Genomic DNA, 57,006 nt, shown 5'->3' on the forward strand with positions numbered 1-57,006 from the left:
CGTCGGTAGAGGCCGGTGCGGTACTGGGCGACCTGTGCCGAGACGCCGAGGCGGGGCGCTACAGTGCGCAGACCCAGGCGTGGCTTGAGCAGGTCAGCGGCGAGACGCTGGCCGCCAGCGGGCTCGAAACGGGCACGGCCGAGCAGTTTCCGTTGGCACAACAGGTGGTGATGTTGCGGTTTTCCCGGCGTTTTGGTGAAACCAGCGGTATCGGCCGCCTGGCGCGCCTGGTCAATCAGCAAGACGCCGACCAGGCCCGCGCGTTGCTCAAGGACAAACTGGATGACGTGTTTGGCCTGAGTCTTCGTGGCGAGCAGGATCGCGCCCTGGATCGCCTGCTGCTGGAAGGCCTGGGCCGTGGCGAACAAGGCCCCCAGGGCTACCGAAGCTACTTGCAGATCATCGGTCGGCAGCGTCCGCCACCGGGGACTGCGGCCGATGATCCGCGTTGGGAAACCTGGGCCATGGCGGTGTTGCAGGGCTTCGAGACATTCCAGCTGCTGTGTGCGGTGCGCAAGGGGCCGTGGGGTGTCGAAGGGCTCAACGCGCGGGTCGGCCGCGTGTTGGTGGCGGCGGGTCTGATTCCGGCCGACCAGCCCTGGTATGAAGGCCGTCCGGTGCTGATGACACGCAACGACTACGGCCTGGGCTTGATGAACGGCGATATCGGCATCGCCCTGCGCCTGCCGGATGAGCAGCACCCCGGGCACTCGGTGCTGCGCATAGCCTTCGCCCGCAACGATGGTCGCGGTGGCGTGCGCTTTGTCTTGCCGAGCCGGCTCAACGAGGTGGAAACGGTGTATGCCATGACGGTACATAAGTCACAGGGCTCGGAGTTCACCCACACAGCGCTGGTACTGCCCGATGCGTTGAATCCGGTGCTGACCAAAGAGCTGATCTACACCGGGATCACCCGGGCCAAGACCTGCTTCACCTTGATCGAGCCGCGCCAGGGGGTGTTCGAGGACGCCGTGCGTCGCAAGGTCAAGCGTATCTCCGGGTTGATGCTCAAACAGGTATGACCGGGGCGGTCCGGCTTATGGCCGGACCACCGCGGATTGCCCCCTCGCTGGCAAATCGTCCGTTGTGCTATCGTTGCGACAGTATCCTGCAGTGCTTTAAGAGATTTCCTTCATGAAAGTGGCCGCCCCGACACCGGGACGTGTGACGAGCCGGGGGCGTTCGCTGCTGGCCGCGTTGCCGTTGATGTTCGGAGCGCTGGCCCACGCCGAAACCAATTCCGCCTCGACCCTGGCAGAGCAACGCGCCAAAGCCGTTACTCAGGTGGTACTGGGCATCCTCAGCTATGCGCGCTGGCCGGTCGAGCCCGAGCAACTGCGCTTGTGCCTGGTCGGTCCTACCGAATACGCCGACGATCTGGTCAAGGGCACCACCCAGGCCAGTGGGCGCCCGGTAGCCGTGCGCCGGCTGTTGGCCAACGATCCACGTATTGTCACCGAGTGCGACGCCATGTACCTGGGGCAGTTGAGCCAGGATGAACGCAAGCAGCTGTTCAGTGCTGTCACGGGTCACCCGGTGTTGAGCATCAGCGAGGCCAATGATCCCTGCACCGTCGGTAGTGTGTTCTGCTTGCGGGTCAGCGACCGGCAGGTGGCCTTCGACGTCAACCTCGACTCGGTGGCGCGCAGCGGCGTGCGTATCCACCCCAGTGTGCTGCAGTTGTCGCGGCGCCGGGCGGGGCAGCCATGATGGGGTTCATACGGGGGCGCCAGCGCCCCACCTTGCGTTCGGTACTCGGCCGCCGGCACTTGAGCGTGGCGCTGCTGGCGGTGGGCCTGGCGGGCATTTCACTGACCGTACTTGGCGTGCTGGCATTGCGGGTTTATGCCAACCACAACCTGCACCTGATCGCCCGTTCGATCAACTACACCGTCGAAGCCGCCGTGGTGTTCAACGACAGCAGCGCCGCCAACGAAGCCCTGGCGATGATTGCCTCGACCGAAGAGGTCGCCGATGCCAAGGTGTTCAATCGCAGCAATGAGCTGCTCGCCCGCTGGCAGCGCAACGAAGACGGCCTGATGGCGCAGGTCGAGCAGCGGGTGGCCCGCGCCCTGCTGGAAGAGCCGATCATCCTGCCGGTGCTGCATCAGGACCGACAGGTCGGGCGAATCGAGCTGGTGGGGCAGGGCGGCAGCCTGTTGCGCTTCATGCTCAGTGGCCTGGCCGGCATCATTCTCTCCACGGTGTTGAGCGCGCTGGGCGCGTTGTACCTGTCGCGGCGCCTGTTCGGCGACATTGTCGGCCCGTTGCGCAGCCTGGCCACGGTGGCCCATGCCGCCCGCCGCGAGCGCAGTTTCGACCGGCGCGTGCCGCCTGCGCAGATCGCCGAGCTCAATGAGCTGGGCAACGACTTCAATGCCCTGCTCGACGAGCTTGAAAGCTGGCAAAACCACCTACAGAGCGAGAACGAGAGCCTCGCCCACCAGGCCAGCCACGACAGCCTCACCGGGCTGCCCAACCGGGCCTTCTTCGAAGGTCGGCTCAGTCGCACCGTGCGCAATGCCAACAAGTACCAGGAACACTTGGCGCTGCTGTTCCTGGACAGCGACAACTTCAAGGAGGTCAACGACAACTACGGGCACGCGGCCGGTGATGAAGTGCTGGTCAGCGTCGCGGCGCGGGTGCGCTCGCAGTTGCGGGAAAATGACCTGGTTGCGCGGTTGGGGGGTGATGAGTTCGCGGTGCTGCTGGCCCCCTTGCACAGCCGTGAGGATGCCCAGCGCATCGCCGAGAAGATCATCGTCAGCATGCGCAAGCCGATCCCTTTGGCCGAGGGCAAAAGCATCGTCACCTCATTGAGCGTCGGCATTGCCTACTTCCCGGATGACGGCCGCAGCCCTTCCGATTTACTCAATGCCGCCGATGCGGCGATGTACCAGGCCAAGCGTACCACGCGTGGCCAGTGGCAAACGGCAGAGACGGAGTGCTCTGACCATCCCAAAAACAGGAGCTGAACCGTGACACACTTGAGTCGATACCTGCGTTTTCACTTTGCCTTCCTGGCCTTGGCGTTGTTGGCCTTGACCGGTTGCCAGAGTGTGCCGCCCAAAGGACTGACGGCCGAGCAGATTGCCGTACTCAAACAGGAAGGCTTTCGTCTGACCGACGAAGGCTGGGAATTCGGCTTGTCGGGCAAGGTGCTGTTCGGCAGCGACCTCGACTCGCTCAACAGCCAGAGCCAGGCTATTGTCGAACGCATCGGCAAGTCGCTGCTGTCGGTGGATATCCAGCGCGTGCGAATCGACGGCCACACGGACTCCACCGGCAAGGCCGCCTACAACGAGCAACTGTCGCTGCGCCGGGCCAAGAGTGTCGCCAAGGTCCTGACCTCGGTCGGCATGCGCCCGGAAAACGTCGAAACCCGTGGCCAGGGCAGCAGTGAGCCGGTGGCCAGCAACGCTTCCCGCGCCGGGCGCATGGAAAACCGCCGGGTGTCCATCGTCGTCGCCTCCGACTAATCGGCAAAGCTCATCGCGCGCGACGTGCCCATCAACAGCGGCGCGTTGCGCTCGGTCACGTTGCGGATGTAATCCCACAACAGGGTGATGCGCTTGAGCTTGCGCAGGTCTTCGCGGCAGTACATCCAGAACTTCAAGGAACTCAGGTTAACCCAATGATTACAGGGTCTAACCGCTATGAGTATCCTTGCAGCTCAACCTGCTGTTACAAACACCGTTACAAACCTCGTTTCTCCGTGAGGCCGACGACAAGCACACAAAATCTGACACTCTCTCTTTGATACAATCGCCGCCAGCTCGCTCACACCTTCAGTTTTACCGCCGTGCAGGATGACAGTCCTTCGGTGTGGGCGGGCTGTCGCTACAGCACAACATCTCTATCATTCAACGCGATTTCTATCACCTGCTCTGGCGATAGTCCCTGCGGATAATCAGCTTCATCGAAGTATTCGTCTGGCCAAAAAATCAAATCGGATACGCGCTCATTGGGTATGTTGATTTCCAGCATGTGCAACCAAAAATCAATGTCGTGTTCGGCCCCATCGCACTCCATTACCCTTCGGGCCAGCTCTATCAGCTCCTGCTTGGTTACATCTGCCACACGCTGTTCATACGGTGTTGCTAAGACCTTGCGAACCCAAGTGTCGTGGGTTTGCCCACCATAGATTCCCTGAAAGTCGATGAATTCAAATTCGGTCATGGCTTCTCTATTGAACGCGACCAACTGCTCCCGAGTTTGTTCGGGATGTCCGCAATCAATTTGTTCAGAAAGTCCCGTCAGTCGAGCAACCAAGGACTCGTCCAGTTCGGGGGGCATTAAATCAGGGCGAAGTTCCATACGCTCACTCACAATCTATTCGTTCGTCTTTGAATCCCGGCAAGCCCTTGGACGCACGCCATTCTTTTACAATCTGCGTCACACCTTCAGGGGAGTTATCTGCTCCTGGCTCTGGATAGTAGATCAAGTCTGATCCTGCCGGGTGCTCGCTTACCTTCTCGAAGTGCAACAGGAGCAAGTCAGCACGATCATCGTTTTCGGCTTCTTCGTCTTCCTTGGCGAGTTCTTCCAGCAGCTTGATAAACTCGGCTTCGGTGTACTCCGAAAAGCTGTTTTTCAGTAGGGTATCCGTCATGTTTGGCCTATTCGTTCCGGTGAAGATCGATGTGGTTTCTCGGTGTGTTGATTCGCAGGTTATCCACGTCGTACACGCCACCGCCTTCTGATACTTTTCGAGGTGGTGCAGCTCGTAGGACAATCTACCTCCGACTCTATCGGCTTTTCGCACACGGGGTGCCCGACCTGTACGCATGCGGCCAACACTCTGTTTGACGAACTGGTCCGCTGCTGTCGATCCCGATACAGCTTTCCAGAGTGCGGCTCTGAATGCGTCGAAGCTTTTGAACTCGCGCCCTCTCAATGCGTCCGCCACGTCTGTTGGTATCGGAACGCCAACCCCCGAACTCGCCCCAATAAGCCAGATACCAGCTATATCTTCTCCTTGACCTGTGACGGTGCCGGGGGTCTTACGGACATTCATCACGATGTACAACGGCTGCACACCAGAATCAGCCGGGAACACCAAAATGAAATCTTTGTAAGCGTCCGGGTAGATCGGGCTGACGATGATGTTATCAGCCTGTTCGGTGGGCGGATAAATCCAAATCTGGGGCGCCTGTGGTGCGCCTTCTAACGCTGGAATTCCTAACGTGCTGGATGGGTCAGCGGCTGGTGTCCATATCAAGGTTACGCCGTCACCAAAGTCAGCCACTTGCTGGGAGCCTTGAGCAACGAACTGCACTACGGGAATCATTTCCCATTCCCGGCGCTTCTGGGTGTTGTACCCGTAACCCTTTAAGGTGCCATCGGCCTGCTGCTCAACGGTTAGTCGGACGCGTGTACGTCCTTCTTTAAGCGACTGGAGCTGTTCTTCTGTATATAGGCTGCTGTCGCCCAAGCTGGATGGCCACAGCAATGCAACCACCCCCGCAAGTGCACCAGCAGCAACACCAGAAGTAGCCCCGGACGTCACAGCACCAGCCGAACAAAGACCACCACAAGAAACACCGCCAGCAGTGGCAGCGGCGCCGCCTAATAGAAGTGTTCCCAGTGAGGCGGGTAAGCCGCCACTGATTTTCTTGAGCGGGATATTTCCTTGTGCATCCGTTTCACGACCACCCAGCAACGCAAACCCGCCATATTGGCTAACCGGATCGGTGGGAATGGCTCCGCTGGGACTGACGTGGTTAATGACCCCATTAGGCAGCGTGCAAGGTTTCGTGAAAGTGCGGCCTGCTATTGGCCGTTCCTGCTTTTGAGCTGGCTTAACCAGACTGTCTTCATACGCCTGTTGCCGTGCAAGCATCGCCTCATATGGCTTTTGTCTGGCCTCACGTTCGGCAATTTCGGTTGGTGTCATGTCGCGTAGATAACGGACACCATTACCACCGCCACCACCTCCGCCAGCATGTTGCCAAACCTGTGGTAAGTCCTTGTTACGAGCCATTGAGCGTCCCTGTTTCGCCGTTTAAGTGCGACAGGACGCTATCCCATGCTGGATCGACAAGCCTGTAGGAAGATTCTCAAAATCGTACCGAGTTTTTCCTGTGTTCCGTGTCATTTCAGGGGTAGAAGTATCCTCATGCGGCACTGAACGAAAGCGTCGAGCTGTTACAGGTCGCGTATCAATCGCTGTTACAAACCATTGGTAAAGGCTTGCTGGGGTCTTTACGATGGGGCTACCTGATTCCTTGAAGATCTGTCAGTCGGCAAACAACATCTCCCGACTTTCCCCCATCAACAGCCGCTGATTCTGCTCGGTCACGTTGCGGATGTAATCCCACAACAAGGTGATCCGCTTGAGCTTGCGCAGGTCTTCGCGGCAGTACATCCAGAACTGCCGGGTAATCTCCACTTCCTCCGGCAGTATCGCCACCAGGCGCGGGTCCTGCGCCGCCAGAAAGCACGGCAGTATCGCCAGCCCACGTCCCTGCTGGGCGGCCACGTACTGGGCGATCACGCTGGTGCTGCGCAGGTTGGCGCTGGCTGTCGGGATCACGTTGGCCAGGTACAACAGCTCGGAGCTGAAGGCCAGGTCGTCGACATAACTGATGAACTGATGGCGGGCCAGGTCGCTGCTGCGGGTGATGGGCTCGTGGCTGTCCAGGTATTCCTGGGTGGCGTACAGGCGCAGGCGGTAGTCGCACAGCTTGCAGCATACATACGGCCCGTGCTCCGGGCGCTCCAGGGCGATGACGATGTCGGCCTCGCGCTTGGACAGGCTGATGAAGTGCGGCAGGGGCAGGATGTCGACCGAGATGGCCGGGTAGGCGTCGACGAAATGACTGAGCTGCGGGGTGACGAAAAAGCTGCCAAAGCCTTCGGTGCAGCCCATGCGCACATGCCCGGACAACGCCACGCCCGACCCCGAAACCTGCTCGCACGCCATGTGCAGGGTGCTTTCGATGGACTCGGCATAGCTGAGCAGGCGCTGACCCTCGGCGGTCAGGACAAAGCCGTTGGTCCGCGATTTTTCGAACAGCAACGTGCCCAGCGACACTTCCAGTGAACTGATTCGTCGGGACACCGTTGTGTAGTCCACACCCAGGCGCTTGGCGGCGGCACTGGCCTTGCGGGTACGGGCCACTTCGAGGAAAAACTTGAGGTCGTCCCAGTTCAGCGACCCCAGCGAGGTGATGTTTTTTTGCATGTTGGTCCGGTTTTTATGTGCGTTCTTATTGGATCTTTGCACATCTATACTCCAAAACAAGCCCCAGACCCAAGCGTCCGTCGTGGCAAACCCGGCGGCGTCTTCTCTTCCTAACAACAATTTCAGGAGAGCCCACATGAACGCATCCCTCACTCCCGGCCAGACCAAGGTCGAGCAGGTCAAGCTGTTGATCGACGGCCAGTGGGTCGAATCGAAGAGCAGCGAATGGCGCGACGTGGTCAACCCGGCCACCCAGCAAGTGCTGGCCCGCGTACCGTTCGCCACTGTCGAAGAAGTCGATGCTGCCATTGCCGCCGGCCAGCGTGCGTTCAAGACCTGGCGCGACACTCCGATCGGCGCCCGCATGCGCATCATGCTCAAGCTGCAGGCGCTGATCCGCGAACACTCCAAACGCATCGCCGTGGTGCTCAGCGCCGAACAGGGCAAGACCATTGCCGACGCCGAAGGCGATATTTTCCGTGGCCTGGAAGTGGTCGAGCACGCCTGCAGCATCGGTAGCCTGCAAATGGGCGAATTTGCCGAGAACGTGGCAGGCGGCGTCGATACCTACACCCTGCGCCAGCCGATCGGCGTATGCGCCGGAATCACCCCGTTCAACTTCCCGGCGATGATTCCGCTGTGGATGTTCCCGATGGCCATCGTCTGCGGCAATACCTTCGTGCTCAAGCCGTCGGAACAGGACCCGCTGTCGACCATGATGCTGGTCGAGCTGGCGCTGGAAGCCGGTGTACCGGCCGGCGTGCTCAACGTGGTGCATGGTGGCAAGCAGGTAGTCGATGCCCTGTGCACCCACACCGACATCAAGGCCATCTCGTTCGTCGGCTCCACCGAAGTCGGCACCCACGTCTACAACCTGGCCGGCCAGCACGGCAAGCGCGTGCAGTCGATGATGGGCGCGAAGAACCACGCGGTGGTGCTGCCAGATGCCAACCGTACCCAGACCCTCAACGCTCTGGTCGGTGCAGGCTTTGGCGCTGCCGGCCAGCGCTGCATGGCAACCTCGGTGGCCGTGCTGGTGGGCAAGGCCCGCGAGTGGCTGCCGGAGCTCAAGGAGCTGGCTTCCAAGCTCAAGGTCAATGCCGGCAGCGAGCCAGGCACCGACGTCGGCCCGCTGATTTCCAAGCGTGCCAAGGAGCGTGTCCTGGGCCTGATCGAAAGCGGTATCAAGGAAGGCGCCACCCTTGAGCTCGATGGCCGCGATGTGAGCGTGCCAGGTTACGAGCAAGGCAACTTCGTGGGGCCGACCCTGTTCTCCGGGGTGACCACCGACATGCAGATCTACACCCAGGAAATCTTCGGCCCGGTGCTGGTGGTGCTGGAAGTCGACACCCTCGACGAAGCCATCGCCCTGGTCAACCGCAACCCCTTTGGCAACGGCACCGGTCTGTTCACCCAAAGCGGCGCGGCAGCGCGCAAGTTCCAGAACGAGATCGACGTCGGCCAGGTCGGTATCAACATCCCGATCCCGGTGCCGGTCCCTTACTTCAGCTTCACAGGTTCGCGCGGCTCCAAGCTCGGCGACCTGGGCCCATACGGCAAGCAGGTGGTGCAGTTCTACACTCAGACCAAGACCGTCACCAGTCGCTGGTTCGATGACGACAGCGTCAATGACGGAGTGAACACCACCATCAGCCTGCGCTAAGGAGCTCAACATGCGTATTGCATTCATCGGCCTGGGCAACATGGGTGCGCCCATGGCGCGCAACCTGATCAAGGCCGGGCATCAGCTGAACCTGTTCGACCTGAATAAGACTGTGCTGGCCGAGCTTGCCGAACTGGGCGGGCAGATCAGCAGCTCGCCGCGCGATGCCGCGCAACAGAGCGACCTGGTCATCACCATGCTGCCGGCCGCCGCCCATGTACGCGGCGTGTACCTGAACGAAGACGGCGTGCTGGCCGGTGTGAAAGCCGGGACCCCAGTGGTCGATTGCAGCACCATCGACCCGCAGACCGCCCGTGACGTGGCGGCAGCGGCAGCCAAACAGGGCGTCGACCTGGCTGACGCACCGGTATCCGGCGGCACCGGTGGCGCGGCGGCCGGTACCCTGACCTTCATGGTCGGTGCCAGTGACGAACTGTTCGCCACCCTGCAGCCGGTGCTGGCGCAGATGGGCCGCAACATCGTTCATTGCGGTGCGGTGGGCACGGGGCAGATCGCCAAGATCTGCAACAACCTGCTGCTCGGCATCTCGATGGTCGGCGTCTCCGAAGCCATGGCCCTGGGCAATGCCCTGGGTATCGACACCAAGGTGCTGGCCGGAATCATCAACAGCTCAACCGGGCGTTGCTGGAGTTCGGACACCTACAACCCGTGGCCGGGCATTATCGAGACGGCCCCGGCGTCGCGCGGCTACACCGGCGGTTTCGGTGCCGAACTGATGCTCAAGGACCTCGGGCTGGCCACCGAAGCTGCACGCCAGGCGCACCAGCCAGTGATCATGGGCGCTGTGGCCCAGCAGCTGTATCAGGCGATGAGCCTGCGAGGTGACGGCGGCAAGGACTTCTCGGCGATTGTCGAGGGGTATCGCAAGCCGGAGTAAAAACGCATCGCGGGGCAAGCCGCTCCTACCGGCAGGAGTGGCTTGCCCCGCGATCAACGTTCTCAAGCAAACACAAAATACTTGCGCACCGTCTCCACCACCTCCCAGGTGCCCTTCATCCCCGGTTCGATCACGAACACATCCCCCGCCTTCAGATGCACCGGCTGTTCGCCTTCAGGGGTGATCACGCAATAGCCGTCGAGAAAATGGCAGTACTCCCATTTTTCATAGTTGACCTCGAACTTGCCCGGCGTGCAGATCCAGGTGCCCATGATCTTGCTGCCGTCTTCGGACAGGTAGGCGTTTAGATTCACGGTGTGCGGGTCGCCGCCGATGCGTTTCCACTTGGTCGCGTTCAGCACGGGGGTAGGGCAAGTGTCGCGCAGCACGGTGATGAAATCAGACATGTGAACTCCATGGATCGGCTCAAAGGTCAGTCACCATAGGCCCGATCGACGGGGGCGAGTTGTCTGGACTCGACATCGAACGCTCGATCCGCGCCTTGCAGTAGTGCACGAACGCCGTCACCTGATCGAGGTTGTCGGCAAGGTTGTCTGTGGCCTTGCCAAGGTAGGCGTCCCGGGCTTGGCCCAGCACGGCCCGCTGCACTGGCGGCAGTCGCTCCAGCACCCAGGCTGCGGCAATGTCCTTGGGCGCGATGGTGCCCGTCTCCACGCTGAACCAGATACGTGCCAACGCCAGCACCACGGTCAGCTCGTCCCCTTGCCAATCGGCTGGCGTATTCCATTGCGCCAGGGTATCGGCGAAGGCCGTGGCCAGGTCGGCCTTGGGCACCGGTTCGAACCAGGCTGTAGCCGGTACGCCCAGCAAGCAGAAGCTGTGCTGGCGGGCCTTGCTCAGCAGGATCGCCAGGTCGGGGTCGAACTGGGCGAGCTCGATTTTGCCGGCCCGCACATCGTCGCGCAGCCATTCGCCAAATTGCAGTTCGCGCCGTGGCGGGTAGCGCCAGGGCTGCACATCGGTCTTGACCACCACGGTCACTTCCAGGGCCCGCAGCGGCTCGCCGGGTGGCGCCGAAACACTGAGCAATTCGCTCATCAGCGCCATCCGAACGGGCTCGGCCAGAGGCGCGTCGACGGTCACCAGCAGGTCCAGGTCGCTGGCCGGCTTGAGCCCGCCATCCACGGCCGAGCCGTACAGGTGAACGGCCTGCAGGGTGTGGGCCAGGTGACGTTCAAGTACCACGCAGGCTTTGGTCAGTTGCTCTGCCACTGCACTGGAAAAGGTGGGCGGGAGGGTGAAATCCATTGTCGATCTCCTACGGACGCAGGTGGTTCACCAACGCCAGGCTATGTCCCGGCAGGCTGGTGAAGTCGCGGGCGCACAGCATCAGTTGGCGCTGGGCCCAGGGTTCCTTGAGTGTCACGTTGTGCAATGCCAGCACGCCCTGCCAACGGTGCACCGCGGCCAGTGGTACCACGCCCAGCCCGGCGCCATGAGCGACCATGCGGATCATGCCGTCAAAGCCCTCGGCTCGCACCCGGACCTGCAAGCGCCGGCCCAGGTGCAGCGCCTGTTCCTCCAGGTGCAGGGTCAGCGCACTGTCGCTCGACAAGCCAACGAAACCATAGCCCAGGACGTCGGCAAAGCGCAGGGAGTCCTGCGCGGCCAAGGGGTGGTCTGGTGGCATGATCAGCACCAGCGGGTCGTCGCGAAAGGGCAGGGTCTGCAGGTGCTCGCTGGTGACGGCGGTGGAGATGATGCCGATGTCCGCCGCGCCCTGGGTGATGGCCTGGACGATGCGCAGGCTGGGCAGCTCCTGGATATCGAGGGCAATGGCCGGATAGTCGGCGAGAAAACCCGCGAGCAATTCGGGCAGGTACTCACTCAGGGCAGCGGTGTTGCACAACAGCCGCACCTGGCCTTGCAGGCCCTGGGCGTACTGGGCCAGGTCGAACTGCAGACGCTCGACCTGCTGGCCGATCATGCGGGCATGTTGCAGCAAGGCCTGGCCGGCCGGCGTTGCCTGCACGCCGCGGCGGTTGCGTTCGAGCAAGGGCGTGCCGAGCGACGCTTCCATCGAGCGGATTCGCGCACTGGCGGCTGGCAGTGACAGGTGGCTGCGCTGCGCGCCAGCGGTGATGTTGCCGCACTCCAGGGTGTGCTGGAACAGTCGCAGGTCGATCAGATCAAAATGCATGAGCCTCTGCCTGGGCAATAGTCTGGCTCAGTATATGGCAGATTTTCAGGTGCCCGCAGCGCAGGCAGCATGGGGGCATGACGACCTTACTTGGCTTCTATCAGGATATCGGGCCGGCGCTGTCGCTGCTGGTGGTGCTGACCTTTTTGCTGGCCGGTGCGGTGAAAGGCGTAATAGGCCTGGGCCTGCCGACCATTGCCATGGGCCTGCTCGGGCTGGCTATGCCTCCAGCGCAGGCTGCGGCGCTGCTGATCGTGCCCTCCACCCTGACCAACTTCTGGCAACTGGCAGACGGCGGGCACCTGCTCGCCCTACTGCGGCGCTTGTGGCCGATGCTGCTGATGATTTTTGCAGGCACCTTGCTTGGCAGTGTATGGCTTGGGATCGACAGCGGTCCTTGGGCAGCCCATGCCTTGGGCGGGGCGCTGCTGGTGTATGCCCTGTATGGCCTGTGCGGGCCTGGCCTGCGCCTGGCGGCCGGGCGGGAGGCGTGGCTGGGGCCGGTGTGCGGGTTGATCACCGGGGTGGTGACGGCGGCCACCGGTGTGTTCGTGATTCCGGCGGTGCCCTATTTGCAGAGCCTGGGTCTGAGCCGTGACGAGATGGTCCAGGCCCTGGGCCTGTCGTTCACGGTCTCGACGCTGGCCCTGGCCATCGGCCTGGCCGGGCAGAATGCACTCGGCGCCGAGACGCTGGGGGCATCGCTGCTGGTGCTGGCGCCAGCCCTGCTGGGCATGCTCGGCGGCCAGTGGCTACGTCAGCGCATCAGTGCCGCACTGTTCAAGCGCTGCTTCTTCACTGGCCTGGCCGTGCTCGGCGCGCACCTGTTGCTCAACGGCTAGCCGAGGACGGGCTGAGCATCTCGACCAACTGAATGTCGAAATCACGCTCCAGATAGTCCATGCGCTGTTCGAAGAACTGCTGCATGTGGGGCAGTGCCGAGTGCACGTCCAGTGCTGCCTTGCTGGCCCAGATTTCGTAGAACACGAACAGGCTCGGGTCTTCCTTGTCGCGCAGCATGTGGTACTCGATGCAACCGGGCTCGGCACGGCTTGGCTCGACATAGGCGCGAAACAGCGCTTCGAACGCTTCGGCTTTTTCCGGACGGGTCTTGGCTTTGAGAATGAAGCCGTAGGGTTCGTTCATGAGATTGACCTCTGGTGTGGGAGGCCTGATTTTATTTCAATAATAAGCATTCGATTCGTGCTTTTCAGTCAAAAGCCTTTTGTCTGCGCGGTGGTTTTTCCCGCGCTCGCCGCCCTCTAATCTGCCGCCATCCAAATTCACCCGATCCCAGGCCGCCAAGACGCAGCAGCGGATCGAACGACAGATGAGGCAAGTGATGAAAAAGGTCCTGTTGCTCAATGGCGGTAAAAAATTCGCCCACTCCGATGGTCGTCTGAACGAGACTCTGCACGAGGCCGCCCTGGCATTGCTCGACCGTGCAGGCTTCGACGTCAAGACCACCTACATCGACGGCGGCTACGACAATACCGAAGAGGTGGAAAAATTCCTCTGGGCCGACGTGATCATCTATCAGATGCCCGGCTGGTGGATGGGCGCTCCCTGGACCGTCAAGCAGTACCTGGACGAAGTCTTCACCGCCGGCCACGGCAGCCTGTACGCCAGCGATGGCCGCACCCGTTCCGATGCCTCGCAAAAGTACGGCAGCGGCGGCCTGATCCACGGCAAGCAGTACATGCTGTCGCTGACCTGGAACGCGCCGCAGCAGGCGTTCGACGACCCCAGCGATTTCTTCGAAGGCAAGGGCGTGGATGCGGTGTACTTCCCCTTTCACAAGGCCAACCAGTTCCTCGGCATGACCGGCCTGCCAACCTACCTGGCGGTGGATGTGATGAAGCGCCCGAACGTTGAGGCTGCCGTGGCCGCCTACGAGCAGCACCTGGCCCGGGTTTTCAAGATCCCGGCCTGATGAGGCCTTGCGTTGGCCGCGCCAAGCGGCTATCTATCACGGCTGTCGCTCACCCCAAGGTACAGCCGTGAAAGCCAGGTCCGATGAATTGCAGGTGTTCGTCTCGGTCATCGAGTGCGGCTCGATTTCCGCTGCCGCCGAGCAGGGTGGGCAGACGCCTTCGGCGATCAGCCGCAGCCTGTCGCGCCTGGAAGCCAAACTGGGCACCACGCTGATCAACCGCACCACCCGGCGCATGGACCTGACCGAGGAGGGGCGGTTTTTCTTCGAGCGGGCCAAGTCGATCCTGCAGCAGATGGATGACCTCGAGGAGCACCTGTCGGTCCACCACCAGACACCCTCGGGGCGCTTGCGCATCAATGCCGCCTTGCCCTTCATGCTGCACGCCATCGTGCCCTGGGTCGGCGAGTTCCGCGCGCTGTACCCGCAGATCCAGCTGGAGCTCAATACCAGCGACCTGATCATCGACCTGATCGAGCAAAGCACCGACGTTGCCATTCGCATCGGCGAACTGGCCGACTCCAGCCTGCATGCCCGCTCGCTCGGTTGCAGCCCGTTGAACGTGCTGGCCAGCCCCGCCTACCTGGCGCGCCATGGCACGCCCGGGCGAGTTGAAGACCTGCAGGCGCATTCACTGCTTGGGTTCACCCAGACCGAAACCCTAAACCACTGGCCATTGCGCCATGTCGAGGGTGACCGCTTGCTGATCCGCCCGAGCCTGTCGGCGTCCAGTGGCGAAACCCTGCGCGAACTGGCCCTGGCCGGCGAGGGCATCGTTTGCCTGTCGCACTTCATGACCCACGAAGACATCCGTGCCGGCCGCCTGCAGGTGGTGCTCGGCGAACACAACAGCGGCTATCGCCAGCCGATCAACGCGGTGTACTACCGTAACTCGCAGCTGGCGCTGCGCATCCAGTGCTTTCTCGATTTCATCCAGCACAAGCTGGCGGCCTACGCCTGCTGAGCAGTCCGGCGGCGACAAAACCTGCCTGTCTGCGGCGCATGCGCTTGCGGTGTTTGATTAGTTTTCGGACATAAGCCTTAATGGCTGTTCAACGAAAACAACACCAAGGAAGCTCTCATGCGCGTTGTGATGTTCCGAACCCTGGGCCTGAGTGCCGCGATAATCGCCAGTTCATCGGCTTACGCCGTGACGCTGGAAGGTGGCGCAGTAGCCGCACCTGATCAATATGGTGCACAGGTGGCCGCCGAAGTCCTCAAAAAAGGCGGCAACGCGGTCGACGCCGCCGTCGCCACCGCGTTCACCCTGGCCGTGACCTACCCCGAAGCCGGCAACATCGGCGGCGGTGGTTTCATGACCCTGTACATGGACGGCAAGCCTTACTTCCTCGACTACCGCGAAGTGGCGCCCAAGGCCGCCAGTCGCAACATGTACCTGGACGAAAAGGGCGAGATCATCGAGAACCTGAGCCTGGTCGGCGCCCGCGCCGCCGGTGTGCCGGGTACGGTGATGGGGTTGTGGGAGGCTCACCAGAAGTTCGGCAAGCTGCCGTGGGCCGAGCTGATCACCCCGGCGGTGGGCTACGCGAAGAACGGCTTCAAGATTGCCGCCAAGCAGTATCAGTACCGTGAGGATGCCCTGGGCCTGTTCAAGGACAGCACCAACTTCAACGATTACTTCGGCAGCATGAAAGTCGGCGAGACCTTCAAGCAACCGGAGCTGGCGCAAACCCTGGAGCGCATTGCCGACAAGGGCGTGAGCGAGTTCTACCAAGGCAAGACGGCCGACCTGCTGGTGGCGCAGATGCAGGCCGACAAAGGCCTGATCAGCAAGGACGACCTCAAGGACTACAAAGCGGTATGGCGTGACCCGATGGGAATCGAGTGGCGCGGCAACATGGTCTACACCGCACCGCTGCCAAGCTCCGGCGGCGTAGCCCTGGCGCAGCTGCTGGGCATCAAGGAAAACCGCGCGGCCGACTTCAAGGGCGTGGAACTGAATTCGGCGCGCTATATCCACCTGCTGGCGGAAATCGAGAAACGCGTGTTCGCCGACCGTGCCGACTACCTGGGCGATCCTGCGTTTTCCAAGGTGCCGGTGGATAAGTTGATTGCCAAGGACTACCTGGCCAAGCGCGCCCAGGAGGTCAACCCGACGGCGATTTCCGCAACCGAAAAAGTCCGCCCGGGCCTCGAGCCGCATCAGACCACCCACTTCTCGATCGTCGACAAGCAGGGCAACGCGGTGAGCAACACCTACACCCTGAACTGGGACTACGGCAGTGGTGTCGTGGTCAAGGGTGCAGGCTTCCTGCTCAATGACGAGATGGACGACTTCAGCTCCAAGCCGGGTGTCGCCAACGCCTTTGGTGTGGTGGGTGGTGATGCCAACGCCATCGAACCAGGCAAGCGCATGCTCTCGTCAATGGCCCCGACCCTGGTCACCCGTGACGGCAAGGTCACCCTGGTGCTGGGTACGCCTGGTGGCTCGCGGATCTTCACCTCGATCTTCCAGGTGCTGAACAACCTCTACGACTACAACCTGCCACTGGAAAAAGCCGTGGCGGCGCAGCGGGTTCATCACCAGTTGCTGCCCAAGGACACCATCTACTTCGATGCCTATGCACCGCTGACCGGCGAGGTGGCGCAGGAGCTGAAGAAGATGGGCTACACCTTGGAGGATCAGGGTTGGGAGATGGGTGATATCCAGGCAATCCGTGTGAACGGCACGGCGCTGGAGACGGCTTCCGATCCGCGTGGGCGCGGTGTGGGGCAAGTCGTCAAGTAAGGAACTGCACTGTGCCCGGGTTTGCCGGCGATCAGCCGCAGAGCGGTCGGTGATAGGGCCGGCCTGTGCACGCAAACCAAGCGCCCCAGCTCCACTGCTGATGCTTGCCCCGACAAGTCACGGGGCAAGCACAAGCAGTTGTTTACACCCGGAAGTGGCTGACCATTGTCTGCAATTGATTGCCCAAGCGGGCCAGCTCGACACTCGAGGCCGCGGTCTCGTCGCTGGCCGCAGCGGTCTGTTCCGACACATCGCGCACGTTGATGATGCTGCGGCTGATCTGCTCGGCTACCGCGCTCTGCTGTTCGGCCGCCGCGGCAATCTGCTGGTTCATCGACTGGATGTTGGACACGGTGCGGGTGATGCTTTCCAGCGAGGCACCGGCCTTGCGGGTCAGCTCGACGCTGCTGTCGGTCAGGTTGCGGCTGCCGAGCATCACATTGGCCACCTGCTGGGTACCGCTCTGCAGGCCGGCCACCAACTCTTCGATCTCTTCAGTGGACTTCTGCGTGCGCTGGGCCAGGCCACGCACCTCGTCGGCCACCACCGCAAAGCCGCGGCCGGCTTCACCGGCACGAGCCGCTTCGATGGCCGCGTTCAGGGCCAGCAGGTTGGTTTGCTCGGCCACTGACTTGATCACGTCCATGACGCTGCCGATCTTCTGGCTTTCCTGCTGCAGCAGGCCCATGGCTTCGGTGGAGCGATGCACTTCTTCGGCCAGGCGTTCGATTTGGCTGATGGCCTCGGCTACGACTTGATCACCGGCACGGGCTTGGGAGTCGGCATCGGTGGCGGCGGCAGAGGCATGCTCGGCATTGCGCGCCACTTCCTGCACGGTGGCGGCCATTTCGTGCATGGCGGTGGCGACCTGGTCGGTCTCGACCTTCTGGCTGTTGACCCCGGCGCTGGTTTCTTCGGTCACGGCCGAGAGTTCTTCGGCGGCGCTGGCAATCTGCGTGACGCCATCGCGGATGCCGCTGATCAGGTCGCGCAGGGTCGAGCCCATGCGCTGGATGCCTTGTTGCAGTACGCCCAGTTCGTCGCGGCGAGTAACGCGCAGGTTGTGAGTGAGGTCGCCGGCGGCGATTTTTTCCACCACGGCCAGGGTCTCGCGCAGGGGGCGGGTGATCTGGCGGGTGATGATCACCGCAGCCAGTACACCCACCAGCAGCGCCAGCAGGGTGGCGGTCAGTTGCAGGGTACGGGCCTGGGCACTTTCGCTGTCACGGCGTTCAAGCTGGATCTTGTACAGCGCATCGCTGATCTTGACGATGGTGGCGCCTTGTACGGTCATTTCCTGGCGGGCAACGGCGACGTCGGCGGTGGCATCGCGGAACTGACGCACGGCATCGCGGTAGGCCAGCACTGCGCTTTCGAACTGCTGGATGCGAGCGGCTTCGTTGGGCATCTGGCGGTTCAGGCTGACGATCTCGGCCAGGGCACCATCGAGCTGGCGCAGGGCCAATTGTTCGGCTTCGCTGCTGATGTCGGCAATGTAGCTGCGCACGGCCAGGCGCACCTGGAACAACTGCTCCTTGGCCTGGGTGATGGTGCGGAACTGTTCCAGTCGGCTGGCATCGCCTTCCGGCAGGGCGAGGATGTCGCGGTTGATCGCCTCGACCAGGTCGATGGCGCGCGAGGCAGCCAGGTTCATGGCGTCGCGCGCGGCAAGGCTGGTCTTGTAGCCGGCGCGCATCTTGTTGATCGACACCTGGTATTCGCCGATGGTCTGGCCCAGGTCCTGGAGCAACTTGACGTTCTCCGGGCTCTTGAAGCTCTTGAGCAGCTTTTGCTGCTGTTCGCTGAAGGTATTCAACTTGACCTGTACGGTACCGGCGGAGGCATCGTCGCCGTTGGTCAGCATGTACTGCAGGCGAGTGATACGCAGGTTGGTCAGGTCGCTGTTGAGCTGGGTGATATCGCTCATCCAGTTACTGCGGTCGATCAGCCCACTCATGCTGTTCCAGCCGGTCAGGGCCAGCAGGCTGGTGAGCAGCAGCACCAGGCCGAAGCCCAGGCCGAGTTTCAGGTTGACGCTGATGTTGGCAAACCAGCTATTCATGCAATCCCTCCAGGAACGTTGTGCGTCTTGATCCGTATCGCTGGAAGGTTGTTGTTGTAGCCAGTCGATGTACTTGAGCACGGGTTATCGGCGGCTCGGCGCGGAGCTGAAACGCTTTTTCAGCAAAAATGACCGGTGGTCGTTACTGGGTATGTATACGGCAGCCCGAGCGGGCTGCCGTGCATCAGGCGCGAGAGGTTACAGCGAGCGAGTGGTGAAGGTATCGCACTGATTGATGTCGCCCTTGGCGAAGCCGGTCTTGAACCAGCGCACGCGTTGCTGCGAGGTGCCGTGGGTGAAGGAGTCCGGTACTACCCGGCCCTGGCCCTTCTGCTGCAGGCGGTCATCGCCAATGGCGTTGGCGGCATTGAGGGCTTCTTCGATGTCGCCCGGCTCCAGCCAGTTCAAGCGTTGCTGCGCCTGGTAGGCCCACACGCCGGCCAGGCAGTCGGCCTGCAGCTCCTGGCGCACCAGCAGGCCGTTGTCGCCTTCCATGCGCTCGCCCCGTTGGCGTGCCGCCTGGACCTTGGCCGACACGCCGAGCAGTGTCTGCACGTGGTGGCCGACTTCGTGGGCAATCACGTAGGCCTGGGCGAAATCGCCCGCGGCGGCGAAGCGCTGCTCCATTTCGCGGAAGAAACTCATGTCCAGGTAGACCTTCTGGTCGGCCGGGCAATAGAAGGGGCCGACCGCCGATGAGGCGAAGCCGCAGGCGGAGTTGATCTGGCCGCTGAACAGGGTCAGGGTCGGGTCTTTGTACTGGCGGCCGGCCTGGGCGAAGATCGCCCGCCAGGTGTCTTCGGTGTCGCCCAGGATCGAGGCGACGAACTCCGCCTGCTCATCGTTGGCCGGCGGCGTCTTGGTGGTACCGGTGCTGACCGGTGCGCTTTGCTGGTCCATCTGCCCGGCCAACTGGCCAAGAATCTGCAGTGGATCCTGCCCGGTTATCCAACCGACGCCGACGATCAGCAGGATTGCACCGATGCTCAGGCCCTTGCCTGCGCCGAAGCGCATGCCGCCACCGCCCTCGCCACGGGCATCGACCACATTGTCGCTGCGCCTGCCTTTTCGCCATTGCATGAGTGCTCTCCCGAGCTTGGAAACATGAGCTCAAAGATTAGTTCACCGCGGCTCGCTCTGTCAGATTCCTGGAATACTCATAACCATATGGTTATGTGTGAGGGGGCTCTTTTCAATATCGCCGACGCCCAACCTGTCGGAAACTGCAAGCTCGCCTGCCACGCCCAGGTGTTCCAATAATTCCAAGACAGGAGAACGGCATGTCTGCCCAAGACAACAGTCGCTTCGCTATCCGTGATCGTAACTGGCACCCCAAGGCCTTGACCCCGGACTACAAAACCTCCATTGCCCGTTCGCCGCGCCAGGCACTGGTGAGCATTCCCCAGTCGATCAGCGAAAGCACCGGCCCGGACTTCTCCCACTTGAAGTTCGGCGAGCATGACCACGACCTGCTGCTCAACTTCAACAATGGCGGCCTGCCGATCGGTGAGCGGATCATCCTCGCCGGCCGCGTGTGCGACCAGTACGGCAAGCCGATCCCGCACACCCTGGTGGAGATCTGGCAGGCCAACGCCGGTGGCCGCTACCGCCACAAGAACGACCGCTACCTGGCCCCGTTGGACCCGAATTTCGGCGGTGTCGGCCGGGCGCTGACCGACAGCGAAGGCTACTACAGCTTCCGCACCATCAAGCCGGGCCCGTACCCCTGGCGCAACGGCCCCAACGACTGGCGCCCGGCGCATATCCACGTGTCGATCAGCGGCCCGTCGATTGCCACCCGGTTGATCACCCAGCTGTATTTCGAAGGCGATCCGTTGATCCCGATGTGCCCGATCGTCAAGTCGATCGCCAACCCGGATGCGGTGCAAAGCCTGATTGCCCGGTTGGACATGAGCAACGCCAACCCGATGGACAGCCTGGCCTATCGCTTCGACATCGTGTTGCGCGGCCAGCGCAAGACCCACTTCGAAAACCGCTGAGGAGGTGACCATGCCTATTCAACTGCTGCCGGAAACCCCTTCGCAGACTGCCGGCCCCTATGTACACATCGGCCTGGCCCTGGAAGCGGCGGGCAACCCGACCCGCGACCAGGAGATCTGGAACCGCATGGCCCGCCAGGATGCACCGGGTGAGCATATCCTGGTGTTTGGCAACGTCTACGACGGCAACGGGCACCTGGTCCGGGACTCGTTCCTGGAGTTCTGGCAGGCCGACCACAATGGCCAGTACCAGGGCGATTTCGACCTGGAGCAGCCGTTCAACAGCTTTGGCCGTACCGCCACCACCTTCGATGCCGGCGAGTGGACCCTGCACACCGTCAAGCCGGGTGTGGTGTGCAACGCAGCGGGTGTGCCGATGGCGCCGCACATCAACGTCAGCCTGTTTGCGCGGGGGATCAATATTCACCTGCAGACGCGGCTGTATTTCGATGATGAGGCCCAAGCCAATGCGCAGTGCCCGGTGCTGAACCTGATCGAGCAGACTCAGCGTCGCGAGACCTTGGTAGCGACTCGCTGTGAAGTGGACGGCAAGCTGGCCTATCGCTTCGACATCCGCATCCAGGGTGAAGGCGAGACGGTGTTTTTCGATTTTTGATGGTGGTATCTGAGCTGGCTTGCCGCGATCGGCCGCAAGGCGGCCGTCATCCAGGCGACAGCGAATTGGCTGGCTGCCGGCCATCGCGGGGCGAGCCCGCTCCTGCTGTGGGAGATCATTCGTCGTCGGTGACGCCGGCGATATGCCGCGCGGCGATGTATCCGAAGGTCGCCGCCGGCCCCAGGTTGATTCCCCCCGCAGGGTAGTGCCCACCCATGATGCTGGCCATGTCGGTCCCTGCCGCGTAGAGACCGGCAATGGGCTGGCGCTGGCTGTCGAGCACTTGGGCATGTTCATTGGTCTTGAGCCCTGCAAAGGTGCCGAAGCATCCCGGCTCCACTTTCACCGCATAGAACGGCCCTTGTTCGATGGGCGCAACGCACGGGTTCGGCCCGTGCAGGGCGTCGCCCTGTTTGCGGTTGTAGGGCGTCGAGCCGCGCCCGAACAGCGGGTCTTCGCCCTGGCGGGCGTGGCGGTTGTATTCGCTCACGGTGTCGCTCAAACCCTGCGGGTCGATGCCGCAAGCGCGCGCAAGTGCGTCGAGGGTGGCGCCGGTTTTCAAGTAGCCCGAGGCAATGTACGGCTGCACCGGCAGCGGGAAAGGCCGGGAAATACCCAACCCATAACGACGCTGGAAGGCATGGCTGCAGATGAGCCACGACGCCACCGTGTCGCCCGGTGCCTGGGCAACCATGGCGCTGACATAGTCGTAATAGCCGTCGGCTTCGTTGACGAAGCGTTTGCCGTTGGCCAGCACGCCGATGATGCCGGGCTTGCCGCGCTCGATGATGTGCGGAAAGTGCCCGACCGAGCCGTCCTTGTGTGGCACGCGCGACACCGGCGCCCAGGCCACCGGGCTGTGCAGGTCGTCAGCCACCTGGCCGCCGGCGCTTTCGCCCAGGCGCAATCCGTCGCCATTGACGCCCAGGGGCGGCAAGGCCAGGTGTTCGTTTCCGGTGGGCGTGCGGGGAAACAGCGCCTTGCGCCGCTCGATGTCGTTGGCAAAGCCACCGGCTGCCAGTACCACCGCCTTGCGGGCATGCACGGTAATCGGGCCACGCGCGGTATCGATCACGGCGCCGCTGACCCGGCCCTGGTCATGAATCAGTGATTTTGCCGGCGCCGACTCCCACAACAGTACCCCCAGGTCCTGTGCCGACTTGGCCAGGCGGGCCACCAGGGCCACGCCATTGACCAGTTGCAGGGCGCGACCGTGCAGCGCCAGGTCGAGCAGGTGGCGGCCGACGCGTTTACTCACATGCAGCATCGAGCGCCACGAGCGGGTAAGGGTGAGGAAGGCGCCGAGGTCTTTGCCGGCCATGATCGGCATGCCGATGAAGGAGGTTTCGCGCATCGTCTTGCGCAGGCGCTTGAGCAGTTTGCCTACCTGGCGCCCGTCATAGGGCGCGGCAATCACCGAGCGCCCACCGGTGCCGGCCCCCGGGGTCTGTCCATGAATGTCGGCAATCCAATTGCCGTCGGCAAACTGCAAGGCGGTGTGGCGCTCGAAGAACGACACCATGCGCGGGGCAGCGTCGAGAAAGGCATCGATCATCTTCCCGTCGAAACGCTCGCCCAGTTCATGCTCCAGGTAAGTGCGCGGCTGTGAGCGCTCTTCGATGATACCGGCGCGTTGCGCCAAGGGGTTGCAGGGCACCCACATCCAGCCGCCGGACCAGGCGGTGGCTCCGCCGAACACTGCATCCTTTTCCACCACGATGACTTTCTGCCCGTGCCAGGCAGCGGTTACCGCCGCCGACAGACCGGCAGCACCGGAACCGATGACCAGTACATCGCAATCCACGCGAGAGGACGTGGGGGTATCGACAGCCATGGGCAGTGTCTCCTCGAAGAATAGGTTTTGTTATATTCTGGAACAAGATTCCATATTCTATGATTCGGGAGGTCTCGCGGCCAAGTGGCCAGGCAGACAAAGTGGGCGAAGATCGGACAGTGATTTGCGCTTTGCCCGCGGCTCTTTAGAATCGGCACAATTTTCAGGGACCGTGACCATGGCCGGCAGTCAGATCGAACGCGCGTTCAGCCTTGTTGAACGCCTTACCAGCGAACCCCGCGGCCTGCCATTGCAGACCCTGGCCGAAGAGCTGGATATTCCCAAGAGCGCCACCCACCGCATGCTCGCCGAGCTGATGCGCCTGGGCTATGTGCGCCAGAACGCCGAAAGCAGCCGCTATCACCTGAGCACCCGGCTGGTGGCCATGGGGTTTCGCTACCTGGCCAGCAGCGGTGCCGATATCGTTCAGCCGATTCTCGACCAGCTGGCGCAGCAGACCGGTGAGCTGGTCCGCCTGGGGGTGATCGACGGCGACCGCCAGACCTGGATCGCCAAGGCCCAGGGCGCCCGCTCGGGCCTGCGCTACGACCCGGACATGGGCCGTGATGCGCCGCTGTTCTATACCGCTTCCGGGCATGCCTGGCTGTCGAGCCTGAGCGATGCCCAGGCCCTGGTGCTGGTGGAGCGCCAGGGTATTGCCCGGCGTGAAGACTTCGGCCCCAACGCCCCGGCCTCCAATGCCGAATTGCTCGAGCGCCTGCGCCTGGCGCGCGAGCACGGTTATGCCTGGGTAGTGGAAAGCTCGGCGGTGGGGACCTCGGCACTGGCAGCGGTGGTGCGCCACCCGATCGATGGCCATGCGGTGGGCGTGCTCAGCGTGGCCGGGCCCAGCGCACGCATGAGCGAGGCGCGCATGCACGAGCTGGCGCCAGTGCTGTTGGCGGCCGCAGCTGAATTGTCGGCGGCAAGCCCCGCTTCCGAATTGTTCATTTGATCCCACCCTGTAGACGCGGGCTTGCCCCGCGCTGCTATCAATTTCCCTTGCATTGAAAATGGAACATGGTTCTAAATAACCAAAACCCATTCTGCGAGATAACAACAATGAGTCAACGCGTGATGTCCCTGGCTGCCCTGACAGTGCTGGAGCTGTCTCCCGAAGCGATGGTCGAGGTCGCCGCCCGGGCTGGCTACAGCCATGTCGGCTTGCGCCTCGAGCCGGCAACCCCCGAGGAGCATCACTTTGCGCTGGTGGCCGACGCCGACCTGCGCCGCCGCACCGCCGCGCGCTTGCGCGATACCGGCATCAGCGTGCTGGACGTGGAGATCCTGCGTCTCAAGCCACAAACCCGCGTAGCCGATTTTGAAGCCTTGCTGGCTGTGGGCGCCGAGTTCGGTGCCAGTGAACTGTTGGTGGCCGGCAACGATCCGGACGAGCAACGCCTGACCGACAACTTCGCCGCCCTGTGCGACCTGGCCCGGCAGTACGGCCTACATCCGCACCTGGAGTTCATGCCCTGGACCGACGCCAAGGACCTCACCCAGGCCCTGCGCATCGTCGAACAGGCCGGGCGTGACAATGGCTGTGTGCTGGTCGACGCTTTCCACTTCGATCGCTCGGCGTCGTCGCTGGATGAGTTGCGTCAGGTCGCGCCGACGCGCCTGCGATATGCTCAGTTGTGCGACGTGGCCGGCCCGCGCCCAGACGACATGGCCGAGATCTTGCGCCAGGCCCGCAACGAGCGGCGCTTTCCAGGCGACGGCGATTGTGACCTGGGGGGGCTGCTGCGCAGCCTGCCGGCATCGATCCCCTTGAGCCTGGAGATCCCCACCCGGCAGTTGTATGAACAGGGCGTGAGCGCCCTGCAACGGGCCCAGATGGCCCTGGACAAGACCCGTCAGCTGCTTGTGCAGCACTAACCTGCGAGCCGACTACATGCCCCGTCCCACCGCGCTTACCGACGCCAGCCAGCCACTGCGGGGCATTTTGCTGGTGGTCCTGGCCACCTTCCTGTTTGCCAGTCACGACGCCTTGTCCAAGTACCTGGCCGGGTTCTACCCGATTCTCTGGGTGGTGTGGGCGCGCTACCTGGTACATACCCTGCTGATGATGGCCATCTTCCTGCCGCAGTCCGGGCTGCGGGTGTTGCGCACTCGTCGGCCGGGGCTGCAGGCATTGCGGGCGCTGTGCCTGCTGGGTACCAGTTTGCTGTTCACCACGGCGCTGCAGTACATCCCGCTGGCCGAAGCCACGGCGGTGAACTTCCTCGCGCCCTTGCTGGTGACGGCGCTGTCGTTGCCGCTGTTGGGCGAGAAGGTGACCCGGGGGCAGTGGGTGGCGGTGCTGGTGAGTTTTGTCGGGGTCACGGTGATCATCCATCCGGGGGGTGAGTTGTTCACTCCGGCGGTGCTGCTGCCGTTCGGTTCGGCGTTGTGCTTTTGCTTCTATCAATTGCTGACCCGCAAGCTCAGCGGCATCGACAGCCCGACCACCAGCAACTTCTTCACCGGCTTGCTCAACACATTGATCATGAGTGCCATCGTGCCGATGTTCTGGCAGACCCCGACTGTGGTTCACGGCCTGATGGCGGTGGCGCTGGGCACCTGCGGGATGACTGCACATCTGTTCCTGACCCAGGCCTTCCGACATGCGCCACCGGCGATGCTGGCGCCGTTCAGCTACTGCCAGATCGTGTTTGCCGGGGTGCTTGGCCTGGTGCTGTTCGGACACAGCCCGGACATGGCCGGGCTGGTGGGTATTGCGTTGATCTGCCTGAGCGGGCTGGGCGCTGTCTGGTTGCAGCGCAAGCCTTAGGCTTCGACCTTGGGCACCTTGCGTGGGGCCATCAGGTACATCCAGACCAGGGCGATGAAGTACATGGCCGGGATCATGGTGAACAACAACGTGTAGTTGTTATTGGTGGTGGTCAGGATGTAGCCCACCAATTGGGTCATGAACATCCCGCCGATGGCCGCGCACATGCCGCCAAATCCGAACACCGTGCTCATCATGTGCTTGGGGGTGTAGTCCATCACCAGGCTCCAGATGTTGGCCGTCCAGGCCTGGTGGGCGGCGATGGCCAGCGAGATGGCCAGTACCGCGACCCACAGGCTGCTGGCGCCGGCGGCGAAGATCACGCTGATGATGGTCGCGGCGAACAGCAGCATCGACAACAGGCGCGCCTTGACCGGAGCCATGCCGCGGCCGATCAGGAACGAGGAGAGAATACCGCCGCCGACGCTGCCAAAGTCTGCGCTCAGGTAGATGACGATCAACGGGATACCCATCTGGGTCACGCTGATACCGAGGTTGTACTGCTGGTTGAGAAACGGCGGCAGCCAGTACAGGTAGAACCAGAACACCGGCGCGGTGATCGAGTAGGCCAGGGCGAAGGCCCAGGTGCCGCGCATACGCAGGATCCGCGAGAACGGCACGCGAGCCTGCTCCGGTTCCACTTCACTTTGCACGTAGGCCAGCTCTTCCTTGCTGACGCTGGGGTGGTTCTCGGGGTTGTAGTATTTCAGGCCCCAGAACACCACCCAGACCAGGCCCAGCGCGGCCATGCCCATGAACGCGGCCTGCCAGCCCCACACGGTGAGGATCAATGGCAGCAGCATCGGGGTGAACATCGCGCCGACGTTGGTACCGGCATTGAAGATGCCGGTTGCCACCGCCCGCTCACCGGCCGGGAACCACAGGCGCGTGGTCTTGACGCAGGCGGGATAGTTGGCCGCTTCGGTCAGGCCCAGGATGAACCTGCACACCATAAAGCCCACCGCCGAGGTGGCCAGGCCATGGGCGCCGGTAGCCAGGCTCCAGAGCAGCACGGCGCAGAAGAACACGCGTTTCACTCCAATGCGGTCGATCAACCGGCCCTGGAGCACGAAGCCAATGGCGTAGCCCACCTGGAACCAGAAGTTGATATTGGCGTAATCCATCGCCGTCCAGCTCATTTCCTTGGCCAGGATCGGCTGCATGACGCCCAGGGCGGCGCGGTCGATGTAGTTCAAGGTGGTGGCGAAGAACACCAGGGCAAGCATGACCCAACGGGTCTTGCCCACTGCCATGGCGCCACGGATCTTGTCGCCGATGCCGGCATGCGGGGTGCTGGCCAGGGGCTGTGCCATGCGGGTGCTTTGTGAATGGATCATGGGAGGGTTACCCGTATTTTTATGTTTATGGGTCAAGCCTTGGGTCACGCAACACTACGGACGCCGGGGTGCTCGGCGGTCGATTGAACGGCAGGGGTCGATGGGCTTTTGACCCCTCGAGCAACACTGCCCGGTGTTGAAATGGTGCGCCTGTGGTCAAAAAAGGGTCAATTCATAGAACGCTATTATGGGCGATAATCGAACACAAAACTAACCGGTTCGTACGTTTTGCATTGAGCAATTTTTGTTCGCCGCCAATACTTGCTGCATCCGGGTTTTGCCTACCCATCGGAGCCAATAAAAATGCAGCGTTCGATTGCCACTGTGTCCTTGAGCGGTACCTTGCCTGAAAAACTCGAAGCCATTGCCGCCGCGGGTTTCGATGGGGTCGAGATCTTCGAGAATGACTTGCTGTACTACGCCGGCAGCCCGCGGGAAATCCGCCAGCGCTGCGCCGACCTGGGCCTGGCAATCACCCTGTTCCAGCCGTTTCGCGATTTCGAAGGCTGCCGCCGCGACCGCCTGGCACGCAATCTGGACCGGGCCGAGCGCAAGTTCGACCTGATGCAGGAACTGGGCACCGACCTGGTGCTGGTGTGCAGTAACGTCGCCGCCGATTCCCTGTGCGAACGCCAGGTCCTGATCGACGACCTGCAGCTGCTGGCCGAACGTGCCGGGGCTCGGGATCTGCGCATTGGCTACGAGGCGCTGGCCTGGGGGCGTCATGTGAACACCTGGGAACAGGTCTGGGATATCGTCAAGACCGCTGATCATCCAAGCCTGGGCATGATCCTCGACAGCTTCCACACCCTGTCGATCAAAGGTGACCCACGTGCCATCGCTCAGGTCCCGGGCGACAAGATCTTCTTCGTGCAAATGGCCGACGCACCGCTGCTGGCCATGGATGTACTGGAGTGGAGCCGGCATTTTCGCTGCTTCCCGGGGCAAGGCGAATTCGACCTGGCAGGCTTCCTGGCACCGATCCTGGCCAGTGGTTATCGCGGGCCGTTGTCGCTGGAAATCTTCAATGACGGTTTCCGCGCAGCGCCGCCTCGGGCCAATGCCGCCGATGGCCTGCGTTCGCTGTTGTACCTGGAAGAAAAGACCCGCCAGCGGCTCGCGCAAGACACCCCGCAGCCGCTGGACGACTTGTTGTTCGACCCGCCGGCTGCCAGCGCCTACGACGGCATCGAGTTTCTCGAGTTCGCCGTGGATGACGCCCTGGGCGCCAAGCTGGGCAACTGGCTGGAGCGCCTGGGCTTTACCCGTGCCGGTGCGCACCGTTCGAAGAACGTCAGCTTGCTGCGCCAGGGCGATATCAACCTGATCCTCAATGCCGAGCCTTACTCGTTCGCCCATAACTTTTTCGAAAGCCATGGCCCGTCGTTGTGCGCCACGGCCATTCGGGTCAAGGACAGCGCCCAGGCCCTGACCCGGGCAGTGGCCTATCACGGCCAGCCGTATCGCGGCCTGGTCGGGCCCAACGAACGGGAGCTGGCCGCCGTGCGTGCGCCCGATGGCAGCCTGATCTACCTGGTCGACCAGGACGCCGAAGGCCGCACCATCTACGACACCGACTTCAGCCAGTTGCAGCCACCGGGTAACAGCCTGGGGCTCAAGCGTATCGACCACATGGCCCTGGCCCTGCCGGCCGATGGCCTGGACAGCTGGGCGCTGTTCTACAAGAGCGTGCTGGACTTCACCGCCGACGACGAAGTGGTGCTGCCCGACCCTTACGGCCTGGTGAAAAGCCGCGCGCTGCGCAGCCGCTGCAGCTCGATCCGTCTGCCGCTGAACATCTCGGAAAACCGCAATACCGCCATTGCCCATGCGCTGTCGAACTATCGCGGCTCGGGCGTGCACCACATTGCCTTCGATTGCGACGATATCTTTGCGGCGGTCAAGCAGGCCAAGGAGGCCGGGGTGGCGTTGCTCGACATCCCGCTCAACTACTATGACGACCTGGCTGCGCGGTTCGACTTCGACGATGAGTTTCTCAGCGAGCTGGCCTACTACAACGTGCTCTACGACCGTGATGCCCAGGGCGGCGAGCTGTTCCATGTGTATACCGAACCGTTCGAGGAGCGCTTTTTCTTCGAAGTGCTGCAGCGTCGTAGTGGCTACAGTGGCTACGGCGCGGCCAACGTGGCCGTGCGTCTGGCCGCCATGGCCAAGGCGCGGGCAGGTGCGCCGGCGCAGGCCCGTTTGTAGGCAGGCTTTCTTCCTTATCCCCCGGGGCTCATAATCACCGGGTTAACCGTTGGCCACGAGTCCCGTATGACAACTACCCCAGCACTTTTCGCAGCCCCGGAGCCGGCGGTGCGCAAAGGCCGCAAGAACAACCCGGAAAAAACCCGCGAGAACATTCTTCAAGCGGCGATCAGCGAGTTCGTCCAGCAGGGCCTGGCCGGGGCGCGGGTCGATGCGATCGCCGAGCGCACCCAGACCTCCAAGCGCATGATCTACTACTACTTCAACAGCAAGGAGCAGTTGTACGTCGAGGTGCTGGAGAAGCTCTACGGTGATATCCGCAACACCGAAAGCAGCCTGAACCTGGCCGAGCTGGAACCGCGCCAGGGTATACGCCGGTTGGTGGAGTTCACTTTCGATCACCATGATCGCAATGTCGATTTCGTGCGCATCGTCTGCAACGAGAACATGCACCACGGCGAGTACGTGAAGTGTTCCTCGACCATCCGCTCGATGAACAAGACCGTGCTCACCGCGCTGGACGAGATCCTGCATCGCGGTGCCGAGCAAGGCCTGTTCCGCCAGGGGCTGCAGGCGCTGGACGTACACTTGCTGATCAGTTCGTTTTGCTTTTACCGGGTATCGAACCGGCACACTTTCGGTGAGCTGTTCCAGGTCGATTTCGAGGATGAGACAATCAAGGATCGCCATCGCGAGATGATCTGCGAGTCGGTGCTGCGGTACCTGCAGGCCTGAACGCGGGGCAAACCCGCTCCTCCAAGGTAGGAGCGGGCTTGCCCCGCGATGCTTCTTAGTCGCCCAGGCTGTAGAAGTGCTCAATCATCCGTGAAGCGTCCGGCGTCATCCCACTGAACAGTTCAAACGCCTTCACTGCCTGGAACACCGCCATGTTCGACCCGTCCAGGGTCCGGCACCCCAGCGCCCGCGCCTCACGCAGCAGCTCGGTCTCCAGCGGGAAGTAGACAATCTCCGCCACCCACAGTGCAGGACGCAGCAACGCCTTGGGCACCGGCATGCCCGGCAGCTTGGCCATCCCCATTGGCGTGGTATTGACCAACCCGTCGGCGGCGGCCAGGGCACTTTCCAGGTCATGGCCGACGCGGGCGCGGCTGCCATGCACGTGCTGGTTGAGGTTATCGACCAACCCCTGGGCACGCGCCATTTCGACATCGAACACCACCAGTTGCTCGACGCCTTCGGCCAGCAACGCGTGGGCGACCGCAGCGCCTGCACCGCCGGCGCCCATCTGCACCACCTGGGCACGCGGCGCATCGGCCAGGCCGCGGCGAAAGCCTTCGGCAAAACCAAGGCAATCAGTATTGTGGCCGATGCGCTTGCCGTCCTTGAGCACCACGGTATTGACCGCACCAATACCCCGCGCTTCGGCCGAGAGTTCGTCCAGAAGTGGCAGGATGGCCTGCTTGCACGGGAACGTGATGTTAAGGCCGGTATAACCCATCGACTCGGCCGCGGTGAGCAGTTGCTCAAGCGCGCTGCTGTCCAGTTGCAGGCGGTCCAGGTCAATGAGCCGGTACAGATAGTTCAAGCCCTGGGCGCGGCCTTCGTGTTCATGCAGCGCCGGGGTGCGCGAGGCCTGGATGCCTGCGCCGATCAGGCCGGCAAGAATGCCGCCGGAAGTGGCCGGATTCATGGGGAAACTCCATTGTTGTTCTTGGTAAATGGCGTACCGTGAAAATGTACCGTTTGGTTAACAAGGTCAATTGGCGGCGCCGGGGGCCGGTGCTTTTCTGTGCGCTGATCGCACAGCCTGTGCTACACCTGTTGCTTTGACCTGCCGGTGGAGGGAGACATGGCAATGCCGTTCAACGATTCACAGTTGATGGGTGAAACCTGGCCAGGGCTGGCCAGCCTTACCCAGTCGATCTTCGCGGGCCTGGGCGGGCAGGGCTTTCGCAACAGCTTTCATCTCGACCGCTCGCAGGCCACCTGCCTGTTGCTGATCGACGGCCTGGGTTGGAACCTGCTGCAAGCCCATGCCCGCCACGCGCCGTTCCTGGCGTCACTGGCGCAGCCGGACTCCAGGTTTCGCGTCGGTTTTCCGGCCACCACCGCATCGAGCCTGGCCTCGGTGACGTCGGGACTGGGCAGTGGTGCCCATGGCATTGTCGGTTGCAGCTTTGCCCTGGACCAGCACACCGAGCTGTCACCGTTGTCATGGACCACCGCTGCGTTGCAGGCCGAGATGCAACCTGCTGCAGCACCGTCGCCGCACAGCTTTATCGTGCCACCCGATGCCTGGAGCCTGGCGGCTGAACAGGGCATCGCCATCAGCACGGTGATGCTGGGACGCTTTGCCAATTCGGCGTTCAGCCAGGCGATCTACAAGGCTGGGAACATACTCCCGGCACCGGCCTATGACGCCTATCCCGGGCTGGTGAACGCGGCGCTGGAGGCACCGCGGCCAGCATTCTGCTTTGCCTATTTTGGCGACCTGGATTTTGCCGGGCACCTGTTCGGCCCGGGCTCGGACGGCTGGATCAACCAGCTGCAGATTGCCGATCAACTGGCCCAGGCCATCGCCCGCGCGCTACCCGAGCGCGCCCAGCTGATGGTCATCGCCGACCACGGCATGCTGGCGCTGGACAGCGAGCAGGTGCGGGATTTCGATCTCGAGCCGGCCCTGCAGGAAGGCGTGCGTGCCATCGCGGGCGACATCCGGGCACGTTATCTCTATACCCATGAGCACCAGCAGGACCGCGTGCATGAGCGCTGGCAGAACCGGCTGGGCGATGATTATCGGGTACTGAGCAAGGCCCAGGCGATTGCCAAGGGGTTGTTTGGTGATGTGATGCTGAGCCAGGCCGAAGTGCGGATCGGCGACCTGATCGTGGTGCCGACTGGGGCAGGGGGGATTATTCGCAGCGAGGTGGAGAAGCACGCCAGCCAGTGGCGTGGACACCATGGGGCGTTGACGGATGAGGATCAGGTGGTGCCGTTGTTGATGTACAAGTGACGCAATCGCGGGGCAAGCCCGCTCCCACATCAGATTTTGGTGGGAGCGGGCTTGCCCCGCGATGTTTTCAGCGCCGGACCAGCAACACCCCACTCTCCATGTGGTGCGTATACGGGAACTGGTCGAACAACGCGCACCGCTCGATACGGTGGGTATCGTGCAACTGGGCAATGTTGGCCGCCAGGGTTTCCGGGTTGCAGGAGATGTACAGGATGTTGTCGAAACGCCGGGTCAGCTCGCAGGTGTCCGGGTCCATGCCGGCACGCGGCGGGTCGACGAACACGCTACCGAACTCATAGCTCTTCAGATCGATGCCTTCCAGGCGGCGGAACGGACGCACGTCGTTCAGCGCCTCGGTCAGCTCCTCGGCAGACAAGCGCACCAGGCGAACGTTATCCACACCGTTGTCGTCCAGGTTGTGCAGCGCGGCATTGACCGAGGTCTTGCTGATCTCGGTGGCCAGTACCTTGCGCACCCGAGTCGCCAGCGGCAGGGTGAAGTTGCCGTTGCCGCAATACAGCTCCAGCAGATCGTCCTGGCGCTCGCCCAAGGCCTCATAGGCCCAGTTGAGCATCTTCTGGTTCACCGTGCCGTTGGGCTGGGTGAAGGCGCCTTCCGGCTGGCGGTAGCGGAAGCTGCGCCCGGCGACCTGCAGTTCTTCCACGGCGTAGTCACGCCCGATCACCAGGCGCTTGCCCTTGGAGCGGCCGATGATGCTCACGCCCAGGTCGCTGGCCAGCTGCTTAGCGGCCGCTTCCCAGTGCTCGTCCAGCGGACGGTGGTAGCACAGGGTGATCATCGCGTCGCCGGCCAGGGTGGTGAGGAACTCCACCTGGAACAGCTTGAAACTCAATGCCGAGCTGGCCATCCAGGCGGCCTTGAGGCGCGGCATCAGTTCGTTGATGCGCAGGCTGGCGATGGGGAAGTCTTCGATCAGGATCGGCGTGTGCTTTTCGCCCGGGGCGAACATGGCGTAGAAACGCTGTTCGTTTTCGCGCCACAGGCGGAACTCGGCGCGCAGGCGATAGTGCTCGCGCGGCGAATCGAACACGGCAGGCTCCGGGGCATCGAACGGCGCCAGCAACTCGCGCAGGCGGGCGGTCTTGGCGTCGAGCTGCTGGGTGTAGGTCGAAGGATCTAGGACAGCACTCATGCGTTGAACCAGCCCAGCTTGATGACGAACAGGATCGAGAGGATCACCAGCGCCGGGTTCAGGTCACCACGACGGCCGGAGATCAGCTTGATCGCGGTCCAGGAAATGAAACCGAAGGCGATGCCGTTGGCGATCGAGTAGGTCAGCGGCATGGCCAGGGCAGTGATGACCACCGGAGCGGCTTCGGTGACGTCTTCCCAGTTTATTTCCGCCAGGCCCGAGGCCATCAGCACGGCGACGAACAGCAGCGCCGGGGCCGTGGCGAAAGCGGGCACGCTGCCGGCCAGCGGGGCGAAGAACAGTGCCAGCAGGAACAGGATGGCGACCACGATGGCGGTCAGGCCGGTGCGACCGCCAGCACTCACGCCTGCTGCCGACTCGATGTAGCTGGTGGTGGTCGAGGTACCCAGCAGGGAGCCGGCCATGGCCGCGGTACTGTCGGCGATCAGGGCGCGGCCCATTTTCGGCATGTGGCCGTCCTTGCGCATCAGGCCGGCACGCTTGGCAACGCCGATCAGGGTGCCGGAGTTGTCGAACAGGTCGACGAACAGGAAGGCGAAGATCACGCTGATCAGGCCCACATCCAGGGCGCCCTTGATGTCCAGTTGCAGGAAGGTCGGCGCCAGCGAGGGCGGCATCGAGACCACACCGGCGAACGGGGTGAAGCCCAGCACGATGGAGGTCACGGTCACGGCCAGGATACCGATCAGTACCGCGCCACGAACCTTCAGGGCCTCCAGCGCGACGATCAGGAAGAAGCCCAGGGTGGCGAGGATCGGGGCCGGTTGCTTGAGGTCACCCAGGCCGACCAGGGTTGCCGGGTTGTCGACCACGATGCCGGCATTGTGCAGGGCGATCAGGGCCAGGAACAGGCCGATGCCGGCAGCAATGGCCGAACGCAGCGGCAGGGGGATGCTGTTGACGATCCACTCACGGATGCGAAAGATCGACAGCAGGAAGAACAACACCGCCGAGATGAACACCGCCCCCAGTGCCACCTGCCAGGTGTGGCCCATGTGCAGGACCACGGTATAGGTGAAGAAGGCGTTCAGGCCCATCCCCGGTGCCAGGGCAATCGGGTAGTTGGCGATCAGGCCCATGGTGGTCGAGCCGATGGCCGCTGCCAGGCAGGTGGCAACGAACAGCGCGCCCTTGTCCATGCCGGTCTCGCCGAGAATGCTCGGGTTGACGAACAGGATGTAGGCCATGGCCAGGAAGGTGGTGACGCCCGCGAGAATCTCGGTACGCACGTTGGTGTTGTGTGCTTTTAGTTGAAACAGCCTTTCCAGCATGCCTGCTCCCCGTGGCGCGCCCCGGCGCCGTGAATGTATCGACCCCATCAGCAAAGCACAGACCGTACCGGGTGGTGTGTGCAAATTGAATGGGTCGGAAAAAAGCCGCGCATCATACCAGCATGCTCGCCGAGCGGTAATTAATGTGTGGATACACTGCAGATGTGCGCAGTTTCAGGGCGTTTTTCCGATCAACTACGCTTGAGGAATACACACAGGAGAACGCCCATGAGCCATAGAGCCCTGATCGTAGTAGCCGAAGGCGTTGACGACCTGCAGTGCGTGACCTTGATCGATGTCTTGCGCCGGGCCGAGGTCGAAGTGGTAGTCGCCAGCATCGAGGGCAGGCGGATGCTGACCTGCGCCCGGGGTACGCGCCTGACCGCCGACGGCATGCTGGTGGACATCCTTGCCCAACCCTTCGACCTGATCGTGTTGCCAGGGGGCGAGAAGGGTGCGCAGCACATGGCGGCGCACCAACCGCTCGAACAGCAGGTGAAGGACCAGGCCAAGGCAGGAAAGTTTTTTGCCGCCATTGCCGAGGCCCCGGCGCTGGCGCTGCAGGCATTCGGTGTGTTGCGCCAGCGCCGCATGACCTGCCATCCCGATGTCAGCCAGCAGTTGTCCGGGTGCAGCTTCGTCGATCAGCCAGTGGTAGTGGATGGCAATTGCATCACGGCGCAAAACTCGCGGGCGGCGCTGGAGTTTGCCCTGGTGCTGGTGGAGCAGGTAGTGGGCAGGGCCGCTCGCAAGCGGGTGGCGGGGCAGTTGGGGGTGTAGGCATCGCGGTGCAAGCCCGCTCCTGCACGAGGAGCGGGCTCGCACCGCAAAAAAACCTCAAGGCCTATGCATATGATCCCGACCGGCCAACGTCGGAAACAGCTTGATCCATACCCCGGTCACCACCAAGGTACCCACCCCGCCAAGCACCACTGCCGGCACAGTACCGAACCAGTGCGCCGTCACCCCGGATTCGAACTCTCCCAACTGATTCGAAGCACCGATGAACAAACCGTTCACCGCACTCACCCTCCCACGCATTTCATCCGGGGTTTCCAGTTGCACGAAAGCACCACGGATCACCATGCTGATCATGTCGGCGGCACCCAGCACGGCAAGCACGGCCAGGGAAAACCAGAACGAGGTCGACAGGCCGAAGGCGATGGTGGCCACGCCGAAAATACCCACGGCGGTAAACATCACCCGGCCTACCTTGCGTTCCACCGGGAAGCGCGCCAGCCACAGCGACATCAGCAAGGCGCCCACCGCGGGCGCCGAACGCAGCAGCCCCAGGCCCCAGGGGCCGGTGAGCAGGATGTCCTTGGCGAACACCGGCAGCAGTGCGGTGGCGCCGCCCAGCAATACCGCGAACAGGTCCAGGGAGATGGCGCCGAGGATGTCCGGGCGGCTGCGGATAAAGCGAATCCCGGCCAGCAGTGAATCCAGGCTGGCGCGGCCAGTCTGCGGCACTTGCGGGCGGACGCTGAGGCTCAAGGTCAGCAGGCAGGCGGTCAGGTACAGCAGCACCGTCGGGCCGTAGACCCAGACACTGCCAAAGGCATAGAGAAATCCTCCCACCGCCGGCGCAACGATGGTCGCCGACTGCATCGCCGAGGCCGAGGCGGCCACCGCGCGGGGGAACAGGCCGGGAGGCACTACGTTGGGTAGCAGCGCCTGGGTGGCGGGCATTTCGAAGGAGCGGGTGGCGCCCAGCAGGAAGGCCAGGATGAAGATCATTTCGCGGCTGACATTGTTGGTACTGCTGCCGATCACCAGCGCGACCGCGATCAGCGCCTGGACGCTCTGGCACAGGGCCGCGACCCGGCGGCGGTCATAGCGGTCGGCAACGTGGCCGGTGTGCAGCATGAACAGCACCCGTGGCGCGAACTCCACCAGGCCGACCAGACCCAGGTCGAGCACGTTGCCGGTCAACTGGTACAGATGCCAGCCGATGGCCACGGTGAGCATCTGGAAGCCGCTGGCGGTGCACACTCGGGCCAGCCAGAACTTGAGAAAGGGACGATGGTGGCGCAATAGCTGCGGTTGGTCTGACATCGGCGAAACAGAGCCTCGGCGAGGGGGCGGGGCAGCAGATTATCATCAGTTTGTAACAGTAGGTTGCAAGAGAATCGACGGTTGTGCGGTTAGCGCACTGTTTTGGGGCGCGGTAAAGGGGGTGAGACAATGGGTCACGCGGCAATCAACCACACAACCGCGCGGGGCTTTCAGGACTATCCTTTCTGACAACCGTTGATCTGGATCAATAGTTTCATTTGCAACGGTAGGGCCGTACGGCCGAATTCCCTGCGAAGTGATGTATTTAGAACAATTCCAACCAGCCGCACTCAACTACCGTGGGGGCAGTTGGCGCCAAGGCGCGTTGCCTGACGCCGGTTTACCTGACAGAGGAAGCACTATGTTCGGATTAGAGGCTCTAGATCTCGCCCGAATTCAGTTCGCGTTTACCGTGTCGTTTCACATCCTGTTTCCGGCCATCACTATCGGCCTGGCAAGTTACCTGGCGGTACTTGAAGGGCTGTGGCTCAAGACCAACAACAGTGTCTACCGTGACCTTTATCACTTCTGGTCGAAGATCTTTGCCGTCAACTTCGGTATGGGTGTGGTGTCCGGCCTGGTCATGGCGTACCAGTTCGGTACCAACTGGAGCAAGTTCTCCGACTTTGCCGGCTCCATCACCGGCCCCCTGCTGACCTACGAAGTGCTTACCGCCTTCTTCCTCGAGGCCGGTTTCCTCGGCGTCATGCTCTTTGGCTGGAACCGTGTCGGCCGTGGCCTGCACTTTTTCGCCACCGTCATGGTGGCTATCGGCACCATTATTTCCACCTTCTGGATTCTCGCTTCCAACAGCTGGATGCAGACACCGCAGGGCTACGAGATCGTCAATGGCGTGGTCGTGCCGGTCGACTGGTTCGCGGTGATCTTCAACCCGTCGTTCCCTTACCGCCTGGCGCACATGGCCACGGCCGCGTTCGTGGCCACGGCGTTCTTCGTGGGTGCTTCGGCGGCCTGGCACTTGCTGCGCGGGCGGGACAACCCGGCCATTCGCAAGATGCTCTCGATGGCCATGTGGATGGCCCTGATCGTCGCCCCCATCCAGGCGGTGATCGGCGACTTCCACGGCTTGAACACCCTCAAGCACCAGCCGGTGAAAATCGCTGCGATCGAAGGTCACTGGGAGAACGTACCGGGTGAGGCGACGCCGCTGATTCTGTTCGGCATTCCCGACATGGAAGCCGAAACCACCCGCTACAAGCTGGAAATCCCGGCCCTGGGCAGCTTGATCCTGACCCACAGCCTGGACAAGCAAGTGCCGGCGATGAAGGAGTTCCCGAAAGAAGACCGGCCGAACTCCACGGTGGTGTTCTGGTCGTTCCGGGTCATGGTCGGCCTGGGGATGCTGATGATACTCGTCGGTATCTGGAGCCTGTGGCTGCGCAGGGGCGACAAGCTCTACAGCTCACGCCCCTTCCTGTACCTGACCCTGTGGATGGGCCCCTCCGGCCTGATTGCGATCCTGGCCGGCTGGTTCACTACCGAGATCGGTCGTCAGCCCTGGGTGGTCTATGGACTGATGCGCACCGCCGACGGTGTCTCCAACCACAGCTATACCCAACTGGGGGTGACCCTGGTGATGTTCGTGGTGGTCTACTTCGCGCTGTTTGGCGCAGGCCTCGGCTACATGATGCGCCTGGTGCGCAAGGGGCCGAAAACAGGTGAGGGTGAAGAAACCAACCCTGGTGGCCCTGGCCAGAAACGCACGCCCGCACGGCCACTGTCGGCAGCCGGTGACGATCATGACGATGGCGAGCACGCCAGCCTGAGCAAGGGGAACTGAATCATGGGTATTGATCTTCCACTGATCTGGGCCGTGATCATCATCTTCGGCATCATGATGTATGTGGTCATGGATGGCTTCGACCTGGGCATCGGCATTCTCTTTCCCTTCGTCAAGGGCGAGCAGGACCGCGACGTGATGATGAACACCGTCGCGCCGGTCTGGGACGGTAACGAAACCTGGCTGGTACTGGGTGGCGCGGCATTGTTCGGCGCCTTCCCGCTGGCCTATGCCGTGGTGCTGTCGGCGCTCTACCTGCCGCTGATGTTGATGCTGGTCGGGCTGATCTTCCGCGGCGTGGCCTTCGAGTTCCGCTTCAAGGCCAAGGCCGACAAGCGTCATCTCTGGGACAAGGCCTTCATCGGCGGTTCGCTGGTAGCCACCTTCTTCCAGGGTGTAGCCCTGGGTGCCTTCATCGAAGGCTTCAAGGTGGTCGACCGCAGCTATGCCGGCGGCAGCCTCGACTGGCTGACTCCGTTCAGCCTGTTCTGTGGCCTGGGGTTGATCGTGGCCTACGCCTTGCTCGGCTGCACCTGGCTGATCATGAAAACCGAAGGCAAGCTGCAGGTGCAGATGCACGACCTGGCGCGCCCGCTGGCGCTGGTACTGTTGGCGGTGACCGGTATCGTGAGCATCTGGACGCCGCTGGCCCATCCAGAGATCGCCACCCGCTGGTTCAGCATGCCCAACCTGCTGTGGTTCCTGCCGGTACCGATCCTGGTGCTGGTGACCCTGTACGGGTTGCTCAAGGCCGTGGCCCGCAATGCGCACTACACCCCGTTCCTGCTGACTCTGGTATTGATCTTCCTCGGCTACAGCGGCCTGGGCATCAGCCTGTGGCCGAACATCATCCCGCCGTCGATCTCGATCTGGGATGCTGCCGCACCACCGCAGAGCCAGGGCTTCATGCTGGTGGGGGCGCTGTTCATCATTCCGTTCATCCTTGGCTACACCTTCTGGAGCTACTACGTGTTCCGCGGCAAGGTGACCCATGAGGACGGCTATCACTAGGAGTCCTGGCGATGACTGGCAAGCACACGTTCGATGAAGAGAAAAAGCCGCTCTGGCAACGGCTGGGCTGGCTGGCGGTGATCTGGGCCGGCAGCGTGGCGGCCCTGGGGATCGTGGCCTGGCTGATGCGCATGTTCATGGCGGCAGCTGGCCTGAGCACCCACTGACTGATATTCCCATCCCGCCTTGCGGCGGATTTAGCGCCCTTCGCAGCCTCGGTTGCGAAGGGTTTTTTTTGCCCGCTCCTACTTGCGTGCCTTGAGCACGACGAACTTGGGCGTGGCCGCCACTTGCTCGACGCCACGGAACAGGCGCGCCAGCTTGCTGTGGTAACCCAGGTGGCGGTTGCCGACGATATACAGCGCGCCACCCACCACCAGCGCCTCCCGGGCCTGCTGGAACATGCGCCAGGCGAGGAAGTCGCCCACTACCTGCTGCTGGTGGAAGGGCGGGTTGCACAGCACCACATCCAGCGATTGCGCCGGTTGCCCGGCCAGGCCGTCGTCGGCACGCACACTGACTTCGCGATCACCGAGCGCCGCCTGCCAGTTTTCCAGGGCCGACTGCGTGGCCATGTACGACTCATCCACCAGGGTGTAGTGGGCTTGCGGGTTGTCCAGGGCGCTGGCAATTGCCAGGATCCCGTTGCCGCAGCCCAGGTCGGCCACCCGGGCGGTGCCCAGATTGGTTGGCAGATGGGGCAGGAATGCCCGGGTGCCGATATCCAGGCCTTCACGGCAGAACACGTTGGCATGGTTGAGCAGCTCCAGGCGCGGCGACTCCAGCGCGTAGCGGCTCGGGTAGGGAGAGGTGAAGGCCGGCTTGTCCTGGGCGGTGGCAATCAACAGGCGGGCCTTTTTCCGCGCCAGCGAGGCCTGCACCGGGCCTATGTATTTTTCCAGCAGGTCGCCGGCGGCGCGTGGCAGGTGCTTGATCATTGCCCCGGCAATGACCTGGGTACCTGGGGCCAGATGCCCCTGCAGGCGGATCAACTGCTCTTCAAGCAAGGCCAGGGTCTTGGGTACACGTACCAGCACCCGGTCGAACGGCCCCTGCCAAGGGGTGTTGGCCGGAATGAAGTGGACCGCGTCGAAGGGTTGGCCGTTGCGCACCAGGTTCTTCTCCAGCGCCAGGTGAGCAAGGTGCGAGTCACCGCTGCTGTGTACCGGAAAATGTCGGTTCAGGCTGATTGCCAAGGCACCGAAGCTGTCATTGAGTACCAGGACCCGGGTCGAGGGATCCGCTGCCTGCTCGGCCAGATGGTCCAGCAGGTATTCGTCGGCGGCGTCGAACGCTTGCAAGGGATCGTTGGCTTGCTCGGGCTGGCGAAGCAGGTCGAGTTCGGCAAAAGGGCTGGTCAACAAGGGCATGGCGTAAGGCTCTGAGGCAATGGCGCGCCGCGCATTCGACGGCGAGTGACAGGGCCGCAATTCTACAAGGGTTTTGCCGGGCAGGGGCCGATTCACGCAGGCATTGGCACATCGCCTGTCCGTTCGATGGTCCCCTGGGGAGAGCGAAACGGATGCCACTACAATCCTGCGGTGTTTATCCGGGCCTGTTTGCGCGACACTGGGCGCATCTGTTTTTTGGAGTAAGTCATGACTGCCAGCGCTGAAAAGTTCACTCGCCAGACGTTGCTCGACGTCCAGCCGCTGACCCCCAGCCTGTTCAGCCTGCGTACCAGCCGCGATCCGGGATTCCGCTTCCGGTCCGGCCAGTTCGCTCGCCTGGGGGTGACCAAGCCCGACGCAAGCGTGGTCTGGCGCGCCTATTCAATGGTTTCGGCGCCCCACGACGAGCATCTGGATTTCTTTTCCATCGTGGTGCCGGGCGGTGAGTTCACCAGCGAGCTGAGTCGCCTGCGCGAGGGCGATAGCCTGCTGATTGATCGCCAGGCCTTCGGTTTCCTGACCCTGGATCGCTTTGTCGATGGCCGTGACCTGTGGTTGCTGGCCACCGGCACCGGCATTGCACCGTTCATGTCGATCCTGCAGGACTTCGAGGCGTGGGAGCGTTTCGAGTCGATCAAGCTGGTGTATTCGGTGCGCGAAGCCAAGGAGCTGGCCTACCTGGACCTGATCGCCGGCCTCGAGCAGCGCGATTACCTGGCCGAGCATGCGGGCAAGTTGCAGTTCATTCCCGTGGTCACCCGCGAGCAGCATCCGGGGGCCTTGAGCGAACGCATCACCACTCTGATCGAGAATGGCGAGCTGGAACGGGCCGCCGGGCTGGCACTGACGCCGGAGCACTCGCGGGTGATGCTGTGTGGCAACCCACAAATGATCGACGACACGCGCCAGGCGCTGAAACAGCGCGGCCTGAATCTGAGCCTGAGCCGCCGTCCCGGGCAAGTAGCCGTGGAAAACTACTGGTAGGAGCGGGCTTTCCACCTGCGATACGTACAGAAGAACGGCGCCGATTGGCGCCGTTTTTTGTGTGCGCCAGGCATGGCGCGTTGCGCGTAAGCGCAACCCGCTTGGCTGTGGTGGCCAAGCGGGTGACTTGGAGGTGAAAGTCCTCTACACACCCGGCAAGGGGAAGTGTTAGCCGGAGGCAAGGGTGTCGCGGGTGACCGCGAATCTGAAGGAAGCCCGAGGCAAAATGCTGGCCTGACGAACAGGAAGCGGATAGAGGCGGCACAGCGGGGTGAGGTGGCACAAATCGCCAAAGCCCAATACTTGCACGGAACGCTGTGACGTAGATCCGACAGGCATAAGCAGGAAGGTCGCGCGAATTACCCTGGGAGATCTGTACGTTTGCCATTGTGCTACCGCGCGTCGAAAGGCGACGGGATGAGCGTGCAGAAGTCAGCCGAAGCCGTAGTAAGTGGCGGTTAACCGCGCCACCAAGGGCCGAACAGGTTATGCCGCCAGTAGGCGTCGCCGTCTCGTTGGTAACCGTAATGCAGAAATTTCCCACAGCGGAAACTGTCATCCCGAGCTCCGGCCAGAAGCCGAGGGTGACGCCTGACAGTGCAAAGGTATCGACGGCGTCCGTGACGTGGACGAACGCGGAGCCGGACACGCTGATGGAGCGGGTGCTTGCACCGGCCAACCTCAGACGTGCGTATCAACGCGTGGTCAGCAACAAGGGAGCACCGGGTGCCGATGGCATGACGGTTGCTGACTTGGCGGGCTACGTGAGACAGTATTGGCCAACCCTCAAGGCCAGGTTACTGGCCGGTGAATACCAGCCCCAAGCAGTGCGAGCGGTTGAAATTCCCAAGCCGCAGGGCGGCACACGGCAACTGGGAATCCCCAGCGTCGTGGATCGCCTGATCCAGCAAGCACTGCAGCAGCAGCTCACACCTATCTTCGACCCACTGTTCTCGGACTACAGCTATGGTTTTCGTCCGGGCAGAAGTACGCATCAAGCCATCGAGATGGCTCGTGCTCATGTGACAGCGGGACACCGCTGGTGCGTGGAACTCGATCTGGAGAAGTTTTTCGATCGGGTCAATCACGACATCCTCATGGCCTGCATCGAACGTCGGATCAAAGACAAGTGCGTACTCAGGCTTATCCGCCGCTACCTTGAAGCCGGGATCATGTCGGGCGGTGTCGTCAGCCCACGGCAGGAGGGGACGCCGCAAGGCGGCCCGCTTTCGCCGTTGCTGTCGAACATCCTGCTCGACGAACTCGACCGCGAGCTGGAGCGACGGGGCCATCGCTTCGTACGTTATGCCGATGATGCGAACATCTATGTACGCAGTCCCCGGGCCGGCGAACGGGTGTTGGTCAGCGTCGAGCGCTTCCTGAGAGAACGTCTGAAGCTGACGGTGAACAGGAAGAAAAGCCAAGTGGCAAGGGCGTGGAAGTGCGACTACCTAGGCTATGGGATAAGCTGGCACCAGCAGCCAAGGCTGCGCGTGGCAAGGATGAGCCTAGACCGCTTACGCGACCGGCTCAGAATGCTGCTGCGCAGCGTACGGGCTCGCAAAATGGCGACTGTCATCGAGCGGATCAACCCCGTCCTGAGAGGCTGGGCTAGCTACTTCAAGCTCAGCCAGAGCAAGCGGCCGCTTGAGGAACTGGATGGTTGGGTCAGGCACAAACTCCGCTGCGTCATCTGGCGTCAATGGAAGCAGCCTCCCACGAGGCTGAGAAACTTGATGCGCCTGGGGTTGAGCGAGGAGCGTGCCAACAAGTCAGCCTTCAATGGCCGAGGTCCATGGTGGAATTCGGGAGCGCAACATATGAACTACGCGCTGCCAAAGAAACTGTGGGACCGGCTCGGGCTGGTCTCGATACTGGATACGATTAACCGGCTTAGCCGCGTAACCTGAACCGCCGTGTACGGAACCGTACGCACGGTGGTGTGAGAGGACGGCGGGTGTGAATCCGCCTCCTACTCGATTGCTGAATTCAGGGCTGCCGATTCTGCGTCTTGAGCAGGTCGCGGATCTCGGTGAGCAGCTCTTCTTCCTTGGTGGGGACCGGTGGCAGGGTAGGGGCCGCGGCTTCTTCACGCTTGAGGCGGTTGATCACCTTGACGCCCATGAAGATGGCGAACGCAACAATGACGAAGTCCAGCACAGTCTGGATGAACTTGCCGTAGGCCAATACCACGGCCGGGATGTCACCTTCGGCGGCCTTGAGGGTAATGGCCAGGTCACTGAAGTCCACGCCACCGATCAGCAAACCGATTGGCGGCATCACCACATCGCCTACAAAGGATGAAACGATTTTGCCGAAGGCCGCGCCGATGATGATACCGACGGCCATGTCGACCACGTTGCCTTTGACCGCGAAGGCCTTGAATTCATTGAGCACGCCCATGGTTTATTCCTTGTAACAGATGAGGTTGGTAGGCGAAGTGTAAATCAGCTATGCGCTTCATGCTCCGCGACGCTGCAACAGACTGCAGTTATATCCAATAGTTTTGTCGATTTCTGTGGCGGTCCAGGTCACCCCGGTCGGCTATCATGGTCCCTTTTTCCAGAGGACCGTCCCCATGGCCAAGGCCAAGCGCATGTACGGCTGCACCGAGTGCGGCGCCACCTTTCCCAAGTGGGCCGGGCAATGTGGTGAATGCGGGGCCTGGAACACCCTGGTCGAGACCGTGCTGGAAAGCGGCGCGGCCGCGGCGCCCAGCGGACGCACCGGCTGGGCCGGGCAACAGGCCCAGATCAAGACTCTGGCCGAGGTCAGTATCGAGGAAATCCCGCGCTTCAGCACCGCCAGTGCCGAGCTGGACCGGGTACTGGGTGGCGGCTTGGTCGATGGCTCGGTGGTGTTGATCGGTGGCGACCCCGGCATCGGCAAGTCGACGATCTTGCTCCAGACCCTGTGTGCCATCGCCACGCGCATGCCGGCGTTGTACGTGACCGGCGAGGAGTCCCAGCAGCAGGTGGCCATGCGCGCTCGGCGCCTGGGCCTGCCCCAGGACCAGTTGCGGGTCATGACCGAGACCTGCATCGAAACCATCATTGCCACCGCGCGGGTAGAAAAGCCCAAGGTCATGGTGATCGACTCGATCCAGACCATCTTCACCGAGCAGCTGCAATCGGCGCCGGGCGGGGTTTCCCAGGTGCGCGAAAGCGCCGCCTTGCTGGTGCGCTACGCCAAGCAGAGTGGCACAGCGATCTTCCTTGTCGGCCACGTCACCAAGGAAGGTGCGCTGGCCGGCCCGCGGGTGCTGGAGCACATGGTCGACACCGTGCTGTATTTCGAGGGCGAGTCCGATGGCCGCCTGCGTTTGCTGCGGGCGGTGAAGAACCGCTTCGGTGCGGTCAACGAGCTGGGCGTGTTCGGCATGACCGACCGTGGCCTGAAGGAAGTCTCCAACCCTTCGGCGATTTTCCTTACCCGCGCCCAGGAGGAGGTCCCCGGCAGTGTGGTCATGGCCACCTGGGAAGGCACCCGGCCGATGCTGGTGGAAGTCCAGGCGCTGGTCGATGACAGTCACCTGTCCAATCCGCGTCGCGTCACCCTGGGCCTGGACCAGAACCGCCTGGCCATGCTGCTGGCGGTCCTGCACCGCCACGGCGGTATTCCGACCCATGACCAGGACGTGTTCCTCAACGTGGTGGGCGGTGTGAAGGTGCTGGAGACAGCATCGGACCTGGCGTTGATGGCGGCGATCATGTCCAGCCTGCGCAACCGCCCGCTGGATAACGGCCTGCTGGTGTTTGGCGAGGTGGGCTTGTCTGGCGAAGTGCGCCCGGTGCCCAGTGGCCAGGAGCGTTTGAAGGAGGCGGCCAAGCACGGCTTCAAGCGGGCCATCGTGCCCAAGGGCAATGCCCCCAAGGAAGCCCCGGCCGGGCTTCAGGTCATCGCCGTGACCCGGCTTGAGCAGGCGTTGGATGCGTTGTTCGAATAATCGCTCGAACCGCAGATGCAAAAAGGGCCGGTGATGCGCACCGGCCCAGCTTCAATGGCCTCGGGAAGGATCAGTGTTCCGAGACGGTCTCTCGGCGCACGGGTGGCTCCCCGTGCTCCCCTTCACCCATCACAGGCACTTCCTTGCCTTCGGCATTGAACAGCTTGCCATCCTCGAAGTAGTCACCGTCACGCAGTGCCGAGATGTCCGAGTAATGGATGGTGCGTTCGTAGGCGGCGGCGAATACCGACTGCTGATCGGAGTTGCCGGCAGTGAAGTGGTTGAACACCAGGTTCAGCACGATGGCCATGATGGCGGCCGAGCTGATGCCGGAGTGGAAGATGGTCTCGAACCAGTTGGGGAACTGCGCGTAGAAGTTCGGGGCGGCAATCGGGATCATGCCAAAGCCCAGGGAAGCGGCGACGATGATCAGGTTGACGTTGTTCTTGTAGCTGACCTTGGACAGGGTACGGATACCGCTGGCAGCCACGGTGCCGAACAGGACGATACCGGCGCCACCGAGTACCGAGGTCGGTACTGCAGCGATCACCCGGCCCATGATCGGCAGCAGGCCGAGCACCACCAGGATGACACCGCCGGTGGCGACCACGTAGCGGCTCTTGACCCCGGTCACTGCCACCAGGCCAACGTTCTGGGCGAAGGCGCTCTGGGTGAAGGAGCCGAAGATCGGTGCCAGGATGCTGGAGGCCATGTCGGCGCGCAGGCCGTTGCCCAGGCGCTTGGAGTCGACCTTGGTGTCGATGATTTCACCGACGGCGAGAATGTCGGCCGAGGTTTCTACCAGGGTCACCATGATCACGATGCACATCGACAGGATTGCGGCGATGTGGAAGGTCGGCATGCCGAAGTGGAACGGCGTCGGGAAGGCTACCAGCGGGCCTTCGAGCACCTTGCTGAAGTCAGCCATGCCCAGCGACCAGGCGATCAGGGTGCCGATGACCATGGCCAGCAGGATAGACAGGCGCGAGATGGTCGCACTGCCCAGTTTGCTCAGCACCAGCACAATGACGAAGGTCAGCGCTGCCAGGCCGATGTTGGCCATGCTGCCGAAGTCCGGCGCCTTGCTGTTGCCGCCCATTACCCAGCGCGCGGCGACGGGCATCAGTGTCAGGCCGATGGTGGTGATGACGATACCGGTCACCAGCGGCGGGAAGTACTTGGTGATTCGCGAGAACACCGGGGTGATCAGGAACCCGAGGAAGGACGCCGCCATGACCGCTCCCAGCACGCCAGGCAGGCCACCGCCGCCTTCACTGCTGAGAATCGCACCCATGGTCGCCACACCGGCGAACGAGACCCCTTGCACCAGCGGCAGCTGGCAACCGAAGAAGGGCAGGCCCAGGGTTTGCAACAAGGTTGCCAGACCACCGGCAAACAGCGAAGCAGCGATCAGCAGGCCGATTTCCGCCGGCGTCAGTCCGGCTGCCTGACCGAGAATCAGGGGGACGGCGACAATACCGCCATACATGGTCAGAACGTGTTGCAGGCCGTACGCCAGGTTTGCACCTAGGCCCAGGTTCTCGTCTTCGGGACGTGGGGCTGAAGACGTGCTAGGGGAGGACGTATTCATGGGGCAGGGTCTCTGTGTTTTATTTTTGTGAAGCTACTGTAGACAAGTCCTACATCCGAAAGCCAGAACAATTGTATACAATTTTTAGATTGGCATAGGAACAGTAGGGGCGTCCATTTGGGTCCATTACTGAATGCAGGTATCGTTCCAACGGCTGCGCGCAGGCCTCGCAAGGCTGCGTGAAGGGTGACATTCGGTGGGAAAAAGCTGTCCGGATGGACAGAAACGGAGGGAGACCCGCTTGTAGGAAAAATCCATAGCAGGCTAATAGATTTTAAACTTCGATCAATTCCCGCAGCTCGCGCATCATTTCGGTGCTGTCCGCCAGGTTCAACTCCACCAAACGGTGCAAATGGGTCATCGAGTCGATGTCGATGTGCAGGCAGATGAAGCCGAGCTGATCCGCCTCTTCATGGCGCAGTTCGACCTGCATGCGCACCTTGTCCAGCTCGCTCAGATGAATCACGGCCTCGAAATCCTGGGTCAGGTCGGCATCCCAGGGCTCGGGGCGTTCAACCAGCATGCCCTTGAGCGAAAGGTCGATCAGGGCCACGGGCCAGCAGCGTTCGCCCTGGCACAACTCGGTGGGCGCATCGAAGGCCACACGCTGGAAACGTCGACGTTCTTGGTGGTCGCTCATGATCAGGCACTCCGGGGTTATTCCTGACTATAGCTCAGGCCTTGCCAAGGCCTGCGCATGGGCGCATAACAACAGCTTCGCGTACCGCGTTGAGGGCTCTAGACCAACGTGGGGGCTGGCCTTTCCTGCCAGTATCGCTAGACTCCAATGGCTGTCTTTTATCCACTAGTGGAAGCAAACCATGAACAACAATAATAGCCTGCTACGCCACATTCCGTGGCTGGCGCTGGCAGTCATAGGAGCCTGTGCGCTGGGTGTGGTCGCCCTGCGCCGTGGCGAGGCCATCAACGCCTTGTGGATCGTCGTCGCTTCGGTGGCCATCTACCTGGTCGCCTATCGCTACTACAGCCTGTTCATCGCCACCAAGGTGATGCAGCTGGACCCGCGTCGGGCAACCCCGGCGGTACTCAACAATGATGGTCTGGACTATGTGCCGACCAACAAACACATTCTTTTCGGTCACCACTTCGCCGCCATTGCCGGCGCCGGCCCTCTGGTCGGTCCGGTCCTGGCTGCGCAGATGGGCTACCTGCCCGGCACCCTCTGGCTGATTGCCGGCGTGGTGCTGGCCGGTGCGGTACAGGACTTCATGATCCTGTTCCTGTCCACCCGCCGCAACGGGCGCTCGCTGGGTGACATGGTCCGTGAGGAAATGGGCCGGATCCCGGGCACCATCGCCCTGTTCGGCTGCTTCCTGATCATGATCATCATCCTTGCGGTGCTGGCGCTGATCGTGGTCAAGGCCCTGGCCGAGAGCCCGTGGGGCATGTTCACGGTGATGGCGACCATCCCGATCGCGATGTTCATGGGCATTTATATGCGCTACATCCGCCCGGGCCGAATTGGCGAGATCTCGCTGATCGGCGTGGTGCTTCTGTTGCTGTCGATCTGGCTGGGGGGCCAGGTTGCCGCAGATCCGGTCTGGGGTCCGGCATTCACCTTCACCGGTGTGCAGATCACCTGGATGCTGGTGGGCTACGGCTTTGTTGCCGCGGTGCTGCCGGTCTGGCTGGTACTGGCGCCGCGTGACTACCTGTCGACCTTCCTCAAGATCGGCACCATCGTTGGCCTGGCCATCGGTATCCTGATCATCGCGCCCGAGCTGAAAATGCCGGCGCTGACCCAGTTCACCGACGGCACCGGCCCGGTCTGGAAGGGCACCCTGTTCCCGTTCCTGTTCATCACCATCGCCTGTGGCGCGGTATCGGGCTTCCACGCACTGATCTCCTCGGGCACCACGCCCAAGCTGCTGGATAACGAGACCAACGCCCGCTACATCGGTTACGGCGGCATGCTGATGGAGTCTTTCGTGGCCATCATGGCAATGGTTGCCGCTTCGGTGATCGAGCCAGGCGTGTACTTCGCCATGAACAGCCCGGCCGCCGTGGTCGGCTCCGATGTGGTTACGGTTGCCCAGACCGTCAGCAGCTGGGGCTTTGCCATCACCCCGGACGCCCTCGAGGCGGTCGCCAGGGACATCGGTGAACACACCATCCTGGCCCGTGCCGGTGGTGCACCGACGCTGGCGGTGGGTATCGCGCAGATCCTGCACCAGGTGCTGCCGGGTGAAAACACCATGGCGTTCTGGTACCACTTCGCGATCCTGTTCGAGGCGCTGTTCATCCTCACTGCCGTGGACGCCGGTACCCGTGCCGGGCGCTTCATGCTCCAGGACCTGTTGGGCAGCTTCGTTCCAGCCCTCAAGCGTACCGAATCCTGGGGTGCCAACCTGCTCGCCACCGCTGGCTGCGTGGCGCTCTGGGGTTACCTGCTGTACCAGGGCGTGATCGATCCGCTGGGTGGTATTAACACCTTGTGGCCGCTGTTCGGTATCTCCAACCAGATGCTGGCCGGTATCGCGCTGATGCTCGGCACCGTGGTCCTGATCAAAATGAAGCGCCAGCGCTACATGTGGGTCACCCTGCTGCCGGCGGTATGGCTGCTGATCTGCACCACCACCGCAGGCTTCATCAAGCTGTTCGATCCGAACCCGGCGGTCGGCTTCCTGGCCCTGGCCAACAAGTACAGCACCGCGCTCGACGCCGGCCAGGTACTGGCCCCGGCCAAGGACATCGGCCAGATGCAGCACGTGATCTTCAACGCCTACACCAACGCAGCCCTGACCGGCCTGTTCCTGTTCGTGGTCTTCAGCATTCTGTTCTTTGCCCTCAAGGTCGGCATCGCCGCCCTGAACAAAAAAGAGCGGACTGACAAAGAGTCCCCGTTCCAGGCCCTGCCGGATGCGTAACCTTCGAGGAATGCAGTGATGTTCAACGATCTCGGTCGACTGGGTAAGTACCTGGGGCAGGCAGCCCGCCTGATGGTCGGCATGCCCGACTACGACAACTACGTCGAGCATATGCAGACCAAGCACCCGGACAAGCCAGTGATGAGCTACGAGGCGTTCTTCCGCGAACGCCAGGAAGCCCGTTACGGCGGCAAGGGTGGACCCAAGTGCTGTTGAACCACAGTCACTGACGGCGCTAGAACCTGTGGGAGCCCGGCTTGCCGAGCTCCCACAGTCATTTTCAGTTCAGGAGATTTTCCGTTTGCACGCGCCCATACCCGTAACAGTACTCAGCGGTTTTCTGGGGGCCGGCAAGACCACCTTGCTGCGCCATCTGCTCAAGGCCGAGCACGGCCTGAAGATCGCCGTGATCGAGAACGAATTCAGCGACGCCGGTATCGACACCCAATTACTGGGCGACGAACCGGTGCAGGTCATGACCCTGGCCAACGGTTGCGTCTGCTGCAGCATCCACACCGACCTGACCAAGGCGCTGGTGCTGTTGCTCGAACGCCTGGACAGCGGCGAGATCGCCTTCGACCGGCTGGTCATCGAATGCACCGGCCTGGCCGATCCTGCGCCGGTGGCGCAGACCTTTTTCATCGACGAGGAACTGCGTGATCGCTACATCCTCGACGGCATCATTACCCTGGTCGATGCCGCCCATGCCGAGCAGCACTTGACCCAGGCCATCGCCCAGGCACAGGTGGGCTTTGCCGACCGCCTGCTGGTGAGCAAGACCGACCTGGTCGATGCCCACAGTTTCCAGGCGTTGAGCGAGCGCCTGGGGCGCATCAACCGCCGGGCACCGATCCGGGTGGTGGAGCACGGTCGCATCGATCTGGCCGAGCTGCTGGACGTGCGCGGTTTCAACCTCAACGCGGACCTGGGCGGGGGCTTGAGCCTGCGTCCGGTGTTGCAGCCTGCGACCCCGGATCGTATCTCCAGCCTGGTGCTGCGCACCGACAAGCCGCTGGACATCGACCAGCTCAGCGACTTCATGAACCAGCTGCTGGAAGATCACGGCAAGCAACTGCTGCGCTACAAGGGCGTGCTCAACATTGCCGGCGAGGATCGACGCCTGGTGTTCCAGGGGGTTCTCAAACTCTACGGTTTCGACTGGGACACCGAGTGGGCGCAAGGGGAGGCGCGCGAGAGTGTGATGGTGTTCATTGCCGATGACTTGCCGCAAGAGAAGATCCGCGCAGGCTTCGGGGCCCTGACCCTGTAGAACAGCGAGCACAAAAAAGCCCGGCTCAAGAGCCGGGCTTTTTCACATCAGGCTTGCGATCAGTTGCCGTAGACCGGCAGCTTGGCGCAGATGGCCTTGACCTTCTCACGAACGGCGTCGATCACCGCTTCGTTGTTCAGGTCGGCGAGGATGTCGCAGATCCAGCCGGCCAGTTCCTTGCACTCTGCTTCCTTGAAGCCGCGAGTGGTCACAGCCGGGGTGCCGAAGCGCAGGCCGGAGGTGACGAACGGGGAGCGTGGGTCGTTGGGAACCGAGTTCTTGTTGACGGTGATGAAGGCGCGACCCAGGGCGGCGTCGGCGTCTTTACCGGAGATTTCCTGCTTGATCAGCGACAGCAGGAACAGGTGGTTCTGAGTACCGCCGGACACCACGTCGAAACCGCGCTCGATGAACACGCCGGCCATTGCCTGGGCGTTCTTCACGACTTGCTGCTGGTATGCCTTGAACTCAGGCTGCAGTGCTTCCTTGAAGCAGATGGCCTTGGCGGCGATCACGTGCTCCAGCGGGCCGCCCTGGGCGCCTGGGAAAACAGCGGAGTTCAGCTTCTTCTCGATGTCGGCGTTGGCGCGAGCCAGGATCAGGCCGCCACGTGGACCGCGCAGGGTCTTGTGGGTAGTGGTGGTCACCACGTCGGCGAATGGAACCGGGTTCGGGTAGACACCTGCAGCGACCAGGCCGGCAACGTGGGCCATGTCGACGAACAGGTAGGCGCCAACCTTGTCGGCGATTTCACGGAAGCGTGGGAAGTCCAGGATCTGCGAGTAGGCAGAGAAACCGGCAACGATCATCTTTGGCTTGTGCTCGACAGCCAGACGCTCGACTTCGTCGTAGTCGATCAGGCCGTTGGCGTCGATACCGTACTGGACAGCGTTGTACAGTTTGCCCGACGAGCTGACGTTGGCACCGTGGGTCAGGTGACCACCGTGGGCCAGGCTCATGCCCAGGATGGTGTCGCCTGCCGACAGCAGGGCCAGGTAGACAGCGGCGTTGGCCTGGGAACCGGCGTGCGGCTGGACGTTGGCGTAGTCGGCGCCGAACAGTTCCTTGGCACGGTCGATGGCCAGTTGCTCGACCACGTCGACGTATTCGCAACCGCCGTAGTAGCGCTTGCCTGGGTAACCTTCGGCGTATTTGTTGGTCAGAACCGAGCCCTGGGCTTCCATGACAGCCGGGCTGGTGTAGTTTTCCGAAGCGATCAGCTCGATGTGCTCTTCCTGGCGCTGAGCTTCTTGCTCCATGGCGGCAAAGAGATCGGCGTCGTACTTGGCAATGGTCAAATCACGGCTGAACATGGCGGTCCTCAAGGATCGTGCTGAAATAGGCGGGCATTCTACCCCATCAGAAATTGTCTGGCATATGAAAGGGCATCATGTCGCAGACAAATGGGGCTCATGAGCGACAAGCTGCAAGTTTCAAGAGGCAAGCGGGGCGTGAATTGTTGTTTTACCCGATGCCGGTTGCTTGCCTTTGCTACTCGAACATGAACAGCGTTTCGTTGCTGAACTGGGCCTCGAACTGGTTCGCTGGCATGGGCCGTCCAAACAGGTAGCCCTGCACTTCGTCGCAGCCGTGCTCACGCAGGAACTCCAACTGCTCGTGTGTCTCCACACCCTCGGCGATCACCGCCAGGTTCAGGCTGTGGGCCATGGCAATGATGGCCCGGGCTATCTGGGCGTCCTGTTCGCCTTCGGGCAGGCCGTCGACGAAGGTGCGGTCGATCTTCAGTACGTCGATGGGGAACTGCTTGAGGTAGTTGAGCGACGAGTAGCCGGTGCCGAAGTCGTCGACCGCGATGCTCAGGCCCAGGTTCTTGAGACTGTCGAGAATCACCATTGCCTCGTCGACCTCGCGCATCAGGATACTTTCGGTCAGCTCCAGCTCCAGGCAAGCCGGCGGCAGGCCGGTGTCCTTGAGGATGGTGGCGATCCGCGTGCCAAGCTGGCCGTCGGAGAATTGCCGGGCGGAGATGTTCACCGACACCTTGGGCACACGCACCTTGTCCTGATGCCAGGCCTTGAGCTGGCGGCAGGCTTCCTTGAGTACCCAGTCACCGACATCCACCACCAGGCCCAACTCTTCGATCACCGGGATGAAGTCGCCCGGCGGCACCAGCCCGCGACGCGGATGGCGCCAGCGCAGCAGGGCCTCGGCCCCGGTAAGGCGCTTGCCGTCGCCGCTGAACTGCGGCTGGTAATAAAGAATGAACTCGTTCTGTTCCAGTGCATGGCGCAAGTCGCTTTCCAGCTCCAGGCGTTCCAGGGCACTGGCGTTCATGTCGGCCTGGTAGAACTGGAAGTTGTTCTTGCCGCGCTCCTTGGCGTGGTACATGGCCGTGTCGGCGTTCTTCATCAACTGGCTGAGCTCGCTGCCGTCCTGCGGGCTCAGTGCGATGCCGATACTGGCGGTGACGAAGAACTCGCGGTTTTCCAGCACGAACGGCCGTACCAGGCTGGCGAGAATCTGCTCGGCCACATGGATGGCGCGATTGAGTGCCATCTCGCGGGAGGCACGTGGTTGCAGCAGTAACGTGAACTCGTCACCACCCATGCGTGCCACGGTGTCGTCATCGTCGACGCAGTCGAGCAGGCGCTCGGCCATGTCCTTGAGCATGCGATCGCCGGCGGCATGGCCGAGGGAGTCGTTGATCGGCTTGAAGCGGTCCAGATCCAGGAACATCAGCACCACCCAGGCCTTCTGCCGATCGGCCTGTTGCAGGGCCGTGTGCAGGCGGTCCTGGAACAGGGTGCGGTTGGGCAGGTGGGTCAGGGCGTCGTAGTAGGCCAGGCGGTGGATACGCTGTTCGCTGGCCTTGCGCTCGCTGATGTCGGTAAAGAAGCACACGTAGCTGGCCAGGTCGCCTTCATCGTCGAGCACCGCGGTAATGCCGACCCAGGCCGGGTAGTGCTCGCCGCTGCGGCGCTTGAGCCACACTTCACCTTCCCAGGTACCGCGCTGGTTGAGTTGCTTGAGCACGTAGCGCAGGTGCGCTTCCTGGTGTTCATCGACGGTCAGCATGCCTGGCAACTGGTCGAGGACATCGGCCACGGCATGGCCGCTGACCCGGCTGAACGCTTCGTTGGCCTGGACGATGTAGCCGGCGGGGTCGGTGATCAGGATCGCCGAGGTCGAATGCTCGAATACCGTGGCCGCCATGCGCAGGTCTTTCTCGGCCCGGCGTTGCTGGCTGATATCACGGCCCACGCCGAGGATGCCTTCGAAGCGCTCCTGGTCGTCCCATACCAGCACCAGGCGCAGTTCTATGGGGATCTTGCGGCCATCGGCGCGCAGGCAGTCGAACAGGAACAGCTGGGTCGGCAATTGGGTGCGCAGCTGTTCGAGCTGCGCGGGGTCGCCCAGGGCGCGGTTGACCCGTTCGACCAGGCTGTAGATGCCGGTCAGTTGCGCTGGGTTGGCGATGGTGGACTGCCAGCCGTTGTCGAAGATCCACTGCACGTCATAGCCAAGCACCGCGTGCACCGACGGACTGACATAGTTGAGCTGAAGCTGGTTGTCGGTGGAGAAGATCACGTCGCTGATGCTTTCGGCCAGCATGCGGTAGCGCTGCTCGCTGTCGCGCAGCGACTCGCTGGCCTCGATCTGGTCGGTGACGTCCTTGCCCACGCCAATGATACGGGTGACCCGGCCTGCGCTGTTACGGGTCAGTGCCTGTTCGCGAATGTCGAAACGCCGCCAGCTGCGATCGCGATGGAGGAAGCGCAACTGGCAGTGCAGTTGCTGGGCATAGCCGGAGTCGCGTTGCTGCTGGCGCATCTGCAGGTAAAGCTGGGCATCGTCGGTGTGCAGCAGGCGCTCCCAGAAATGCTCGCCCAGCTGCGCCAGCTCGGTACGGTCGTAGCCCAGGGTCTGGCCCAGGTTGCGGTTGCTGAAAATCATCCGCTGGCTGTCGATGTCCTGCACATAGAGTTGATCAGGAACGGTCCGCACCACATCCGACCAGAAGCTTTCGCGCTCCAGCAGCGACAGCTCGACCTGCTTGCGACTGGTGATGTCGCTGATGCTGAGGATCACGGCCTGGTAATCGCGGCGGTCTTCGGGAAAACGTACCATCAGCCACAGGTGCACCACCTGGCCATTGTCCAGTGGCAGGCGCACTTCCAGTTCCAGCTGTCGCTGTTTGTCGAGCACCGCTTCGAGCAGTTGCAGGCCGATGCCATCGGCCCCGTCCTCGGCGCCTTCGATCAAGCGTTGCCAGGCGCCATTGCTGCATTGCACACCGAGCAATTGCAGGGCCACCTGGTTCACTTCGGTGACTTTCAACTCCTGCAGCAGCGCACGGCGCAGCGACAGGTCGAAGCCCAGGCGCTGGGCAAGGGCCTGGCGGCTGGGCAGGCGGTGGCGCTCCAGCATCCCGGGCAAACCGGAGAGGTCGAGCACGCAAAGGGCCACCCCGGTGCCTTCGAAAATGTCGTGATAGCGCCGACGGCTTTCCTGCAGCATGCGGTGGCGCCGACGCATGTTGACCAGCGCCAGCAACGGGATCAGAGCGCAGAACAGGCCCAGTACGCATTTGCCGATCAGTGCCGGCAGCAGTGCCTGGCGGGCGAGCCCCGCATCGAACAGGCCACGCAGTTGCCAGGTACTGTTGTCGAGGAATGCCAGCATCACGCTTTGCAGCGGCTCGTCACTGCCGGGCATTGGCGGGTGACGGTTGATGATGGTGCCGGTGCGGCTGTTTTCCAGCAGCCACAGCGGATGATTGGGCCGGTCCAGGTGCGAGGTCAGGTCGTTGTAGTACGTCGCGTCCAGGCGCAGCAGCCAGTACCCCCGCGCCTCGCCGGGCTGGCGAAGCAGCAGGTAGATGAGCCGGTTGTCCGCGCTATTGCTGTAGTAGTAAGGGCGCCCCTGGCTCAGCTGCAGCAGGGTTCGCAGTGTGCCGAGGTCGGGAGTGTCGCCAAGGCTGTCGGCGAGCACGGTATCGTTTGCGTCGATCCAGGCGAGGCTTTGCAACGCGGGCAATTGGCTCTGCAGGTGCGTGAGCGTCCCGGGCACTTGTTCTGCGCCAATCGACGAGCGGTAGGGCTGCACCAGGTTCAGGGCCTGCTGGGCCTTGAGCGACATGTTCAGGGACAGGTGGTCGGCAAGCTCGGCGCTGGCATCCAGGCTTTGCTGGTACTGGTCGGCCTGGGTATGACGGTACTGGTCGACCAGCTGCCATAGCAGCAGGCCAAGTAGCAGGAATACCAGC

The 57,006-nt window shown here is 62.5% G+C and carries 49 protein-coding genes and 2 pseudogenes (2 of these 51 only partly in view); 28 read left to right on the plus strand and 23 right to left on the minus strand.

The genetic code is table 11. From position 1 onward, the window contains the following. From recD to NPS58_RS22840, 4 genes are all read left to right on the plus strand, one after another. A protein-coding gene (gene recD / locus NPS58_RS22825; RefSeq protein ID WP_274117519.1) for an exodeoxyribonuclease V subunit alpha crosses the window boundary here: on the plus strand, nt 1–1,022 show its 3' portion. It extends 1,060 nt beyond the left edge of the window; only the last 1,022 of its 2,082 coding nucleotides appear in the window; its start codon lies beyond the left edge, outside the window; it ends in the stop codon at nt 1,020–1,022. Between the two features lie 112 nt (nt 1,023–1,134). Continuing rightward, complete coding sequence (locus NPS58_RS22830; protein WP_274117520.1) at nt 1,135–1,710, plus strand: YfiR family protein; 576 nt, start codon at nt 1,135–1,137, stop codon at nt 1,708–1,710. Next, entirely contained in the window at nt 1,710–2,975 is a 1,266-nt protein-coding gene (locus NPS58_RS22835) for a diguanylate cyclase domain-containing protein (RefSeq protein WP_425313112.1), read from the plus strand. Before NPS58_RS22830 ends, NPS58_RS22835 begins: the two co-directional genes overlap by 1 nt. 3 nt (nt 2,976–2,978) lie before the next feature. Next, nucleotides 2,979–3,479, plus strand: a complete 501-nt coding sequence (locus NPS58_RS22840; RefSeq protein ID WP_274117522.1) for an OmpA family protein — start codon at nt 2,979–2,981, stop codon at nt 3,477–3,479. On the opposite strand, the pseudogene NPS58_RS22845 reads toward NPS58_RS22840, so the two are convergent. The 5 genes and pseudogenes from NPS58_RS22845 to NPS58_RS22865 all read right to left on the minus strand — a co-directional run. Continuing rightward, a pseudogene (locus NPS58_RS22845) lies at nt 3,476–3,613 on the minus strand (LysR family transcriptional regulator); the annotation flags it as partial. The gene NPS58_RS22840 and the pseudogene NPS58_RS22845 overlap by 4 nt on opposite strands. Nucleotides 3,614–3,840: 227 nt before the next feature. Further along, a complete protein-coding gene (locus NPS58_RS22850) occupies nt 3,841–4,329 on the minus strand; it encodes a hypothetical protein (RefSeq protein WP_274117523.1) in 489 nt (162 codons plus the stop codon). Further along, a complete protein-coding gene (locus NPS58_RS22855) occupies nt 4,322–4,612 on the minus strand; it encodes a bacteriocin immunity protein (RefSeq protein ID WP_274117524.1) in 291 nt (96 codons plus the stop codon). The genes NPS58_RS22850 and NPS58_RS22855 overlap by 8 nt, the downstream gene beginning before the upstream one ends. Nucleotides 4,613–4,619: 7 nt before the next feature. After that, nucleotides 4,620–5,983, minus strand: a pseudogene (locus NPS58_RS22860) (S-type pyocin domain-containing protein). A gap of 255 nt (nt 5,984–6,238) precedes the next feature. Then, entirely contained in the window at nt 6,239–7,186 is a 948-nt protein-coding gene (locus NPS58_RS22865; RefSeq protein WP_274117525.1) for a LysR family transcriptional regulator, read from the minus strand. Between the two features lie 136 nt (nt 7,187–7,322). On the opposite strand from NPS58_RS22865, the gene NPS58_RS22870 reads away from it, so the two are divergent. After that, nucleotides 7,323–8,849 (plus strand): CoA-acylating methylmalonate-semialdehyde dehydrogenase, encoded by a 1,527-nt coding sequence (locus NPS58_RS22870; protein WP_274117526.1) that lies wholly within the window; start codon nt 7,323–7,325, stop codon nt 8,847–8,849. Between the two features lie 10 nt (nt 8,850–8,859). After that, nucleotides 8,860–9,747 (plus strand): 3-hydroxyisobutyrate dehydrogenase, encoded by an 888-nt coding sequence (gene mmsB, locus NPS58_RS22875; protein ID WP_274117527.1) that lies wholly within the window; start codon nt 8,860–8,862, stop codon nt 9,745–9,747. Between the two features lie 62 nt (nt 9,748–9,809). On the opposite strand, the gene NPS58_RS22880 is transcribed toward mmsB, so the two are convergent. The 3 genes from NPS58_RS22880 to NPS58_RS22890 are packed head-to-tail and all read right to left on the minus strand — an operon-like array spanning nt 9,810 to nt 11,908. After that, nucleotides 9,810–10,154 (minus strand): cupin domain-containing protein, encoded by a 345-nt coding sequence (locus tag NPS58_RS22880; protein ID WP_038614945.1) that lies wholly within the window; start codon nt 10,152–10,154, stop codon nt 9,810–9,812. A 19-nt stretch (nt 10,155–10,173) separates the two neighbouring features. After that, nucleotides 10,174–11,016: an aminoglycoside adenylyltransferase family protein gene (locus tag NPS58_RS22885; RefSeq protein ID WP_274117528.1), complete on the minus strand. Its 843-nt coding sequence runs from the start codon at nt 11,014–11,016 to the stop codon at nt 10,174–10,176. A gap of 10 nt (nt 11,017–11,026) precedes the next feature. Next, entirely contained in the window at nt 11,027–11,908 is an 882-nt protein-coding gene (locus NPS58_RS22890) for a LysR substrate-binding domain-containing protein (protein WP_274117529.1), read from the minus strand. Nucleotides 11,909–11,985: 77 nt separating this feature from the next. Between NPS58_RS22890 and NPS58_RS22895 the strand changes: the two genes are divergently transcribed. Beyond that, nucleotides 11,986–12,750 (plus strand): sulfite exporter TauE/SafE family protein, encoded by a 765-nt coding sequence (locus NPS58_RS22895; protein WP_274117530.1) that lies wholly within the window; start codon nt 11,986–11,988, stop codon nt 12,748–12,750. Here the strand turns inward: NPS58_RS22895 and NPS58_RS22900 are convergent. Further along, a complete protein-coding gene (locus tag NPS58_RS22900) occupies nt 12,740–13,054 on the minus strand; it encodes a putative quinol monooxygenase (protein WP_274117531.1) in 315 nt (104 codons plus the stop codon). The genes NPS58_RS22895 and NPS58_RS22900 overlap by 11 nt on opposite strands. A gap of 196 nt (nt 13,055–13,250) precedes the next feature. Here NPS58_RS22900 and NPS58_RS22905 point away from each other — a divergent pair, with 196 nt between their 5' ends. The 3 genes from NPS58_RS22905 to ggt all read left to right on the plus strand — a co-directional run bounded on the left by NPS58_RS22905 (nt 13,251) and on the right by ggt (nt 16,590). Further along, a complete protein-coding gene (locus NPS58_RS22905; RefSeq protein WP_274117532.1) occupies nt 13,251–13,841 on the plus strand; it encodes an NAD(P)H-dependent oxidoreductase in 591 nt (196 codons plus the stop codon). Between the two features lie 67 nt (nt 13,842–13,908). Then, a complete protein-coding gene (locus tag NPS58_RS22910; protein ID WP_274117533.1) occupies nt 13,909–14,805 on the plus strand; it encodes a LysR family transcriptional regulator in 897 nt (298 codons plus the stop codon). A gap of 117 nt (nt 14,806–14,922) precedes the next feature. Beyond that, nucleotides 14,923–16,590 (plus strand): gamma-glutamyltransferase, encoded by a 1,668-nt coding sequence (ggt, locus tag NPS58_RS22915; RefSeq protein WP_274117534.1) that lies wholly within the window; start codon nt 14,923–14,925, stop codon nt 16,588–16,590. Nucleotides 16,591–16,732: 142 nt separating this feature from the next. Here ggt and NPS58_RS22920 read toward each other — a convergent pair whose 3' ends face one another. Both NPS58_RS22920 and ypfJ read right to left on the minus strand, forming a co-directional pair. Beyond that, entirely contained in the window at nt 16,733–18,652 is a 1,920-nt protein-coding gene (locus NPS58_RS22920) for a methyl-accepting chemotaxis protein (RefSeq protein ID WP_274117535.1), read from the minus strand. Nucleotides 18,653–18,850: 198 nt separating this feature from the next. Next, on the minus strand, nt 18,851–19,732 hold the full coding sequence (ypfJ, locus tag NPS58_RS22925) for a KPN_02809 family neutral zinc metallopeptidase (RefSeq protein WP_274117536.1): 882 nt from the start codon (nt 19,730–19,732) through the stop codon (nt 18,851–18,853). Nucleotides 19,733–19,932: 200 nt separating this feature from the next. On the opposite strand from ypfJ, the gene pcaH reads away from it, so the two are divergent. Together pcaH and pcaG are read left to right on the plus strand one after the other, a co-directional pair. After that, on the plus strand, nt 19,933–20,652 hold the full coding sequence (gene pcaH / locus NPS58_RS22930) for a protocatechuate 3,4-dioxygenase subunit beta (RefSeq protein WP_274117537.1): 720 nt from the start codon (nt 19,933–19,935) through the stop codon (nt 20,650–20,652). Between the two features lie 10 nt (nt 20,653–20,662). Next, nucleotides 20,663–21,268, plus strand: a complete 606-nt coding sequence (pcaG, locus tag NPS58_RS22935; RefSeq protein WP_274117538.1) for a protocatechuate 3,4-dioxygenase subunit alpha — start codon at nt 20,663–20,665, stop codon at nt 21,266–21,268. 115 nt (nt 21,269–21,383) lie between these two features. Here the strand turns inward: pcaG and NPS58_RS22940 are convergent, their stop codons facing one another. Beyond that, nucleotides 21,384–23,102 (minus strand): FAD-dependent oxidoreductase, encoded by a 1,719-nt coding sequence (locus NPS58_RS22940; RefSeq protein WP_274117539.1) that lies wholly within the window; start codon nt 23,100–23,102, stop codon nt 21,384–21,386. Between the two features lie 178 nt (nt 23,103–23,280). On the opposite strand from NPS58_RS22940, the gene NPS58_RS22945 reads away from it, so the two are divergent. The 3 genes from NPS58_RS22945 (at nt 23,281) to NPS58_RS22955 (ending at nt 25,875) form a co-directional block, all read left to right on the plus strand. After that, nucleotides 23,281–24,057, plus strand: a complete 777-nt coding sequence (locus tag NPS58_RS22945; protein ID WP_274117540.1) for an IclR family transcriptional regulator — start codon at nt 23,281–23,283, stop codon at nt 24,055–24,057. Between the two features lie 107 nt (nt 24,058–24,164). Further along, nucleotides 24,165–24,980, plus strand: coding sequence for a sugar phosphate isomerase/epimerase family protein (locus tag NPS58_RS22950; protein WP_274117541.1), 816 nt, complete (start codon nt 24,165–24,167; stop codon nt 24,978–24,980). A gap of 16 nt (nt 24,981–24,996) precedes the next feature. After that, complete coding sequence (locus NPS58_RS22955) at nt 24,997–25,875, plus strand: DMT family transporter (RefSeq protein ID WP_274117542.1); 879 nt, start codon at nt 24,997–24,999, stop codon at nt 25,873–25,875. On the opposite strand, the gene NPS58_RS22960 is transcribed toward NPS58_RS22955, so the two are convergent. Next, entirely contained in the window at nt 25,872–27,212 is a 1,341-nt protein-coding gene (locus NPS58_RS22960; RefSeq protein WP_274117543.1) for an MFS transporter, read from the minus strand. The genes NPS58_RS22955 and NPS58_RS22960 overlap by 4 nt on opposite strands. 303 nt (nt 27,213–27,515) lie before the next feature. On the opposite strand from NPS58_RS22960, the gene quiC reads away from it, so the two are divergent. Beyond that, complete coding sequence (gene quiC, locus NPS58_RS22965) at nt 27,516–29,423, plus strand: 3-dehydroshikimate dehydratase QuiC (protein WP_274117544.1); 1,908 nt, start codon at nt 27,516–27,518, stop codon at nt 29,421–29,423. Between the two features lie 66 nt (nt 29,424–29,489). After that, nucleotides 29,490–30,158, plus strand: a complete 669-nt coding sequence (locus NPS58_RS22970; RefSeq protein WP_274117545.1) for a TetR/AcrR family transcriptional regulator — start codon at nt 29,490–29,492, stop codon at nt 30,156–30,158. A gap of 55 nt (nt 30,159–30,213) precedes the next feature. Here NPS58_RS22970 and NPS58_RS22975 read toward each other — a convergent pair whose 3' ends face one another. Further along, nucleotides 30,214–31,074 carry a shikimate dehydrogenase gene (locus NPS58_RS22975; protein WP_274117546.1) on the minus strand — a complete coding sequence of 287 codons (861 nt, stop codon included), beginning with the start codon at nt 31,072–31,074 and terminating at the stop codon, nt 30,214–30,216. Nucleotides 31,075–31,233: 159 nt separating this feature from the next. Between NPS58_RS22975 and NPS58_RS22980 the strand changes: the two genes are divergently transcribed. Beyond that, nucleotides 31,234–32,397, plus strand: a complete 1,164-nt coding sequence (locus NPS58_RS22980) for an alkaline phosphatase family protein (RefSeq protein ID WP_274117547.1) — start codon at nt 31,234–31,236, stop codon at nt 32,395–32,397. A gap of 67 nt (nt 32,398–32,464) precedes the next feature. Here the strand turns inward: NPS58_RS22980 and trmA are convergent, their stop codons facing one another. Continuing rightward, nucleotides 32,465–33,550: a tRNA (uridine(54)-C5)-methyltransferase TrmA gene (trmA, locus tag NPS58_RS22985; protein WP_274117548.1), complete on the minus strand. Its 1,086-nt coding sequence runs from the start codon at nt 33,548–33,550 to the stop codon at nt 32,465–32,467. Further along, entirely contained in the window at nt 33,547–34,842 is a 1,296-nt protein-coding gene (locus NPS58_RS22990) for an NCS2 family permease (RefSeq protein WP_274117549.1), read from the minus strand. Before NPS58_RS22990 ends, trmA begins: the two co-directional genes overlap by 4 nt. A 228-nt stretch (nt 34,843–35,070) precedes the next feature. On the opposite strand from NPS58_RS22990, the gene NPS58_RS22995 reads away from it, so the two are divergent. After that, complete coding sequence (locus tag NPS58_RS22995) at nt 35,071–35,622, plus strand: DJ-1 family glyoxalase III (RefSeq protein ID WP_274117550.1); 552 nt, start codon at nt 35,071–35,073, stop codon at nt 35,620–35,622. Nucleotides 35,623–35,679: 57 nt separating this feature from the next. Here NPS58_RS22995 and NPS58_RS23000 read toward each other — a convergent pair whose 3' ends face one another. Further along, on the minus strand, nt 35,680–36,897 hold the full coding sequence (locus NPS58_RS23000; protein ID WP_274117551.1) for an MFS transporter: 1,218 nt from the start codon (nt 36,895–36,897) through the stop codon (nt 35,680–35,682). Nucleotides 36,898–37,258: 361 nt separating this feature from the next. Between NPS58_RS23000 and NPS58_RS23005 the strand changes: the two genes are divergently transcribed. From NPS58_RS23005 to NPS58_RS23015, 3 genes are read left to right on the plus strand one after another with little or no spacing between them, the layout of a single operon-like run. Next, nucleotides 37,259–38,698, plus strand: coding sequence for a cytochrome ubiquinol oxidase subunit I (locus NPS58_RS23005; RefSeq protein ID WP_274117552.1), 1,440 nt, complete (start codon nt 37,259–37,261; stop codon nt 38,696–38,698). A 3-nt stretch (nt 38,699–38,701) separates the two neighbouring features. After that, nucleotides 38,702–39,709, plus strand: coding sequence for a cytochrome d ubiquinol oxidase subunit II (cydB, locus tag NPS58_RS23010; RefSeq protein ID WP_274117553.1), 1,008 nt, complete (start codon nt 38,702–38,704; stop codon nt 39,707–39,709). An 11-nt stretch (nt 39,710–39,720) separates the two neighbouring features. Next, on the plus strand, nt 39,721–39,876 hold the full coding sequence (locus NPS58_RS23015) for a DUF2474 domain-containing protein (protein WP_157194305.1): 156 nt from the start codon (nt 39,721–39,723) through the stop codon (nt 39,874–39,876). A 78-nt stretch (nt 39,877–39,954) separates the two neighbouring features. Here NPS58_RS23015 and NPS58_RS23020 read toward each other — a convergent pair whose 3' ends face one another. Beyond that, nucleotides 39,955–41,079: a methyltransferase gene (locus NPS58_RS23020; RefSeq protein WP_274117554.1), complete on the minus strand. Its 1,125-nt coding sequence runs from the start codon at nt 41,077–41,079 to the stop codon at nt 39,955–39,957. Between the two features lie 228 nt (nt 41,080–41,307). Here NPS58_RS23020 and NPS58_RS23025 point away from each other — a divergent pair, with 228 nt between their 5' ends. Both NPS58_RS23025 and ltrA read left to right on the plus strand, forming a co-directional pair. Beyond that, the gene (locus NPS58_RS23025; protein ID WP_274117555.1) at nt 41,308–42,084 is read left to right on the plus strand and encodes a ferredoxin--NADP reductase; all 777 of its coding nucleotides are present in this window, start codon (nt 41,308–41,310) and stop codon (nt 42,082–42,084) included. 488 nt (nt 42,085–42,572) lie between these two features. Continuing rightward, nucleotides 42,573–43,994 (plus strand): group II intron reverse transcriptase/maturase, encoded by a 1,422-nt coding sequence (gene ltrA / locus NPS58_RS23030; protein ID WP_003253430.1) that lies wholly within the window; start codon nt 42,573–42,575, stop codon nt 43,992–43,994. Nucleotides 43,995–44,073: 79 nt separating this feature from the next. On the opposite strand, the gene mscL is transcribed toward ltrA, so the two are convergent. Next, on the minus strand, nt 44,074–44,487 hold the full coding sequence (mscL, locus tag NPS58_RS23035; protein WP_274117556.1) for a large-conductance mechanosensitive channel protein MscL: 414 nt from the start codon (nt 44,485–44,487) through the stop codon (nt 44,074–44,076). A 175-nt stretch (nt 44,488–44,662) separates the two neighbouring features. Between mscL and radA the strand changes: the two genes are divergently transcribed. Beyond that, nucleotides 44,663–46,030 carry a DNA repair protein RadA gene (gene radA / locus NPS58_RS23040; RefSeq protein ID WP_028944029.1) on the plus strand — a complete coding sequence of 456 codons (1,368 nt, stop codon included), beginning with the start codon at nt 44,663–44,665 and terminating at the stop codon, nt 46,028–46,030. A 70-nt stretch (nt 46,031–46,100) separates the two neighbouring features. Here radA and NPS58_RS23045 read toward each other — a convergent pair whose 3' ends face one another. Then, on the minus strand, nt 46,101–47,621 hold the full coding sequence (locus tag NPS58_RS23045) for a nucleobase:cation symporter-2 family protein (RefSeq protein WP_274117557.1): 1,521 nt from the start codon (nt 47,619–47,621) through the stop codon (nt 46,101–46,103). Nucleotides 47,622–47,895: 274 nt separating this feature from the next. Continuing rightward, the gene (locus NPS58_RS23050; RefSeq protein ID WP_274117558.1) at nt 47,896–48,261 is read right to left on the minus strand and encodes a PilZ domain-containing protein; all 366 of its coding nucleotides are present in this window, start codon (nt 48,259–48,261) and stop codon (nt 47,896–47,898) included. Between the two features lie 181 nt (nt 48,262–48,442). Here NPS58_RS23050 and NPS58_RS23055 point away from each other — a divergent pair, with 181 nt between their 5' ends. The 3 genes from NPS58_RS23055 (at nt 48,443) to yjiA (ending at nt 51,779) form a co-directional block, all read left to right on the plus strand. Beyond that, on the plus strand, nt 48,443–50,509 hold the full coding sequence (locus NPS58_RS23055) for a carbon starvation CstA family protein (protein WP_274117559.1): 2,067 nt from the start codon (nt 48,443–48,445) through the stop codon (nt 50,507–50,509). Between the two features lie 18 nt (nt 50,510–50,527). After that, nucleotides 50,528–50,725 carry a YbdD/YjiX family protein gene (locus NPS58_RS23060; RefSeq protein ID WP_028944033.1) on the plus strand — a complete coding sequence of 66 codons (198 nt, stop codon included), beginning with the start codon at nt 50,528–50,530 and terminating at the stop codon, nt 50,723–50,725. A gap of 85 nt (nt 50,726–50,810) precedes the next feature. Continuing rightward, entirely contained in the window at nt 50,811–51,779 is a 969-nt protein-coding gene (gene yjiA, locus NPS58_RS23065; RefSeq protein WP_274117560.1) for a GTPase, read from the plus strand. A 59-nt stretch (nt 51,780–51,838) separates the two neighbouring features. Here the strand turns inward: yjiA and glyA are convergent, their stop codons facing one another. After that, nucleotides 51,839–53,092, minus strand: a complete 1,254-nt coding sequence (gene glyA / locus NPS58_RS23070) for a serine hydroxymethyltransferase (RefSeq protein WP_274117561.1) — start codon at nt 53,090–53,092, stop codon at nt 51,839–51,841. 178 nt (nt 53,093–53,270) lie between these two features. After that, nucleotides 53,271–57,006, minus strand: the 3' portion of a protein-coding gene (locus tag NPS58_RS23075) for a sensor domain-containing protein (protein ID WP_274117562.1). 92 nt of this gene lie beyond the right edge of the window; the window shows 3,736 of its 3,828 coding nt (coding positions 93–3,828); its start codon lies off the right edge, out of view; it ends in the stop codon at nt 53,271–53,273.

The sequence above is a fragment of the Pseudomonas putida genome (genome assembly GCF_028682455.1).
GTDB lineage: Bacteria > Pseudomonadota > Gammaproteobacteria > Pseudomonadales > Pseudomonadaceae > Aquipseudomonas > Aquipseudomonas putida_AA.

Bases quoted from the DNA above. Each gene is read 5' to 3' on its own strand.
- NPS58_RS22830 (WP_274117520.1), top strand. From the start codon at position 1,135: ATGAAAGTGGCCGCCCCGACACCGGGACGTGTGACGAGCCGGGGGCGT.
- NPS58_RS22835 (WP_425313112.1), top strand. From the start codon at position 1,710: ATGGGGTTCATACGGGGGCGCCAGCGCCCCACCTTGCGTTCGGTACTC.
- NPS58_RS22855 (WP_274117524.1), bottom strand. From the start codon at position 4,612: ATGACGGATACCCTACTGAAAAACAGCTTTTCGGAGTACACCGAAGCC.
- NPS58_RS22865 (WP_274117525.1), bottom strand. From the start codon at position 7,186: ATGCAAAAAAACATCACCTCGCTGGGGTCGCTGAACTGGGACGACCTC.
- NPS58_RS22870 (WP_274117526.1), top strand. From the start codon at position 7,323: ATGAACGCATCCCTCACTCCCGGCCAGACCAAGGTCGAGCAGGTCAAG.
- mmsB (WP_274117527.1), top strand. From the start codon at position 8,860: ATGCGTATTGCATTCATCGGCCTGGGCAACATGGGTGCGCCCATGGCG.
- NPS58_RS22880 (WP_038614945.1), bottom strand. From the start codon at position 10,154: ATGTCTGATTTCATCACCGTGCTGCGCGACACTTGCCCTACCCCCGTG.
- NPS58_RS22885 (WP_274117528.1), bottom strand. From the start codon at position 11,016: ATGGATTTCACCCTCCCGCCCACCTTTTCCAGTGCAGTGGCAGAGCAA.
- NPS58_RS22890 (WP_274117529.1), bottom strand. From the start codon at position 11,908: ATGCATTTTGATCTGATCGACCTGCGACTGTTCCAGCACACCCTGGAG.
- NPS58_RS22895 (WP_274117530.1), top strand. From the start codon at position 11,986: ATGACGACCTTACTTGGCTTCTATCAGGATATCGGGCCGGCGCTGTCG.
- NPS58_RS22900 (WP_274117531.1), bottom strand. From the start codon at position 13,054: ATGAACGAACCCTACGGCTTCATTCTCAAAGCCAAGACCCGTCCGGAA.
- NPS58_RS22905 (WP_274117532.1), top strand. From the start codon at position 13,251: ATGAAAAAGGTCCTGTTGCTCAATGGCGGTAAAAAATTCGCCCACTCC.
- ggt (WP_274117534.1), top strand. From the start codon at position 14,923: ATGCGCGTTGTGATGTTCCGAACCCTGGGCCTGAGTGCCGCGATAATC.
- NPS58_RS22920 (WP_274117535.1), bottom strand. From the start codon at position 18,652: ATGAATAGCTGGTTTGCCAACATCAGCGTCAACCTGAAACTCGGCCTG.
- ypfJ (WP_274117536.1), bottom strand. From the start codon at position 19,732: ATGCAATGGCGAAAAGGCAGGCGCAGCGACAATGTGGTCGATGCCCGT.
- pcaH (WP_274117537.1), top strand. From the start codon at position 19,933: ATGTCTGCCCAAGACAACAGTCGCTTCGCTATCCGTGATCGTAACTGG.
- pcaG (WP_274117538.1), top strand. From the start codon at position 20,663: ATGCCTATTCAACTGCTGCCGGAAACCCCTTCGCAGACTGCCGGCCCC.
- NPS58_RS22940 (WP_274117539.1), bottom strand. From the start codon at position 23,102: ATGGCTGTCGATACCCCCACGTCCTCTCGCGTGGATTGCGATGTACTG.
- NPS58_RS22945 (WP_274117540.1), top strand. From the start codon at position 23,281: ATGGCCGGCAGTCAGATCGAACGCGCGTTCAGCCTTGTTGAACGCCTT.
- NPS58_RS22950 (WP_274117541.1), top strand. From the start codon at position 24,165: ATGAGTCAACGCGTGATGTCCCTGGCTGCCCTGACAGTGCTGGAGCTG.
- NPS58_RS22955 (WP_274117542.1), top strand. From the start codon at position 24,997: ATGCCCCGTCCCACCGCGCTTACCGACGCCAGCCAGCCACTGCGGGGC.
- NPS58_RS22960 (WP_274117543.1), bottom strand. From the start codon at position 27,212: ATGATCCATTCACAAAGCACCCGCATGGCACAGCCCCTGGCCAGCACC.
- quiC (WP_274117544.1), top strand. From the start codon at position 27,516: ATGCAGCGTTCGATTGCCACTGTGTCCTTGAGCGGTACCTTGCCTGAA.
- NPS58_RS22970 (WP_274117545.1), top strand. From the start codon at position 29,490: ATGACAACTACCCCAGCACTTTTCGCAGCCCCGGAGCCGGCGGTGCGC.
- NPS58_RS22975 (WP_274117546.1), bottom strand. From the start codon at position 31,074: ATGAATCCGGCCACTTCCGGCGGCATTCTTGCCGGCCTGATCGGCGCA.
- NPS58_RS22980 (WP_274117547.1), top strand. From the start codon at position 31,234: ATGGCAATGCCGTTCAACGATTCACAGTTGATGGGTGAAACCTGGCCA.
- trmA (WP_274117548.1), bottom strand. From the start codon at position 33,550: ATGAGTGCTGTCCTAGATCCTTCGACCTACACCCAGCAGCTCGACGCC.
- NPS58_RS22990 (WP_274117549.1), bottom strand. From the start codon at position 34,842: ATGCTGGAAAGGCTGTTTCAACTAAAAGCACACAACACCAACGTGCGT.
- NPS58_RS22995 (WP_274117550.1), top strand. From the start codon at position 35,071: ATGAGCCATAGAGCCCTGATCGTAGTAGCCGAAGGCGTTGACGACCTG.
- NPS58_RS23000 (WP_274117551.1), bottom strand. From the start codon at position 36,897: ATGTCAGACCAACCGCAGCTATTGCGCCACCATCGTCCCTTTCTCAAG.
- NPS58_RS23005 (WP_274117552.1), top strand. From the start codon at position 37,259: ATGTTCGGATTAGAGGCTCTAGATCTCGCCCGAATTCAGTTCGCGTTT.
- cydB (WP_274117553.1), top strand. From the start codon at position 38,702: ATGGGTATTGATCTTCCACTGATCTGGGCCGTGATCATCATCTTCGGC.
- NPS58_RS23015 (WP_157194305.1), top strand. From the start codon at position 39,721: ATGACTGGCAAGCACACGTTCGATGAAGAGAAAAAGCCGCTCTGGCAA.
- NPS58_RS23020 (WP_274117554.1), bottom strand. From the start codon at position 41,079: ATGCCCTTGTTGACCAGCCCTTTTGCCGAACTCGACCTGCTTCGCCAG.
- NPS58_RS23025 (WP_274117555.1), top strand. From the start codon at position 41,308: ATGACTGCCAGCGCTGAAAAGTTCACTCGCCAGACGTTGCTCGACGTC.
- ltrA (WP_003253430.1), top strand. From the start codon at position 42,573: ATGCCGCCAGTAGGCGTCGCCGTCTCGTTGGTAACCGTAATGCAGAAA.
- mscL (WP_274117556.1), bottom strand. From the start codon at position 44,487: ATGGGCGTGCTCAATGAATTCAAGGCCTTCGCGGTCAAAGGCAACGTG.
- radA (WP_028944029.1), top strand. From the start codon at position 44,663: ATGGCCAAGGCCAAGCGCATGTACGGCTGCACCGAGTGCGGCGCCACC.
- NPS58_RS23045 (WP_274117557.1), bottom strand. From the start codon at position 47,621: ATGAATACGTCCTCCCCTAGCACGTCTTCAGCCCCACGTCCCGAAGAC.
- NPS58_RS23050 (WP_274117558.1), bottom strand. From the start codon at position 48,261: ATGAGCGACCACCAAGAACGTCGACGTTTCCAGCGTGTGGCCTTCGAT.
- NPS58_RS23055 (WP_274117559.1), top strand. From the start codon at position 48,443: ATGAACAACAATAATAGCCTGCTACGCCACATTCCGTGGCTGGCGCTG.
- NPS58_RS23060 (WP_028944033.1), top strand. From the start codon at position 50,528: ATGTTCAACGATCTCGGTCGACTGGGTAAGTACCTGGGGCAGGCAGCC.
- glyA (WP_274117561.1), bottom strand. From the start codon at position 53,092: ATGTTCAGCCGTGATTTGACCATTGCCAAGTACGACGCCGATCTCTTT.